Source organism: Vibrio palustris (assembly GCF_024346995.1).
Classification (GTDB): Bacteria; Pseudomonadota; Gammaproteobacteria; order Enterobacterales; family Vibrionaceae; genus Vibrio; species Vibrio palustris.
In genome coordinates this window covers 1,324,890-1,382,560 of record NZ_AP024887.1, presented here as the reverse complement: position 1 = coordinate 1,382,560, position 57,671 = coordinate 1,324,890, and the positions used below count along the sequence as shown (strand labels likewise).

Genomic DNA, 57,671 nt, shown 5'->3' with positions numbered 1-57,671 from the left:
AAAAATGCCATAAATGATATTTAGGAACGAAATTTGCTTGATTCTGACATAATACGATATTATGACGCTTTAGCGGCAACAGCTAACCGTTTGATGTTGCCGCCTAACGGAGAGAAGGTTACTCATGAAAAAAACATTACTTGCATTAGCACTAATTGGTGCCTCAACGTCTGCATTCGCCGACTCATGGATTTACGGTGGCGCATCAATCGGCTCAGCGGAGATTTCCGGTGTTGATGGTGGTACGGCGTACAATATCCACGCTGGCACAGGTATTTTGCCTTTCATCGGTGTTGAAGGTGGTTTAAACAAGTTTGACGATTTTGATCACCGCAGTGACTTGTCGTTTAACAGTACTTACATCGCGTTGAAACCGAGCATCAATTTTGGTCCACTGCAAGTGTATGCAAAAGGTGGTCTACATAAATGGGATCAAGACTCTGACTTTGGCAACGATGATGGCTATGACGTGATGTACAGTGTCGGTGCGGACTACGAAGTCTTTGGTCCTATTTCGGTTGGTGCTAACTATTCAAACTACACCATGGATAACGACGACATGGAAAGCTACAATCTAACGGTTTCAATCAATATCCTTTAATTTGATTCCCATGTTGTATTGAATACCGCATATGTAAATGCCAGCACAAGTGCTGGCATTTTTTATGGCACAAACAGAGATAAGTTAGAGGTAGCGTTGCTCTAAATGACGTTTGAAATACTGAGGATTTAAGGTTTCTCCCGTCGCTTGGGTTATCAGCTCATTGGTGGTGTATAAGCTGCCTTTTTGCCAGACATTGTCTGCCAGCCAAGTAAAAATAGGCGAGAAGTCACCAGAATCAAGCACGCCTTCGATGTCAATTGATTGACGCATGGTCGCCATAAACTGCGCCGCGTACATGGCGCCCAGTGTGTAACTTGGGAAATACCCAAACGCACCATCGGTCCAGTGAATATCCTGCATACATCCCAAGCGGTCATTTCCTCGAGTCGAGAGACCAAGATACTGCTGCATTTTTTCATTCCACAACTCGGGAACGTCACTCACAGTAATGTCGCCGTTCATCAAATCACGTTCAATTTCATAACGTAAAATAATATGCGCTGGGTAGGTTAGCTCATCAGCATCGACACGAATGAAGTCTTTTTTGACTCGGGTGTAGAGTTTTTGCAAGTTGTCTACCGTAAATAAATTCGGTTGCTGAGAATCAAATCGTCCTGTTGATAAACGCGCCAAATGTTGGATGAAATGAGGGTTGCGGCCAAGCTGCATTTCAAAAAATAATGATTGCGACTCATGTATCCCCATTGAGCGAGCGTGTCCAGCTCGTAAACCAGCTAGTGAACGGGGTAAGCCTTGTTCGTAACGAGCATGACCGGTTTCATGTACGATGCCCATAATGGCTTGCACAAATTCGTTTTCATCATAGCGAGTCGTAATACGGACATCACTTGGCACGCCCCCACAGAAAGGGTGGACACTTTCATCCAACCGGCCATGGTTGAAGTCAAATTGCAGCAAATTCATGACATCGAGGCCGATGGATTTTTGGATATGAGTGGGGTAGTGTCCATTCGGTTGTATGATCGTCTCACCAGATTGTTTTGCGATGGCTTGATCTATCATATCCGGTAGCCAAGATTTAACATCAGCAAACACCACATCGAGAGATGCGGATGTGGTGCCTGGTTCGAACTGACTCAACATCGCATCGTAGGGCGTACATTGAAAATGTTCAGCGCGAATTTGCGCTTCTTCTTGTGACAGTTTGACGACTTCTTGCCAGTTTTTGGCAAAGCCACTCCAATCATTGTTCGGGCGCTGTTCGCGCCAAGCATGCTCACAGCGCGATCCTGCTAACGATTTTGCTGCCACTAAATCATCCGGCAAAAGTGTTGCGTCTAACCATTCTTGTTTCATTTCACGAACAATGGCTTGTTGAGTATTATCCAACTCTTCAGTTTCAGCCTCGCTAAACCATTCACCTAATTGTGGTTGCGTAGATAGCTGATGAATATGAAGGGATAACTCAGCCATGGCTTCGCTGCGCGCACTCGCGCCGCCAGAAGGCATGACGGCAGCTTGGTCCCATCCGGTGATGGATGCGAGGTGTTGGAAATGAGAAATCTTCTTCGAATGGGCGAGTAATTGATTGTATGCGTTCATGTTGGCATCACCTACCTGTGATCGATAAACCACTATGCTAACAAATGTCTTGGCAGAGCTCTATGAAAACAGATGCTGAGTGGAAGTTTGCCCAGCGAGCAAGATCTTGCTCAGTGATAGGCAGCTTATTGCTTTATTATGCGTCATGTAATTATAACTCATTGAAAAATATATAAGCGAATATTGGCATCGACTTTGCTCTCTTATTGGTACGCAACAAAACTCGATGAAACAATCAAATTAAGGAATAAGCCATGCCAACTCCATGTTATATCTCAATCGAAGGTCAAACCCAAGGTCTTATCACTGCAGGCGCATGTACTGCTGATTCAATCGGTGACTCATTTGTAGAAGGTCACGAAGACGAAATGCTAGTACAGTACTTTGATCACAACGTGACTGTACCAACGGATCCACAATCTGGTCAGCCTTCTGGTCAACGTGTTCATAAGCCGTTTCAGTTTACCGTAACACTGAACAAAGCCGTACCACTACTTTACAACGCATTGGCATCAGGCGAGAAAATGTCAAACGTTGAATTGAAATGGTACCGTACGTCTATCGAAGGTAAGCAAGAAAACTTCTTTACTACTAAGCTAGAAAACGCATCTATCGTTGATATTCAATGTGAAATGCCACACTGTCAAGATCCATCAAAAGCAGACTTTACACAAAATCTAACGGTTTCTATGACATACCGTAAGATTACGTGGGATCACGTGAATGCAGGTACTTCAGGTTCTGACGACTGGCGTAAGCCGGTTGAAGCGTAATTTACGCGAGCCTAACATTGCCCGAGGAAACTCGGGCAATAATATTAAACCTTAAGCACAACGCATTCTTCTTTGGATTCAATGTGTTGTGCTTAAGGTTTTTGACGTATATAAGAACACGAAAGGAAATGTCAGGATGGCGACGTTACATTATGCAATCACAATCGATGGCTTAGAAGACGACACGTTGGTGGTGCGTTCTTTTGATGGGCATGAATCCGTCTCCGATAGTGAATTCCAAAACGAGACGTGCTACGGCTTTCGCTATTTGATTGATCTCGCGAGTCGACAATCTCATATCACTCCAGATCAAGTTGTCGACAGAAACGCTGAGCTCACTTTGTATCGAAATGGGGAATTAGTACAGCGGGTTCACGGCATCGTCAGTCGTTTTAGCCAAGGTGATATTGGCCATCATTTCAGTTTTTACTCCTTAACTCTCGTGCCTTCTTTAGAGCGTTTAGCTTTACGTCATAACAGTCGCTCATTCCAACTCAAAACCGTCCCGGAAATTATCTCTATTCTTTTGCAAGAAATGAATATTGAGGATTACGCGTTTTCAATTGAGCGTGAATGCGCACAGCGTGAATTTTGTGTGCAATATCGAGAAACCGATATCGAGTTTTTGCACCGAATTGCCGCAGAAGAAGGGCTGATATACAGCTTTATTCACGAAGAAGGCAAGCATACCTTATTGTTTACCGATAAAACCGCCAGCTTTCCTTGGGTCTCTGAGCCAGTGCCTTACAACGCTCTAGCCGGTGGCCAAGCAGAGACGCCTTTTGTTAAAGAGCTGAACGCCCATACTCAATCCAACGCTTCGCATTCAATAGCGCGGGATTACAGTTTCAAAAAACCGACTTATACATTTGCGCAAAGCGCCGTTGCTTCCGATATTGATTATCAATTATCAGGCTATGAGCATTATGATGCGCCGGGACGCTATAAAGATGATGAAAGCGGTAAAGCGTTCAATGATATTCGTCTCGCTTACTTACGCCGTGAATCCCAAACGCTGACCGGAAAAAGTAACCAGCAAGCATTGAAAGCAGGTTATCAATTTTCATTATCTGAACATTTGAATGCCGAGTTTAATCGCGATTACTTAGTGGTTGGACTGAGCGTACAAGGTAAGCAACCCCAAGCGTTAGAAGAAGAGGGTGGCTCAGGCGCGACAACGTATGCGAACCAATTCAAAGTCATTCCTGCAACACTGAGCTGGCAAGCTAAGCCTAACCCGAAACCCCAAGTCGATGGCCCAATGATTGCGTTTGTGGTTGGCCCAGATGGCGAAGAAATCTTCTGTGATGAACATGGCCGAGTGAAATTACATTTCCCTTGGGACCGTTATTCGAACAGTGATGAGCAAAGTTCCTGTTGGATTCATGTATCACAAGGTTGGGCGGGCAGCCAATATGGAATGTCTGCGGTGCCACGTATTGGCCATGAAGTGATCGTGTCATTTTTAAATGGCGATCCGGATCAGCCGATTGTCACAGGCGGCACCTACAACGAAAACAATATTCCACCTTACGTGTTACCTGATAACAAAACCAAGACCGTTTTGCGCACTGAAACCCATCAGGGCGATGGTTACAATGAGCTGAGTTTTGAAGACCAAGTGGATGAAGAAACCATCTTCTTACACGCGCAAAAAGACTATGACGGCATCACCAATAATGATCATACTCGAGAGGTGCACAATGATAAGCATCTCACCGTGGATCGGCATGACTACACCAAGGTCAAACGCAATCATCATGAGTCGACCAAAGGCGAAAGCCGCACTGCGGTGGATAAAAATCGCACCTTTGTGATTGATGGTGACATGCACGTGAAAGCAGGCAAAGTGTGGGTGAATGATTCTGGTACGGAAATTCACATTAAAGCCGGCCAAAAAGTGGTGATTGAATCCGGCGCCGAAATTACCGCCGTGGCCGGTGGCAGCTTTGTCAAAGTCGACCCAGCCGGCGTGCATCTCTCTGGCGCAGGCATCAACCTCAACTCCGGCGGTAGCGCGGGTGCTGGCAGTGGCTATAGTGGGTTGGTGGCAAGATTACCACAAACCATTAAGAACAATACGAAAGTAGCGGAAATACAGCCCCCAGAAGCGACGCCTGAAGACATACAACCGCTCAATGTAATGCAGCAACGAAAAGCGATTGTCTCAGCTGCTCAACAAGGCAAACCAATCTGTCAAGCGTGTGAGGCAGCCGCCAATGCTTAATGAGATATCACGTATCGAGTCATTACTTCCGACGGAAAGCAAACGCTGGATTGTTATTGATCGGGCTTTAGTGCCTGATGCGGAAAAGTTATTGCTGCAATATGCCATGCATAATGATTTCACTATAGAAGTACAAAACCTGTTCTTTAAAACACAGTGGGAAGCGGTCAGTGATGTGGGGCCTTTATTGGTTTCATATCATGATAAAGCATTGCAATGGCTGATTGACCAAGCTGGGTGGCGATTCGGTTTGGTGTTTGATGCCAATGCATCAATTAATGAATTATATCACTACTGGGTGACACGGATTCACTGCCAACACCTTGGTTTTGAGAATGAGCTATTGCGGTTTTACGACCCTGTAGTGGTGTATCACCTTCTTAAAGATAACGATTATGAGCGCAATGGGGTATGGACTGAAAGTATCAGCGACTTGTGGTTACCGAATATGGTTGATAAAACCTACTGGCATATAGCCAATGATGGCTATCCAGCCGATAACACTGAGATCATACTGTCGTTTAATGACGCAGAATGGCAAGGCCTAACCGATGCTGCTACCTATTGCATAGCTTATAACCTCACCGATCACTTAAAGACGTATTTCCCTGACAATAGCCGAGGAAGTACTGAAGCCGACTTTCATTATTGCCAGCATTTATTACAAGAATTGCAGCAATATGGTGATATCAGTGAGAAAACCGGTGCACTATATATCAATATTGTGTCCCGATTGGGTGATCAATGGTCTGAAAATCCCCAACACGAAAAAATGAGTCAATTATTAAGTGATGGTTCTCGTTCGTTATTAGAACGATTACGAGACATCAACGAATATGCATTCGCTTATTGTAATCAAAATATTAGTCAGGAGTTGTCATCATGAGTTCGCCGAGCCCCTCTTCACCTTCCCATTCTCAAGGCGCATCAGGCGATCCCGCAACTCAATCAGCAGAAATGAAAGACGGTGATGGCACGGCTGCACAAAGTTGTCCATTGCGTGGCGGTTGGGTAACGCTGAAGCCGCTGAGATATGCGGTAGCTGATGATGACGAAGACTTAAGTTTTGCAGATGGTTTAGAACTGGGCGTAGAGCTTCCTTCATTAAGCGAACATCAGTACATTACTCGGGAAATTGATGAGCAATTTGTCTATCTCTATAACCAAGATGATGAGTACCTTCTTGAAGTCACTTATGAAAAGTGCGAAGCAAAGAGTGCACGTTGTGTGTGGGGTAATGCGCCTGCTCAAGTGAAGAGTGCATTTCCATTACTCAAGCAACCCGGTGATGCCAAAATTGTCATGTGGCTCACTCACGAGCCTCTGACGCAAAAAGTGGCCAATGATTTAGCATCCGCAGAGCCGGAAGATATTGCGACCTTTGGTCAAGTATTTGATTTGAAAGCCGCGTCGGAAGGCTCACAACCGGATATGGCACCGAACGATGAGATTGATTCGATATTATCAAGCCTCATGGCTTCGACGTCGCACCTAAATTGGACCAGTGCCACGCTTGAGCCACAGAGTTCATCGGCGCCACTGTTAGTCGATTATGAGAAAGAAACGCCGCAAAATAGCTATTTAGTATGTTTGAATGATCCAATAGGCATCACCACGGATTTATGTCGTGAGTTTTCTTTAGCTTATGGCATGGCCATGGAAGTCTTCAAACACGCTAACCATCCGTACATGATGGCCAATCTGACAGAAACGTATATTGATTTTGAAGTTGATAACAAAAAAGAAGAAACCAGCCGCAAAGTCGCAGAATGGCAACAACATCCTGAAAAAGGGCATTCTGCCGGTACAACGTACGATCAATGGAACGCAGACAGAGCCGTTGCAGCTTATAAAGAGGCACTTGAAGGAGCGGTTCATCATGAGCGAATGACACAATATAAATTGGATCATAAAGAGGCTAGCAAGAAGCTGCATAAACAGTTAGATGATTTAGGCGTTGATTGGTTAGCTTGGTTGAATTCCGGCCATATTGATTGGGCGCTGTGCTGGTACGATCTTGATGACAAAACTCAGATAGAAGCGAAAGAAGCCATGTTAATGCCGCTTACCAATAATATGGGGGCATTAGACGATGGATGTAAACTACGTAATCAATGGATAGAAGCTCTCGGTCAAAGTTATCAAGGGAAGCCTGCAGAGCCCTATCAAGGCGTGTCTGGACATGTGTTTATCGCGCTTGGTTACGCAGAAAAAGTGCTTGAGGCAGGCACGAAGTGGCTGAATATTTTTAAGAGTATTGCTGACCCTCGACTGTCTGCGAAAGCGCAGGCCGATGCGTACTTCGAACTATTACGGAATATGCCGGCAACGGTGGTGACCGATGCGTTGCTCATGGAGTTTGCTCATGCGGTGACTCACTACAGTGTGAAACAAAATACGCCACAGCTCTATAACGATTTGCATAAAACTACCGGTTATCGTTCAGGGTATACGTTTAAAAAGATCACAACCAATCTTGGTGAAGTGCAAACCGGCATCAAGGCTACCGCAGCCTACGAGCAGCATATCGCGACTAAGGAATCAATACCACCGTTTGCTGGGATTAGCAACAATACTCCCTTAGAGCTGTTTGATCTCGACCAGCCTATTTCACCACAATCAAGCGAAGGTAGCACGCTAGCCGCCGCGAGTACCAAGCCAGGCCGTTTTTTCGTTAGGCAGTTGGCCAAGTCCCGACCTCGTGAAGGCGGTTTAGTTGGTGGAGCACAGAAATTTACCAACAAAATACTCTCGCCTGCGATTCAAAATAATACCACGGCGATGTTTTTCCTAGTGCAAGCATACAATGTAGTGACCTTGAATGAGAGTGACTCTTGGGAAAAAGTCGCTGGAAGTTATGTTTCGCTGGTTTCATCGTCTTTTGCCTCTATAGATTTGCTGATCAAAAAATTCGGCAAAGAGATTGCGACAGATTTTTCGTTGAGTAAGGAAGGTGGCGCGAACTGGTTGGGTGCAAAGCTTTCAAATGGATTGATATCCTTTTTTGAAAGCTTAAAACAGTTCGAGGTTATCTCCGGTTATAATCCAGATGTAATCGGAAAAGTTGGGCGCTGGGCTAGTAACGGTTTTAGTTTTACCTTAAAGAGCTTACCTGTAGTGGCCGCAACGCTTGGCGTTATTACGTCGATTAATGATGTATTTGAGGATATTGCTAATAACGAAAGTTGGGGGGTGTTAGGGTTATCCATCCTTGGTGTTGTGGTTAACAGTGTGATTTTAGGCGCTGAAATCGCGATATTAGTTATGGCTACCGTGACGGGGGTGATGGCACTGCCCTATATCGTGATTGGTACACTATTATCGATCACTATAGGAGTATTACATAGTATGTTCGTTACACCCAAAACCGTACAGTTTTTAGCGCGCAGTTTTTGGGGGAAAGGCGAGTATAAATACGCTGAGAAATACGTTGAACAAGAGGCTCGACAAGAGGCGCAAAAATTTGCTCAAAAATCCGCTCAGAAAGCCGCCGAACAATCTGGTGAAAAATATAGTGACCAATACGTTGAAAGCTATGGTCAAACATACGCTGCAAAATACGGTGAAAAATACTCTGAGAAAAAAAGTTTTGGAATGGATAAACGTCTTACCGTTTTCGAAGATAAAAGTGAACAAAACAAGGAATTAATGCAAAACGCGATAGATAATGAATTAAAAGCATTTTTAGATCATCTATGTAAGCCAAAGGTTGGCATTGCCTCGCAAAGCGTCAATGAGCAAGGATTAAGTACCTTTACGGTTGCGGTGCAGTTAATCGGTTATGATGCAAGTAGCAGTGCCGAGTTGCAGCTCCAAGGGTATAATAAAGCCGATCGTAAAGTGCTGGTGGCGGCGTATGATGACGAATTGACAACCCGACATGCCTCGGTACAAATCTTGCCAACACAACAGCAAGCGATTTTTTCATTGCAAGTCAATGAATCACAACTTATTAAGCAGGATGATACGAAGTACGTTAACTTCGATGATTATCAGTTAGCGATTACCTATCACAACCCGATGTCGATTCCTGTGAGCTTACAATACCCAAATATCGAAATAGACGATGATAGCTGGTGGTGGTCAAAAAACACCTCGGTCGATCAAGATTTTAGCTTAGCAAATAGTGAATAATTATGAGTGATTTACGCCAAGTGGGCCCCAATGAGTGGGTTGGGCCAGAAAAAACGGGTATTACCCCGCATTTATCCCATACCGAACATGCTAAGAGAAACTACAAAGCAGGCAATGTGTTGCATGAACCGCTTATGCCAGGTAATTATATTGTTCCGATTGACTATGAAAATCGGCCTACCGAACATATGGGAGAATTCTGGGATGCGTTTACCGCTGGTGGACATCAGACCTTTTTAGACATGCGCCCGCAATCGTCGCATGCGCGCGGTAATATTCTGTACAGTATGTTAGTGGCGGTGTTCTTATGGGGTGGCTATAAGTGTGTAACCGCGTGGGCTTGGGGAAGTCAGGAGTGGGCTCTGAATACGGTGGACCAAGGCATTTTGTCAGTCTTTGTTTTGATTGTGCTTATCGGTTTTTTTCGCCCAGTGGCTTTGCCAATTCGTTTACACAAACGTAACCAAGAAGTATATGTGAAACACAAAGGTGTGTTGTATCGTATTCCTTGGGATGAATGTGAACTATCAGTGATGTATAAAGGTTTCTATTTAGGCGCGGCGAGCATTAAAGATACCTACCAACTGGTTATGTGGTTAAATCCAAAACATGCTGTCAATCAAGATTTAACTGGGGAAAAGCATGAACGTTTGTTACTTAACGAAGAAGTGGGTGGGCATGTCAGTGCCTACGGTTATTATGAGTATATTCGTCGTTATATGACAGGTGATGAACCATTTGCAATGACAATCAGCGCGAAAGAAAAACTACCTAGAAAAAATAACGAATTAATGAATCAGTTTGGTCCAATCAGCTCAATATTTAGAGTATGTTGGCTTCTTGTATTACTTCTTTTATTAAAGCCTTCTTTATTTGCGTTGAAATACGCCCCCATTAAAGACAAATGGCCGGAAGAGGTGCATGAATGGACGGGCGAACGTTGTAACTGGATATAATTTTCGGTATGGATTCAATGGGCGATATATTCGCCCATTTTTTATAGGTTAAGAGTCAGTTTAGTGAATAATTATGAGTGATTTACGCCAAGTTGGGCCGAATGAGTGGGTTGGGCCAGAAAAAACGGGTATTACCCCGCATTTATCCCATACCGAACATGCTAAGAGAAGCTACAAAGCAGGCAATGTGTTGCATGAACCGCTTATGCCTGGAAACCATATTGTTCCGATTGACTATGAAAATCGACCTACCGAACACATGGGAGAATTCTGGGATGCTTATAGCGCTGGAGGTCACGAAACTTTTTTAGATATGCGTCCGCATTCTTCACATGCGCGAGGCAATATTCTCTACAGTATGCTGTTGGCAGTGTTCTTATGGGGTGGCTATAAGTGCCTCAATGCTATGGCTTGGGGAGGTGATTGGGAGCTCAATACTGTTGACCAAGGTATTTTGGCTGTATTCGCGCTGATTGTACTCATCGGTTTTTTTCGTCCTGTGGCGTTACCCATTCGCTTACATAAACGTAATCAAGAGGTGTACGTGAAGCATAAGGGCGTTCTGTATCGTATTCCTTGGGATGAATGTGAACTATCAGTGATGTATAAAGGTTTCTATTTAGGCGCGGCGAGCATTAAAGATACCTACCAATTGGTTATGTGGTTAAATCCCAAACATGCTGTCAATCAAGATTTAACGGGGCAAAAATATGAAAAGCTTTTATTAAACGAAGTGGTTGGGGAACACATTCCAGCTTACGGTTATTACGAGTATATTCGCCGCTATATGACGGGGGATGAACCCTTTGCTATGACCATTAGTACAGAGGAAAAAGTAGGTGGTCGAAATAAAGAGTTATTAAATCAATACGGTCCCATTCGAGCGCAGTTTAATTATTATTTTTTCGCGACGGTAGCCCTTTTAGTCAAGCCGACTTTCTTTTGTTTAACATACGCCCCCATTAAAGACAAATGGCCGGAAGAGGTGCATGAATGGACGGGCGAACGTTGTAACTGGATATGATTTTTCTATAGGAATTCAATAGGCGATGTGATTCGCCTATTTTTTTATGTTAAAAATATCAAAAAATGACGTTCCGGCGATATTGGCTGAATGCTCCGTCTTAAAAATATCCTTGATGTAGTTATTGTCTGGGACGGATTAGAATCTTACAGGATCTATTATAATAAATTTTCTTATATTCAATATTTTGTCAATAGATTTTCGCTGATAAATATAGAGAAATAACTAAGGTTTATACCGATTTACCGAAGAATTTTTTCTTAAATAGTGTGAGATAGTTCAATCACCGTAATAAAATTTTTATCTGTCCGCACTTTATCTCAGAAATCATCTAAGATATTAAAAAGCGAAATAAAACTATTTCCGATAGTGATTACAGAGGTAAGGGTGAATGTTTTTTAATAGCCGTGGTATTAAAAAGAAATATCAAGAAGCCTTAGACGAGCTGCATGTGCTAAAGCAAATCTATAACGGTATGAATGAAAGTGCGATCAGTTTCAAGCTGAATAGTAAAGGGATTATCTCGTCAGTCAATAAGCTGTACGAAGAGCTTATGGGCGTAAAATCGGATGCTATTATCGGTCAGCCGTTCATTTCCGTTGTACCTAAAAAAGTGAGAGAGACAGAACATTTTTTGAATATGAAAAGTGCGATTGAATCGGGTGAGCATTGGCATGGCGCGATTGAAATGGCATACAGTGATGGTAGCGAAGCGTGGTTGCGGGGAATCGTCGAACCGATAAAATCTGTTGAGGGTAAAGTAGAGAGTTATAGTGTATTTGCGTATGAGCTGACTCGCACCATTACAAGCTCTCGCGAAAAAGAAGATTTGCTCAATGGCTTGAATCGTTCGATGGCTATTATCGAATTTGAGCTGGACGGTAAAATCATTACCGCAAATGATAACTTTTTAAAAACCGTTGGCTATAAACTGTCTGAAATACAAGGTAAGCATCACCGCATGTTTTGTTTTTCTGATTTGTATAATTCCTCTGAATATCAGACTTTTTGGCAACAACTAGGCGCAGGTCAGTACGTCTCAGGCCGCTTCCAGCGTGTTGATCATTACGGTAATGAACTGTGGCTAGAGGCGTCTTATAACCCGATACATAATGATCGAGGTGAGTTGTACAAAGTCATTAAATTTGCAACGAATGTAACGGAACAAATACAGCAAGAAAAGGCCGCATCAGAAGCCGCACAATTAGCCAGTGGTGTGTCGAATGAAACACGACAACAAACGTCGAAAGGGCGTAGTGTCATTGAGTCGACGATTGAAAACATGAATGAGCTCGCTACAAAAATGGAGTTAGCGAGTAGTGAGATACAAGCATTGAATAATCATTCAAAGAAAATTAATGACCTAGTTGATAGTATTAAAGGCATTGCTGACCAAACTAACTTGCTTGCATTGAACGCGGCAATAGAAGCGGCGCGTGCTGGTGAGCAAGGCCGCGGTTTTGCTGTCGTTGCTGATGAGGTTAGGCAGCTTGCGGCGAGAACAAACGCGACCACCGGTGAAATCATCGCTATGGTGTCAGAAAACTTAGCCAAAACAGAATCCACGGTTGACCTAATTAGTGAGTGCCAACTAAAAACAACAGATGCCTTAGAATCTTCGAACAGTGCAGGTGACGTTATCCAAGAGATCGAAGCAGGAGCCGATAAAGTCAATGAAGCGATTCAACATTTGAATCGCGCTTAATTTATATTCTAGGCGTTTTCTGTATGAGATTTCTTGGTAATTAGTGGCAATATTATTTTATCACATAGAAAAATAGCGAACCTTGTTGTTCGCTATTTTTATGAGTGATATATGCAATTAATCATGAATAATATTTCATTAATAATGAATGTTTAATTTTTAACTGAGCGGCGTAAATAATTGATTTATTTAATTACATAGAACGGAATGTGATTTTAATCAAGATTGTTTTATTAAAATTATCACGCTATGGTAATTAAGAACTTACAAAAGTGAGCAAGGAAATGAATAAGACATTACCCCCGCTGCCTTTTGACAACGTTGCACTTTTTTTCGACTTTGATGGAACGTTAGTCGAGCTTCAGCCAACACCTGAAGCGGTGATCGTCGACGATGAGTTACGTACAGTTTTAAAATCGTTGAACAACGAAGTAAACCAAGCGCTTGCGTTGATTTCAGGGCGCAGTTTAGATTCGTTAGATCACTTACTTGCCATGCCGACAGTCAATGTCAGCGGCAGCCATGGCATGCAATTTAGGTGTGGACAATCTGGCGATGTTTTTTTGCATCCAGATACCATTTCTCTACCCGAAACATTACTTCACGACTGTCAGCGTTTTTGTCATCAGCACGACTTATTGCTTGAAGATAAGCCGCTTACTGTTGCTATTCATTATCGAAACAAGCCTGATATGGAAAATCAGGTCGAAGCGTATTTACAGCAATTAACGGAGCGATTTTCTTCTTTAAAGCTGAGTATCCAAGCTGGTAAAAGCATTCGTGAATTAAAGCCATCCGGCATTAATAAAGCTTCTGCGCTAGACTATTTTACGAGCAAAGATGCGTTTCAAGATAGAACACCTTGGTATTTTGGTGATGACGTCACCGACGAAGACGCCTTCACTTGGATCAACGAACGCAATGGCGTTTCAGTCAAGATTGGTGACGGTGAGTCGAACGCGCAATACCTCCTCGATTCACCACAAGAAGTTATTGCATTTCTTAAAGATAGATTAGCGGTGAGGGACAACCAATGATGGAAAATAATTTAGATCTGGCATTGATCGGTAACTGTCGAATTAGTGCATTAATAGACAAAATGGGTGAAGTGGTGTGGTCTTGTATGCCACGGTTTGATAGTGATCCTGTCTTTGCTTCACTTCTAAAAACCGGTGATAAAGCCGATCTAACCGGGACTTACGGTATTGATCTTGATGGCTTCTCTCATAGCGAGCAGCAATATCGTAAAAATACTGCGATACTCGATACCACTTTATATGATTTACAAGGTAATAGCGTCACCATTACCGATTTTGCCCCACGATTAATGCTCTACGGGCGCATGCACCGCCCAGTGACCTTAATGCGTATTCTTACTCCAGTTGGCTCGCCTCGTATACGTGTAAGATTGCGTCCAGCCGATAATGAAACCAATAAAGCGTATGAGCGAATTGAAGGGACGAATCATATTAAATATACCAGTGATGGCCTATCGCTGCGTTTAACGACTGATCTTTCTATTTCGAGTATTTTTGATGAAAGTTGGTTTATTTTAGATACTGAATCGCACTTGGTATTAGGAAATAATGAAAGTTTAGAAGAGCCTATTCAACAGTTATCACAACGGTTTGTGAATGAAACTGAGCTCCATTGGCGCAGTTGGGTGTACAACTTAGCCATTCCTTTTGAGTGGCAAGACGCGGTGATTCGTGCTGCGATTACGCTCAAACTCAGTGCATTTGAAGATACTGGCGCTATTGTCGCCGCCATGACGACTTCCATCCCTGAAGCGAAAGATACCGAACGTAACTGGGATTATCGTTTTTGTTGGTTGCGTGATAGCTACTTTACGGTGCATGCACTGAATCGCCTTGGTGTGACGGCAACCATGGAGCAGTATTTGCGTTATTTGGTTAACCTAGCCACTCATATTGATGACCAATATTTGCAGCCTGTATTTTGTATCAATGGCCGTAAGCAAATGGAAGAAAAAATTGTTGATAAGTTGGATGGGTATCGTGGTATGGGGCCTGTACGCTTCGGTAATCAAGCGGCTGATCAGATCCAGCATGACGTGTATGGTGCGGTAGTGCTTTCAGCCACTCAAATGTTCTTTGATGAGCGTATTCGCAAGCCAGATGATAAGCGCTTGTTTCCGATTTTAGAAAAAGTCGGAGAGAAAGCGGTACAGTACTTCGATCAGCCTGATGCTGGGTTGTGGGAGTTACGGGGCAGCCAACATACCCATACTTTCTCAAGTATTATGTGCTGGGCTGCGGCTGACCGTTTAGCTAAAATTGCCGACAATCTGCAATTACCGGGTCGGCAAGAGTATTGGCGTAAGCACGCCGATAATATTAAGCAAACCATTGATGAAAAAGCGTTTAATAGTGAACTAAATAGTTACACCGCAACGTGGGGCGGCGATACAATGGATGCCAGCTTATTGCTTGCATGCTCTCTTGGGTTTGTCTCAGGAGACGACCCACGCTTTGTTGGTACGGTTGAAGCAATAGAGTCCCAGTTACGCCCGAAAGGCAGTAAATATATATTCCGTTACGTGATAGAAGACGATTTCGGTGAACCAGAGAATGCCTTCACCATCTGTTCTTTTTGGTACATTGAAGCCTTATCTGCGATCGGACGTCACGCAGAAGCTCGCGCATTGTTTGAAGACTTGCTTGAGAGACGTAATCATGTGGGGTTATTGTCTGAAGATTTGGATCCAGAGACTGGCGAGTTATGGGGTAATTTTCCACAGACTTACAGCATGGTGGGCATCATCAATTGTGCCCGTATGTTGAGTCGACGTTGGGAGGATGAAGTATGAGTCGTTTAGTGGTGGTTTCAAACCGAGTTGCCAGACCTGAATCGTTAAAAGGAGGTGCCCAAGGTGGCTTAGCGGTTGGTGTGCTTGCGGCAATGGCTGAATCCGGTGGTTTATGGTTTGGTTGGAATGGGCGGATTGAAAATCGTCCAGCCACGGAAGTGCGAGAAGAGCGTAAAGACAATATTGATTTTGTCACGATAGGGTTGCGTCAAAAAGAATATCAAAACTTTTATGCGGGTTTCTCAAATAAGGTGATTTGGCCCTTATTTCATCAAAGGCCGGATTTGATGCGGTATCGTAATCATTATCGTGCTGGTTATTTAGGCGTGAACCGTAAGTATGCCAATCATCTCTTGGCACATCTTCGCCCTGATGACACGATTTGGATTCACGATTACCAATTAATTCCGATGGCGAAAATGTTGCGTGAAGCAGGTGTGACATGCCCAATAGGGTTCTTTTTACACACGCCTTTCCCTGCCTTTGATTTACTGCGAGCACTACCAGGTTACGAAAAAATGCTCGATGAGCTATTAAATTATGACTTGGTTGGATTTCATACTGGTATTGATGAGCATAATTACCATGAAGCGATTCGTGTGGAATGCAAAGGTAATACAGTAGATGGTCATGTCACCTGTGGTGAGCATCAACAGCAAACGGGTGTGTATCCCATTGGTGTTGCACCCGATGCGATTGTCGATGCTGCCCGCCGAGGGCAAGATACACAAGAATATAAACAGCTACGTAAAGAGCTTGGCGATCGTAAGCTGATTATAGGTGTAGACAGGCTTGATTACAGCAAAGGGATTTTTCATCGTTTTCAATCTTACGATATGTTACTGAAAAATAACCCTAAATTTCATCGTAAATTGGTGTATATGCAAGTTGCGCCGACCTCGCGAGGGGATGTTAAAGCTTATGCTGAACTCGCCCAGCAAGTTGAGCAATCCGCTGGCCATGTCAATGGAACGTATGCAGATTTTGATTGGACGCCAATTCGGTATATCAACCGTGGATTTCGCCGAAAAACCATTATTGCATTGTATAATATGTCTCATATTGGCTTTGTCACACCGCTGCGTGATGGGATGAACTTAGTAGCCAAAGAATATGTAGCTGCGCAAAATCCAGATGATCCCGGTGTATTGGTACTATCTAAAATGGCTGGTGCAGCGGAGGAGCTTGATGGCGCGTTAATCGTCAATCCATATGATATCGAAAGTGTGTCTGAGGCATTGGCGAAAGCGATACAAATGCCGCTCGAAGAGCGAGTTGATCGTTGGAAGCGTATGATGGAAGTGTTGCATCGTAATGATATTGATACTTGGCAGAAACGTTTTAGACAAGATTTGAAAGCGCATCCTCACCCTCAAAGATAGCGTAGATTGTTGCCAGCTTCGCAGAAGCTGGCTTTTTTGTTTGTTGAGCAATTCCTACCTAATGATAATCATCTACAGACAATGAGCTGCCATTAAGGTATAACTTAATTAGGGACTAAAAGCATAGGAAAGGGAATGTATATACATAATTTTGAAGCGTTTATTGTTGCCATTACCATACTAACCTTAACGCCGGGGTTAGACACAGCACTGGTGATTCGCAATACCTCGCGTGCTGGTTTAAAGGATGGTTGTGTGACCAGTTTTGGGATTTGCTCAGGCTTATTTGTCCATGCTATGTGCTCAGCAATCGGTGTTTCCGCGATTCTTGCTCAGTCTGCATATTGGTTTCAAGTGGTTAAATGGGTTGGGGCAGCGTATTTGATTTGGTTAGGTTTCAAAAGCTTAAAAACTTTGTTTAGCCACCAAGTAGATACTATGCAAGTGGATAGTGTTCACACCAGTCATCACAATTTTAATGTCAGACGTTCGTTGCAAGAAGGCTTTCTATCGAATGTTCTGAACCCCAAAACCGCTGTTTTCTATTTAGCGTTTCTTCCGCAGTTTATTAACCCCCAACACTCTGCTGTGCTGCAGTCTTTATTTATGGCAGGTTTACATTTTTTGATAGCGATGATTTGGCAGTGTAGTGTGTCTGGCTTACTCAATAAAGCAAAGCACCTATTAAAAAGTGTCAAGTTTACCCGTTGGATGGAAGGCACGACTGGAAGTGTGTTAATTGCGCTTGGCGTTAAGTTGATGATCGAGTCGCGTTAATATCCAGGTGCCTTGGTAGGGGTAGGTCTTTAAAATGAAATGGCGACACTAAGGTGTCGCCATTTTTGATGAGTTAGGAGCAACGTAACTCTATGAGTTACTCTGATATGTTTGCTTTAATGTTGCTGTTTTTTTAACTCTGCTGGAAGAAAGTAAAGCCTGGTTTCCTCTGCTACGACATTGCGTAATAACAGGAGACCTATCAGATTTGGAATCGCCATTAAGCCGTTCACAATATCGGCAATGATCCAGATGAGATCTAGTTGCAGAAAAGCGCCCGATGCCACTAAAGCAATAAAGATTATTTTATAAGGCAAGACTGCTTTTGTACCGAGTAAGAACACCACGCAACGCTCACCATAATAGTTCCAGCCCAAAATAGTGGTAAAGGCAAAAAACATTAAGCCAATGGAAACGAGAATAGGCCCCCAAGTTTGTGCATCTAGGCCAATGGCAAACGCATGAGTCGTCATTTGAGCGCCCGCATAATCACTTTGCCAAGCACCCGTTAAAATCAGCGCCAAACCTGTCATGGTACAAATTAACAGGGTATCGAAGAAAGTGCCCGTCATTGAAATGAGTCCCTGACGAACACAAGATTGAGTTTTGGCGGCAGCGGCAGCCATCGGGGCACTCCCTAGTCCTGACTCATTAGAGAAAACACCACGTGCAATCCCGGATTGTATGGCTAGCATGATTGAAGCGCCTAAGAATCCGCCTGATGCTGCTGTTGATTGGAAGGCAGAATCGATAACTAAGTTCAGCGCTGGTATGACTTGGTTGACGTTGGTCACAATAATCGCTAAGCAGGCGATGACGTAAAATACTGCCATCGTGGGGACAACTTTCCCCGCCACTTTAGAGATAGATTGAATACCGCCAATCGTTACTATGGCGACTAGAAGTGTGAGTACTGCAGCGGTATAAACTTTATCTACACCCAGTGAAATTTGTGTAGCATCAACAATCGCATTCACTTGGGCAAATGTACCAATACCAAAGCAGGCAACAGCTAGCGCAAAAATGGCAAAAAGTGTGGCTAAGAAGTTCGAGCCGACACCGTATTTTAAATAATACATGGGGCCGCCAACCATCTGGCCATTATCGTCGATTTTCCGGTATTTTATCGCGAGTAAACACTCGGCGTACTTGGTTGCCATGCCAAACAAGGCAGCTAACCACATCCAAAATAGGGCGCCTGGACCGCCGATTTTTATGGCAGTTGCAACTCCGACAATGTTCCCGGTACCAATCGTCGCTGATAAGGCTGTGCATAATGCGGCAAACGCGGAAACATCACCTGGGGTTTTATCGTTGGTATTTTTGCTAAATACCATTTTTAGAGCGGTTGGAAGATGACGAAACTGGATTAAACCTAATCGCAAGGTAAAATAAGCGCCAGTACCAACGAGTAGAATTAATAGCGGTGGTCCCCACACGAAGTGGTCGATGGTGTTGAGTGTATCAGTTAAAGTGGTCATTAATTTCCCCTTAATAAACATAATCTAAGGAGAAGAGGGAAAGGGTATATTGGCAGGTAATTGCGCATGTTAACCTCATGTATCAACACGAAGTTGCCTTTCTCTCCTCTGTCCTTTTGCCTGAGAGTTTCGTCTCACGGGGTGAGATTTGCTCCTTCGGCGACCGATCAAACGGTTCTCTCCAGAGGTTCCTCCAACTACAGTCCTCGCTTATTCTGAGTTAACAGAATAACGCACCTGAAAGATTTACTTCTTCGGCGGGTATGTGTGCCTCAATGGTTAAAACCTAGGCAAACATCCTCTCTCCTGCAGTCTTCATTGGAACAATTATCTATATGGTCGATAATTTGTGGCGCGAATATTAGCGAAAACGCTTTGTGATGTCATCCACAATTTTTATTTTTTATCGTAATAGTGCGATCCAAGTAAGAGGAAGGCCAAACAAAAGGCTCACTCTATGTATAAACGCGGTTAAATTTGTCTTAAACTGATTAGATATAATTCAAATGAAACAAAATTGCCGTGGAACACACTTTTCTCTGACCATTTGTTTTGTTTCAATGATATAAAGTACCTTACTAAGGAATAAACCAGTTATGATCAGACTGATAGCGATTGCCGTTTTGCTCGTTCTCGCCTTTGTTTTAGTGCGTTATGGGACGAATGCTCACTTACAAAAAAGTGTAGTTATCACGGTAGGCGTCGGTCTTTTTTTGTATATTGCATCAGTGGTGATTGTTGAATTACTTCACTGAGCTATGAGTGAGGAGAAACCCCGTGGAGCAGAATCATTCTGATGAGCATGATGATGTGGTCGTCATTGAAGAGCGTGATAAACGTACCTACCTTTATATTGGTATTGCTGCCGCTATTGGATTAGCGTTAGGAGGACTAATTGGGTCAACAGTGACGTCATCGAAGTGGGAAAGTGCTTATCATAAGCTTGATAAACGTTATGAGTCACTGCAGAAAAATACCGCTCAGCAATCTGATCATGCGCAAGCGACAATCGCGAAAACCAAAGACAGTGTCCAACAACGGATTGATGACGCCGTTGCCAAAGTGAAAGAGCAACAAGCTAAAAAAATTCAAGGATTAGAAAAGCAGGTTTCAGAACTTGAAAAAGTAAATTCTTCGCTTGATAACAAAGTTAGCTCTCAAAAACAGACGATTGCTCAGGTCGATGAGCAAAAAAAGTCACTGAATCGTAAAGCAAACTTGCAAGCAAGTGTTTTTGAACGTTCGCGTGAGATTTTTCAGAAAGAGTTGAAAACCAAACAAGAATTGGAACAATTACAAAAAGAGCGCGATACGTTAGAGCCTAAGATAAAAGAACTGAAGAAAGCGTGTGATTTGTACCTGGCCGGCACATCGTGGGATGCGAAATCTGACGCTTGTGATAAACAAGATGAAGCAAAATCTCGTCTCTCGCAATTGGATCAAATGATACATGTACACCGGATGGACTTAAAACAAATTCAAGCACTCACTAGTGAGATTGGTTTAGATGGCTCTTGATAACGTGTGATGAATGTCTCAAGACGACAAAGCCCAGCTACTGGCTGGGCTTTGTCGTATCTAGATGTAACTCATCTCACCGTTTAGTCGCGGAAGTTTTCAAACTGGAGAGGTAACTCTAGTTCTGCGTTACGTAAATGCGCTATCGCAGTTTGCAGATCATCGCGTTTTTTACCGGTTACCCGCACTTTTTCGCCTTGAATTGAGGCTTGTACTTTTAGCTTGGCATCTTTCAGCATTTTGACGATTTTTTTACACGTTGCCGTATCAATCCCTTGTTTAAAGATTACATCTTGATGCCATTTTTTACCTGTACGAGTTGGCGTTTGAATGTCCATCGCTCGTTGATCTACGCCACGTTTGGCTAATTGATTACGTAAAATATCCATCAATTGACGCAGTTGAAATTCACCTTCACAGGTAAAAGAGACGGTCACATCTTTCAATTCTATTGACGCTTCAACATTACGAAAATCAAAACGTGTGGTCAGCTCACGAGCGGCGTTTTCGACTGCGTTACGCAGTTCTACTGAATCAGTCTCTGAGACGATATCAAATGAAGGCATAATGGTCTGTCCTTGTGTTGTTATTCTTGATGATGGCGACGTTCTTGCACTGCAGTGGCAAGCATATCGAGCATTGTGTGTGTATCTTCCCAGCTAAGGCAAGGATCGGTAATGGACTGTCCGTATGTTAACGCCGCAATATTGTTCATAGGCTGATTTCCTTCAACAATAAAGCTTTCGGCCATAATGCCCGCAATAGAGGTACTACCGGAACGTAACTGATTACAGATGTCTTGCGCCACATCAATTTGTTTTTTATGATTTTTTTCACAGTTAGCATGACTAAAGTCAACCACTAAACGTGGCTGTAATTGATGTTGACTTAGGTGGGTGCAGGCGTCACCGACCGATTGAGCATCAAAGTTAGGTCCTTCAGAGCCACCGCGTAAAATAACATGTCCGAATGGATTACCATGGGTTTGGTAAACCGTCATTTGCCCATTTTTGTCTGGCGAGTAGAAATAGTGCTTCGCTTGCGCAGCACGAATGGCATCGATAGCGACTTTGACATTACCATTTGTGGCATTTTTAAAGCCAACCGGGCAGGAAAGGGCGGATGCCATTTCGCGATGAATTTGCGATTCAGTGGTGCGCGCTCCTATCGCTCCCCAAGAAATTAAATCGGCGATATATTGACCCGTGATCATATCGAGAAATTCGGTCGCTGTGGCGAGGCCCATTTCATTAATCTTGAGTAATAGGGCGCGTGCTTGGCTTAAGCCTTCGCGCAACGCGTAAGAGCCATCAAGATTTGGATCGGTAATAAGACCTTTCCAGCCGACAACGGTACGGGGTTTTTCAAAGTAAGTACGCATAACAATGCATAAATCTTGTTTAAATTGTGCTTGTACATTAGCAAGACGGCGGCCATAGTCGAGTGCTGCATCGGTATCATGAATGGAGCATGGCCCGACGATAACCAGCAAGCGGTCATCTTTTCCGGTTAAAATTGCTTCAATCTGTTGACGCGAATCGGCAATACGTGTCGCCACTTCATGGCTAACAGGGAAACGCTCATTCAATTCTGCGGGCGTTGGCATTGGCCCCAATGCCTGGGTTCTTAATTCATCGGTTTTTATTGGCATGATGTGCCTGTCCATTAATTGCGAAGCGGTTAAGATAGCGAATTTAGCACAGGGAATAAACTGCTGATGTCGAAAACTGACATATTTTGCTATCTAGTGAAATTTTATGCATTTTTTTAATATAAATATTAATTTTTCTTGAGTTTTTTAGTATCCATCGGTATTTTCATCATAATGATAATAAAGTAGTAACGGAGCAAGAATGAGTGAGCAAAATATGAGTATTGTCGATACCGGCTTAAACATAGGGACAGGCGTACCTAGTGATACTATTCAAGGCGATAGCTCGGCGGTATTTGTATCGTTATCTGAGCTCATTGCAGAACATGTGTTTTATCATCCTGCGTTAGTGTCGGGGACAGAAAATCTGAGCGAGCTCGAGTTACAATCTCTTGCGAGTATTTTGAATGAAAAATCAATTAAAGAGCATTTTATTGCAACGCTGGTGACGGCGATTCAAGAAGAAATCGCCGATAAAAACGCCTTAGTTAAAATTTCGTTGAGTGATAGCGATAGTCACCATTTTAAAACATTGATTGGTGGGCACAGTGTCGAAAGTGATGAAGTCAATCCTGCGATTGGTTTACGCGGCGTCTCGCGCTTTGCATCGCAAGCATATGCAGAAGGGTTTAAACTGGAGTGTGAGGTTATTAAAACCTTACAAAAATTACACTATAACATTGAAATTGTTGTGCCATTTGTACGCTCACTGAGCGACGCTGCCACCATTATTGATCGTCTGGCGGAGCAAGGTTTACCACGTGGCCTTAATGGATTGAAAGTTTCTTATGTTTGTCAGGTACCCTCGGCGGCATTATTGGCTGACCGTTTATTGCAATATTTTGATGGGGTCGTGATTGATTGGGATGGCTTAACACAATGTACTTTAGGTATCGACAAATATAATGAGGCACTTGCTTACTTGTACAACCCAGAAAGTCAATCGATCACTATGCTGGTGGATTATGTCACATCGGCTGCCGTAAAAGTCCATAAACCGCTTTCTATTGTGACGACAGGCCTAGCTGACTACACTAAGTTACAAACCTACTTATTAGATAACCATAGCACCACTCGGATTTTCAACTTTTAAATCATCGCGATATTTAAAAGTTGATCGTTTACAGTAGCGTAAAAAAGGTACCGCCCAATGGGTGGTACCTTTTTATTATGTTGGCGTCACTGATTAGGCGTTATTGTCGTACTCAATCAATAGGGTTAAAGTTACCGGGCAGCGGGATCGCTTCAATATCGACAATACGGCTTCGGTTAAGAATGACTTTCCAACGGTAATACTTTGCAGGACCAACGTGGCTATTTTCTTTAACAATCAAATTCAATAAGTGGCGTTTTTCTACCTTTTCCTTGCTGACTTGTCCATTGTTGAGAACGTATAGCTTGTTAGAGCCTTTATCCATCAAACGCGTAATAGGGCGTAAGTCAATCATCATCGATTCACGTGTTTGTTCATAACCACTTAAAAACCGAGAGGTACGCATTTGTACCTTGGCGTGGTAGTGTAAAATTTGTTCTTCTCGCTGCACAACGCGTTTCTTACGAATTACTTGTATGGTATCAGGTAACTCAGATAGCTGTTTGTAATCCAACCACTCGTATTTTTGCCCGATAGGTTTACCACGCGTAGGATCATGGTAGACACGCATCCAACGGGGTTTTCCTTTACGTGCACGTCGCCACAACCAGTCTTTCATTTCATCTTTAAATATTTCACGAATGGCATAAAGCACTGCCATAACGATAATAAAAGAGGCGGTGATTTCGCCGAGGTAATCACGGGCAGTCACGGCGAGAATGGTGACAAAAATCATAATAAATCCAGTCGCACCGCCTTTCACCATACGGCGTACATTTTTACCTAGTAGTTCTAGTTTTTCATTCAGAACCACCGGGTGTTCTATAAGCCGACGTAGTAAACGCATTTTATTACTCAAGCGTGTTGGGTCTTCACTGACTTTGGGGCTGTTATAGTGGTTGAGCGCCCGATGAGCTTGTTCTTTCTCTGCTAAGGTAATTAAGCGTTCTTTAACTGTTTTATAGTCTTTATCCCGAGTTAATGATGAAACGATGGATAAAAACTTTTGCTCGGTATACCAAGACAGGTAATTATCAACATTCGAATAATAACGCTTGATGCTTTCATCATAAGGGATGTTACGGCGTAACCTTTTTAGAATGTCTAACGATAGTTCAATGACGATATCGACTTCATCAGAGGTATCGGCTTCTTCATTACTCTTAATTTGGCTTACGGCGTAATCTAAAGCTGTGACATACTGGTAAGCAAATAAACTGAGACTGACGCGGTATTGTTGTGAAGAGAGCCGGCCACGTTGCGCAAGACGGCTGTGGACCAGAGGTAACAGCATTTCATCACTAAAATAAGCCCGTTTTTGGTGAATGGCGGTATGATAAAATTCGGTTTCGGAAATTATATCGGGGCCTAGGCCAAGCTCGCCTGGTACAAAAAGGTAGAAATCAACATCGACTTCTTTACTTTCAGAGATCTGTGTACTGATTTTTAACGTGACAGCGTCATGTTTATCAACTCTGATCAACTATTACTCCCCAAAATATTGATTATTTTTTTGTTCGTTAGAGAAAGCATAACAGAGATAACGTATAATCTCTGCAAATTTGATGTGAGACAGTTTAGATGATGAATATAGGTCGAATAAACCGCCTAGAAGTAGTAAATAAAGCCGAGTTTGGTGTTTTCCTAGATGCTGGAGAGTATGGCAAAGCATTATTACCAACTCGTTACACGCCGAGCGATGTAGAAATCGGTCAATTTGTTGAGGCGTTTTTATACTTTGATTCGGAAAATCAAATTGCCGCGACGACAGAGACGCCAATCGCCCAAGTGGGTGAGTGGGGCTTAATGAAAGTGGAAGGCGTGAACAATGTCGGCGCGTTTGTTAGCTGGGGAATTAAAGAAAAAGATCTTTTGGTTCCATACAGCGAACAACGTGGACGTTTGTACGAAGGCCAAACCATTTTAGTGTACGTGTATACTGATAAAGCATCCGGTCGCATTGTCGGTACGACTAAGTTCAATAAATGGTTAGATCAAACGCCTGCGCAGTACCAACCTAACCAGGAAGTGGATTTGTTAATTGCCGAGCGTTCTGAGCTAGGTTTTAAAGCCATAATCAATGGCGAGCATTGGGGAATGTTGTTCCCATCAGATGTGTTTGGAAAGCTGTTTGTGGGTAAGAAACTCAAAGGTTATGTCAAAGGCATTCGTGATGATGGCAAGATAGATTTAGCGTTGCAAAAGCAAGGCGTTGCTAAAATGGATGATTTGAGTGGTAAAATTTTAGACTTACTCGAGAAAAAAGGCGGCTTTTTACCGCTTAATGATAAATCATCCCCTGATGCTATTTTTGCTGCGTTCCGCACCAGTAAAGGGACGTTTAAGAAAACCATTGGTAGCTTGTACAAGCAAGGTAAAATTACGATTTCAGCTGAAGGGATTACGTTGGTTTAATCCAAAAAGCCCACATTGGCATAATGTGGGCTTGTTACTTCTCGTTGAAAGGTGAATAAGCGAGCGATTATCACTAGTCATCGCCTTAATTAAAAGAAGATTTTATCTCGTACCAACTCACGAGGGAGTCCGTTTTTAATTCTATTGCCTACCCACTTGCCTAACCCGATCACGGCATTGTCGAAACAGACGATCACTTCACCTTTGCCAGGCGCTGTTTCTGGACGAATATCTCGCCCCATAAACCATTCTCGAGCGTTGTCGGTGCTAATGTTTACCTTGTATGTATTGTCGGCTTGAACAAGCGATGTGGCGACTTGATGTTGCCAACGGAATCCTTTCTTGTGTGTCTCGGCAATTTTTATCCCCATACGTGAAAAACGCATTTCACTTAAAAAGGGTTCTAATGCGGTTGGGAATAACCAGATGTCGTTATCTCGCTCCCACAAACGCGCATCCTCAGGAAGAGTTACGCCTAGCGCTTCATATAGCGCATCCGCGATGGTGCTCGCCATATTACGTGATACTTTTCGAAACGGGAATTTCCCCAAACGTTTTTTAACATCAGGTGGCGTAACGGCAGAGTTCTTTCGAATGCGCGCCACGAAAAACCCCTCACAATCGTACATTTGTGGCCAAATATGCAGGAAGCCTTCGTCGGTTAGCGCCGTGTTTGCCTGTGGGAAAAGCTCGGCTAATGACTCAAAAGTGACGGCGTCACCAAAGGTGCGTTTTAAATGTGCACAGACGTCTTGGTTTTCTTGTTTGCTGAGTGTGCAGGTTGAATATACCAATACACCGCCTGGTTTTAATGCATGGAAGGCACTTTCGATTAACGCTTTTTGCGTGTGTGCAATGGTGGCGATGGCACCGTGACTCCAATTTTTAAGCGCATCGGCATCTTTACGAATAGTGCCTTCACCAGAGCAGGGCGCATCAAGCAGGACTGCATCAAAATGTTCCGGTAACCATGCTCCGAAAACATCCCCATCATAATTGGTTAACGCCGCGTTACGGACACCACAACGTTCAATATTGGCATGCAATATTTTAACACGGCTTGCTGAATATTCATTGGCGACCAACACACCCTGATTAGCCATGCGGGCGGCAATTTGTGTGGTTTTAGACCCAGGCGCAGCGGCGGTATCTAATACAGTTTTAAACTCACTAGTCGCGTTATTGAACAAGGCACTAACTGGCATCATTGAGCTGGCTTCTTGAATATAAAATAACCCAGCAAGGTGCTCCGCGGTATTGCCCAAAGAAACGGTCGACTCATCAGCCTCAATCCAAAACCCTTCCGAGCACCAAGGGATGGGCTCCAGCAACCATCCATGTTGTTGGGCAGAGTGTTTAAATTCGTCGACACTGGTTTTTAATGTATTTACTCGAATACTTTTGCGTAACGGGCGTTGACATGCTGCGGTGAAATCGTCCATAGATAAATGGCTCGGCAAAATATTCGCTATAGCCGCAAGAAATTGATCTGGGAATGTTATGTTGGAATGCACAATGATTCTCTGTCGCGATGAATTCGACGCTAGTATACCTGATTCATTAACAAGTGGCAGCGCCTGACTATAAAAAGAAAAGCCGCAGTTACGCTGCGGCTGGTCGAGAGGCTACTTTTTAGGGTTTTGGAATGATCGTATGCCATTCTTTCCAATCATCGTCTGGAGACTCATTGAGCAAGAATGATTGGCCATCTTTTGCCATGACTGGTAAAGGTTGCTCATCAGGCGTCGCAAAACTGATGCCACCGCGCATGATACTGTCTAACGTACCAGATTTGACATTGGCGCCCCCAATACCAATCGAAACGTCCACACCGGAAGCGTTCCAAAAGACGGTATTTTTCCGCACTAGATAGGTATATTGCGGTTTGATCTCTACCGTTGTTAATACGCGATCGGCTAAGTTACTTAAACCTACTTGTGTAACATGACCGACTTCTAAGCCGCGATAGAGGACGGGAGTTCCAGTGGTGACTGATTGACGCGTTGGACTCTGCAGTACAAACTTTTTACCCATCGTTTTATAGGGAGAGGAGCTTAATGAGAATCGTGTTTGCTCTGCTCCCTTACCCGGGTTGACGGAGATTGTGGTGTGGAAAAGTTTATCAATATTATCAATGCCCTTTAAGCTGATATTTACTTTTGATACCCAGAAGACACTCCCACTGCGTGCCAGTTGTTGACTGTAGTCGGGCTGAATCTGCGCTTTAATCGTTACATTATGTTTAGTGAAATTTGGCGTAATTTTAATGACTTTTCCAACATTAACCCCTTTGTATTGGAGTGATGTGCCGACTTTTAAATCCGGGTTCTCATCAGCCACCAATGTGACTTCTGTGCCATGGTGACGCGCTTGATCGTAGTTAGGGTAGAGTTTCCAATGATCGTTGATTCGGTTATCAATGCCTTTGAAATTATCAAACTCAATGCCGCCTTTAATCAGGCTTTGTAGCGGCGCGGCTTGCAGCTTGATGCCGGACAAAGATGCTTGAATATCAATGCCGGAATGATTCCAAAATACCGTATTGTCCGTTAATAGATGTCGATATTGGTTATCAATATTGACCGTCACTTCAACGCCTTGAGACGTAAGATGATAATGACTAACGGTTCCGACTTTGAGGTTACGATACAACAGCGGACTGCCGGCACTGACAGGAGGCAGCTTATCTGCGACTAATGTTAACGCTTGGGAACCGCTCTGATTGACTTGAGCCAGATCAGCCAAAGATTTGTTGGCGTATAATTGGTAGCCATCGGCAACCTTATCTTTGCCTGAGCGAATAAAGCTAATTGAGCCGGTTAATAACTGCTTAGCGGGTGGAACAGTGACATTCACACCATCATCACTGAGTTTGGCATTCACACTGCTGGAAAGATAAAAGCGATTTTTTGCGTGAATGAGATCGCGATATTTATCAGCGATGGTGACGACAAATTTAACGTTATCTGTGGTTAATTCGACGTCAACAACACGACCAACGGCGATACCACGATACAATATAGGAGTCCCTTTCTCCATACCATAAGAATCTTCGGCCCATAAAGTGATACTCATGGAATGACGCTGCGTAAACGCTGCCTGACGTTTAGCCACAAATTGGCGTGAATTAGCATCATTATTAGGATGCTCGCTTGGTATAAGAGTTAAAAAATTACCTTTTACAAAGTTTGCTAAGTTTTTGCTACCAGAGAGAGAAAGCGAGGGTTCTTCTAATAAAAAATGCGCGCCAGATGTCAATAAATCACTAAATGCCGGTTGCACTGCTGCACTTGCTTTTATGTGCGAGCGGTCGTCATTGAACGTTAAATCGGTAATTTGACCAATTTCAATACCGCGATACATTATGGGAGAGCCATCTGAGTTTATCTTGCTGTCATCGGGCAACGTGATCGTAATCGGGATACCACGTCCCGCGGTTTTTAGGTTTTTATATAAATGGAATTCGGATTTTTCTGTCACTGGCTCACCACCATCGGGAGAGTCCACGGCAATGGCGCCGCCAACCAGTGCACTGAGGCTTTCAAGTTGAACATCAATGCCATTAAATCCCATGCTGGCTTCAACGCCGCTCACATTCCAGAATCGACTTTTATTGGTAATGACGTCTTTGTATTCTTCTTTGATGGAAGCTTGGATTAAAACCGATTTGTTATTTTTATCGAGTTGATAACTAAGCACTTCTCCTATTGGGATTTTTTTATAGACGATTTGTGAACCGACGGAGATACCGCCTAAATTATTGGCTTTAAGTTGTACAGACATACCATGATGAGAAATTTGATTGGCAGGCGCATTATCAAGTGCTTGAAACTCGTCCGGGTGGCTGTTGGTTTCGGTTTGTCCTGGCTGAATGGCAATATAATTACCAGAAACCAGTGCATCTAGACCAGAGACTCCAGATAAACTGGCTTTTGGTTTCACTAACCAAAATTGGGTGTCTTTAGAGAGTAATTTCGTTGCTTCAGGATAAATTTCAGCATCAACAAAAATGCTTTCGAGATCAGGCGACAGTTTAATATTTCTGACCATGCCCACTTCTAAGCCTTGATAGCGAATGGTGGTTCTACCCGCGACTAAGCCTTGTCCATTGAGGAAATGGATTTGAATACGTTCACCCGCATCATTGACGGCTTTAAATACTAACCAACCTGCAAGTAACATAGTGAGAATGGGTAATATCCATAAAGGAGAGATACCACGGCTACGTTTAATGTCCGGTTCATATGACATCGTATTTTTATTCATCAACAGACCTTTTATGAGTGTTGTTATCGGTGGCTGCACAGTCCCACATCAAACGTGGGTCGAGGCTTTCAGTGGCTAATAGTGTTAATACCACCACCAATCCGAACGCGACGGCGCCATTCCCTGGTATGAAATTGAGGAGTTGTCCTCGATCGACAAGCGTTAACATAATTGAGATAACAAATAAGTCCAACATCGACCACTTCCCAATCATTTTGATAATAAAGAAAATTCGCATGCGGTGTTTTGCAAATGTCATGCGTTTCAATTGAATACTTAATAAAATATATCCAAGACCAATGATTTTTGCCATGGGGACTAAAATACTGGCAATAAAAATAATGACAGCAATGCCTGACATATGACTATTAAAAAGTGAGACAACACCAGAATATATCGTGTCTTCTAGATGTTGACCATTTGTGAGCAAAATCGAAATTGGAATTAAGTTCGCTGGAAAAATAGCAACGCTTGCAGCAAGAACATACGCCCAAGTTCGTTCGATTGATTGTGGGCGTCGTTTATGTAGGCGATGGTGACAGCGCTGGCAATGGGTCCCTGCAGGCTGAGAAAGATGACAAAACAGGCAATGGACATCTTTGCTCTCATGCTGATATGAGGTTTCTTTACGCCATGCTTGCCAATAGCGACGAATACTGACACGGCTAATCAATAAGACGGTCAATACCTGCAGTAAGATGAGCGCGTAAAGGGCAGGGCCGACCATCAAATCGGCAAAATCTTTTAATTTAAAGCTGGCAATCGCAATCGCGACTAAGAAGACATCAATCATGGCCCAGCCTTTGAGGCGATAGATAATATCACTACCAATACGAAGTCCCATAAACCAACGTTTGCGCAGCGCTATATGACATAATATCAACGCACTACAAAGTAAAACAGGGGCAATGATACTGCAGAACATAACTAATACTGCGAGTTCTGCAAACCCATCGTTATACAAATGTTCAATGCCATTCCATAGCGATCCATCGATGGTCACTCCTAATAGACGCACTGATAAAAATGGCATACTGTATGCTGGAATAAATAGGCACAAACAGGTTAATGCAATGGCTAAATTACCGGAGAGTGAAGGACTTCCTCCACGGCTTAGTTGAGTCTGACAACGAGGACAGTAAGCGTTATGTTTGGCATCTAGTGTAGCCGGTTGTAAGGGCAAGTCACAGCCCTGACATAGACGAGTCGTCGCAATAGCTGGCGTCTCATTACACATTGTCTATTATCTCTTTAACACTAAGTGACACTGTCACGTTGAAGGGGGAAGCCTTAATTAGCTGCATACTCTTTAGTGTGAAACAAAAAGTTGTATACAAACTAAGTACATAGCGTAGAACGCCGTACTGTACCATATAATAGTCGATATAGCCCAGTTTCATTGAGTCGCTCCATGATGTATTCGCTTGATTTGCTTGATGACCTTTAATGGCATCGCTCGCTTTAGCTGGGGTTATTACTGATAATTGATACGTGATCAATAAGCCTATTATCTATTCAGATCTCAGTCTTGTGGTGTTAACGCATCATTGGCAGATTGCGGCATATCTGTTAAGCGTACACTATGATGCCTTGTTAGGGATCGACACAAAGATAATAACATGATTACGATGCTCATGGATGTCGTCATAGTGAAGACATGACGTCGATACATTGGTCGCTTATCGCAGTATCGACATGTAAAGAGATGATTAATACAGCGCCTTGCTTGAGGGGGCATTGTTTTCTCTTGATGTGCCCCCATAATATCCTTGGTCTAGCGTAGCATGTGAGTCGTAAGTATCGTGATCCTGACTTGGCGACAAAAAACACCGCTAGATTTGTGAGAAAAATGAAGTTTTGTAGGGTTTTTCTTGAGTTATCAGCCAAGAAACGCTAATAGTGTCATGTATATCTATCATGATCTTGATAGAGGCATCCTATTTATATCAATGAGTTTGTCGTGAACAAGCTTAGAATTATGAAGTTTTTAAGTTTTAATTGGAAATGTATATGAATATCGAACAATACCAGCGTCTCACTAAACAAGCCGTCTCGCTTGTTGAAAGTGAACCTAACCTAACAGCGAACCTAGCCAATATTAGTGCGCTTCTTAACATGGAATTAGAAGACATTAACTGGGTTGGATTCTATGTGATGGATAGTGCAGATGAAATGGTATTAGGTCCGTTCCAAGGGTTACCTGCATGTGTGCGTATTCCTGTAGGGCAAGGTGTCTGTGGGACAGCAGTCTCGACAAATACGGTACAACGCATTTATGATGTACATGAATTTGAAGGACATATTGCCTGTGATGCCGCAAGTAACTCTGAGTTGGTGATTCCATTCTCAATTAATGGCAAAATCGCAGGTGTATTGGATATTGATAGTCCGAGTATTGGTCGTTTTAGTGAAATTGATCAAGCTGGACTAACAGAATTAATGAATCAGGTAGAAAACCTGCTCAATTCACACGCTAACAAAGCATAAATTGGTGTTTGCCTGTGGTTTTTCCCATTCAGGTCACTATAATACCGAACATATTTATTGAAAATGCTTTGCGGAAATAGCCGCACCAACCAGGAACCCTCATGGAAAACACTGAAAAGTTAAAAAACAGCAAAGAAGTTATCGCATACATTGCTGAATGTTTCCCTAAATGCTTTACTTTAGAAGGTGAAGCTAAGCCATTAAAAATTGGTATTTTTCAAGATCTTGCTGAGCGTCTAAGTGAAGACACTAAAGTAAGCAAAACACAGCTACGTGCTGCTTTAAGACAGTACACATCTTCTTGGCGTTATCTGCATGGTGTTAAACCTGGTGCTGTGCGTGTTGATCTTGATGGTAATGACTGTGGTGAATTAGAAGACCAACACATTGAACATGCAAAAACAGCGTTAGCTGAAAGCAAAGCACGCGTTGATGCTCGTCGTAAAGAACAAAACAAGAAAGCGCGTGAAGAAGGCAAAGCGAAGAATGCGAAAAAACCGCAGGCTCGTCGCCCTCAATCTCAGTCTAAAGCGCCAGCAAAAGCGAAAGAAACAAACAAGCCAGTTGAAACACGTGCTTTGAATACTGACGAAGCGTCTGTCGGTAAACAAGTAAATGTCAATATGGGCAAAGGCAACATGGCTGCGACCATTGTTGAAATTAATAAGGAAGATGTACGTGTCCAACTTGTTAACGGCCTACAAATGGTTGTCAAGATGGAGCACTTGCGCGCTTAAAGGAGATATTCCTACGCATGAAATGCCGTTCAAAATTGACACTGATTGCTGCTAGCGTTTGGCTAGCAGCATTTTCAGCTCAGGCTGTCGAAGCCAACATTACTGAAGATAATTTACCTAAGCTAACGTCTGAATCTCAGCAGTCTATAGCCGCTAAACGGGTAACTTCGCGCTTCACTCGTTCCCACTACAAGCACTTTTCCCTCGATAATCAGTTCTCTAAAAAGATTTTTAATCGTTATTTGAAAATGTTGGATTACAATCGCAATATTTTCACAAAAGCCGATATTGATTCTTTTCAAAACTGGTCAACCCAACTTGATGATCAATTAAAAGCAGGCGATAACGACATTGCGTTTAAATTATATAATTTATCGCAACATAAACGTTATGAACGTTATCAATACGCGTTGTCACTGTTAGACAAGAAAATGTCGTTTGATAAAAACGAGTCTATTCAACTTGATCGCTCTGAGGCTGCGTGGCCAAAAAATGAAGCGGAACTCGATGATTTATGGCGTAAGCGAGTTAAATACGATGCTTTGAACCTGAAACTAACGGGAAAAGATTGGCCAGAAATTAAAAAAACGCTGACCAAACGCTATAACAACGCCATCAAGCGCTTGAGCCAAACTCACAGTGAAGACGTCTTTCAAACATATATGAATGCTTTTGCGCGTTCGATTGATCCTCATACCAGCTACTTATCACCACGTAGTGCCAAGCAGTTCCAAAGCGAAATGAGTTTGTCTTTAGAAGGCATTGGTGCGGTTCTGCAAGCAAGTGATGATTACACTGAGATTCGCTCATTAGTGAAAGGCGGACCAGCTGAAAAAAGCCATAAATTGTCTAAAGGCGATAAAATTATCGGTGTAGGGCAAGATGGCGAAAAAATAGTCGATGTTGTTGGATGGCGGTTGGATGATATTGTTGATTTAATTAAAGGACCTAAAGGTTCTAAAGTAAATCTACAAATACTACCGGATAGTAAAGGCGCGAAAAGTCACGTTGTCACTATTGTTCGAGATAAGATTCGTCTTGAAGACCGAGCGGTTAAATCCGAAATCAAGCAAATTGATGGACACAAAATTGGTGTACTTGAAGTACCGAGCTTTTACGTCGGTTTATCGAAAGACACCAATAAACTCCTAGAAAAATTGAATGCTAAGCATGTTGATGGTGTCATTGTCGACTTACGTAATAACGGCGGTGGTGCATTAACAGAAGCGATTAGTTTAAGTGGTTTGTTCATTAAGAGCGGCCCTGTGGTACAAGTACGTGACAGCTATGGTCGAGTTAACATTGACAGTGACACTGATGGTAAAGAAGCGTACTCCGGTCCTTTAACGGTTTTAGTGAACCGTTATAGTGCTTCCGCTTCTGAAATCTTTGCTGCAGCAATGCAAGATTATGGCCGAGCGGTAATTTTGGGAGAAAACTCGTATGGTAAAGGGACGGTACAGCAGCATCGTTCATTGAATCATATTTATGATGTTTTCGATGACAAGCTGGGTTATGTGCAATATACCATTCAGAAGTTCTATCGTATCGATGGCGGTAGTACGCAAGAGAAAGGTGTGAGTCCAGACATTGCTTTTCCAACACCCATTGATCCCAAAGATACTGGGGAAAGTGTTGAGGATAATGCATTGCCATGGGATAGCATAGCCAAAGCAGATTATCACCCATTGCATAATGAACAAGATCTGATTAAACAGTTAACAGCGCAGCATAAGCAGCGTATTGCTAAGGATCGTGAATTCGATTTTATCCGTGAGGATATTGCTAAGTACAAGCAAGATAAGGATGAAAAGACTTTATCTTTAAATGAAAAAGTACGTAAGCAAAAAGCCGATGAAGCGGATGCCGAGCAATTAACACGCGTGAATGCGCGTCGTAAAGCGTCAGGTAAGAAACCGTATGCATCTTTTGATGATATTCCTAAAGATTATGAAGCACCAGATGCATATCTTGATGAGGCGGTCGCTGTCACTAACGATATGGTTGATGACTTAAAACAGTAAACTTACTGATTAAGGTTGTAATAACAAAAACGAGCCGTTAATGGCTCGTTTTTTTATGTCTGCGCGACCGTAGCACGGCTCAGAGTGAAGCCGTTATCGTGTATTCCATAATAACAATCAATGTGTAATTTTATCGACCTCTTTAAATTGTCGCGCAAGCTTGACGTTCATTATCTACGCTTAACAAGTGTGTTAGTTCAAATAAGGGTAATCTATGCAATGGCTACGCTATGTAATATTCGGTTTATGGATCGTGTTTAGTCCTTTTAGTTTTGCGCATCAAGACAATAATCATGATCTCACCCATTTTGATCATCCATTTTTATTAGGAGATTGGTCTTTTGTTAATCCATATCCAGAGAAAACACCGGAAGGGTTTCGTGCGATCCAAATCAGTTTACGTTCAGATTATCGCTTTCAAATAGAAGTTAACAAGCAAGATCGTTCTGTCCAGCATTGGACCGGTGTGTTTGAGCCAAGTGAAGAAAAAATAGATTTTTACTTTAGTAATGGCGAACAACACAGTTATGTGTATCAGGGAAGCCATAACACATTAATGATGAATAATATTTATTTTCATAAAACGTTGCCAGACAATCTTGCTGGCCGTTGGGCAAGTCAAACCATCAAAAATTTAGAACATGATAGTCCTAGTACGGTTAAGCATATCGACTTATTAATTAAGCCCGACTTTGTCTTTCTGTTCCGTTCTGTTACGGAGAAAGGTGATGAAACTCTTCACCAAGGCATTTTTTATACAGAGCAAGATCATTTAGTTTTTATGTATGAAAATGGCCAACATGATACCAAGTATTTGTTAAACCAAGATACACTAACGTTGAATGTTGAAGATGGCGCGTTACTGGCCGTATTAAACCGAGTGGAATAGTATCCACGAAAAGATTTGATGGTTTTATCAGCGCTACAACGGGGTATTTTTATTAAATACCCCGTTTTTTACGTCTAGGGGTTGTTATTGTTGGTCTTCGGTTTAAGATCATTATCATCTATATTGGATAGTCACATTACAATTACGTCAAAAAGGATTACGGCAATGGCTCAAACTCCTCAAGCAAAGTACAGAAACGATTACACTCAGCCGTCTCATACGATTACGGATATCGAGTTAACATTTGATTTGCATGATACTGCAACCACGGTGACTGCAGTGTCTTACGTTAAGCAATTAGCTGATAGCAACACGTTGTGTTTACATGGTGATGGATTAACACTGGAAGCAATTAAAGTCGATGGAGCTGATTGGGATGCGTATGAACAATCACAAGATCAATTGGAAATCCGCGATTTGCCGGTTCACTGTGAATTAACCATTATTACCTTAGTTAATCCGGAAGCTAATACGGCACTAGAAGGCTTATATAAATCGGGCGGTGCATTCTGCACACAATGTGAAGCAGAAGGCTTTCGTCGTATAACGTATTATCTTGATCGTCCTGATGTCCTCGCGAAATTCACCACCACAGTCATTGCTGATAAAAACGCCTATCCTTATTTATTAAGTAACGGTAACCGTATTGAAGACGGTGTGACGGATAATGGTCGTCATTGGGTTAAGTGGCAAGACCCACATCCAAAGCCAAGTTATCTGTTTGCATTAGTCGCCGGTGATTTTGATGTTCGTCGTGATCAGTATACGACGAAATCGGGACGTGATGTGACTTTAGAGATTTTTGTCGACAAAGGTAACCACGAGCGCTCTAAGCATGCGATGACCTCGCTGATTAATTCAATGAAGTGGGATGAAGAGCGCTTTGGTTTAGAGTACGACTTAGATATTTATATGATTGTCGCGGTGGACTTCTTCAACATGGGCGCTATGGAGAATAAAGGCTTAAATGTCTTTAACTCTAAATATGTGTTAGCGGACGATCAATCCGCTACAGATAGTGATTATCTTGGTATTGAAGCGGTTATCGGACATGAGTATTTCCATAACTGGACGGGTAACCGTGTAACTTGCCGTGATTGGTTCCAATTAAGTCTAAAAGAAGGGTTGACCGTATTCCGCGATCAAGAGTTTTCATCGGATCTTGGTTCCCGAGCCGTTAACCGCATTAACAATGTCGGTGTGATTCGTGGTGCTCAATTCCAGCAAGATTCTGGCCCAATGTCTCATCCTATTCGTCCTGATAAAGTAATAGAAATGAACAATTTCTACACGGTGACTGTGTACGAAAAGGGCAGTGAAGTTATTCGCATGATGCATACTTTATTGGGAGAAACCAACTTCCAAAAAGGGATGACACTGTACTTTGAACGTCATGATGGCACGGCCGCAACGTGTGAAGACTTTGTCTGTGCGATGGAAGATGCATCTGGTATCGATTTAGCCCAATTCCGTTTATGGTACAGCCAGTCGGGTACACCAATATTAACGGTAAGTAGTAACTATGATGCGTCTGCACAAACGTATGCATTGACGGTTGCTCAACATACTCCTGCAACGCATGATCAAAAAGACAAACAAGCACTGCATATTCCATTCGACGTTGAGCTATATGCTTCAGATGGCCGAGTGATTGAGTTACAGCGTAACGGTGAAAAAGTAGATAACGTGTTAAACGTAACACAGGACTCACAAACGTTCGTGTTTGAAAACGTTACCGAATGTCCGATTCCATCGTTGTTACGTGAATTTTCTGCGCCAGTTAAATTGGTCTATGACTATAGCGATGAAGAACTCACTTTTCTAATGGTACACGCAACCAATGAATTTGCTCGTTGGGATGCTGGTCAAATGTTATTAGCCAAATATATTCGCCACAATGTTGAGCGTGTACAAGCAGGTAAAGACATTGAATTACCAGAACACATCATTGATGCCTTCCGTGGTGTATTACTGAACGATAGCCTAGAAGCTGCGTTTATTGCTGAGGTATTAACACTGCCAAGCTATAACGAAGTGTCAGGTTGGTTTGATACCATTGATGTGGATGCGATAACGCAAGTATTGCATGAAATTAAAACGACGTTAGCAGCAGAGTTAGTCGACGAACTTAGCGCGACTTATCATACGCTTAAACAAACGACGTATACGATTGATCATGCAGCGATTGGACAGCGTTCGCTACGCAACGTATGCCTGGGTTATTTAGCCTTTACCGAAGCGGGTAATCAGCTCGTGGAAGCACAATATCATGACGCGAATAATATGACGGATACCATGGCGGCGATGAATGCGGCCAACCGTGCGCAATTGCCATGCCGCGAGTCACTCATGAAAGACTACAGTGATAAATGGAGTCATGATGGGTTGGTTATGGATAAATGGTTCGCGATCCAAGGGACAAACCCTGCTAGTGATGCGCTTGATGTGATTCGTCAAACCATGAGCTCACACCCAGCATTCAGTTTGAAAAACCCCAACCGAACGCGTAGTTTAATTGGCGCATTTTTCCGTGCAAACCCAGTTAACTTTCATACGACAACAGGTGAGGGCTACCAATTCGCAGGCGAAATTATTCGTGAATTGAATAGTTCTAATCCACAGCTTGCCGCAGGAATGGTCGATGCGTTAATGCAGTTCCCACGTTACGATAAACAGCGTCAAACGATGTTAAAAGCAGAACTAGAAAAATTAGTTGCACTGGATAACTTGTCATCTGATCTCTATGAAAAACTGACGAAAGCATTGGAGCAATAAGTGATCTTCTTAAGTAGTTGTGTATTATTGTCTGCTTAATGATTGAACTATTGTGAAATAAAGGGAAGTGGCACTGTGATGGTGCCACTTTTTCTCTTGATTTTAAAAGTACCGATAATGAAATATTATTATTTTTCTCTTAACATCTCTTATCAAGAATTTGTGGCTCATTACTCTGGGGTTGCTGCCAATGTGGTAGTCATGACCGATCAAGGGCTACGTTTACAGCTTCCTGCCTCACGTTTTCGCACTTACCTAAGCCAACTGGGAGTGAAAGGGCGTTTTCGTTTAACAACCGACGAAAATAACAAATTTCATAAGCTTGAAAGTATTTAATGCCGATTATTTACACGAAATGCAGTGTTACGTTTGGTAAGACTGTGTGGGAGTTAACATAATTAACATTAATTAAATAAGTTACTTACAATAAGGCGAATTAGGTCAAAGCGTAAGACTCGTCTTAGGTCTATCATTACATGGTATTTATACTAACTATTATGTAATCTTGGAGTTGCTTATGCCCACGCGCGATACTCTCATGCCAGTTCTACTTGAAAAAGTTTATCAATTAATTCAAGACCGATTAGAGCTAGCTCAACAGCCACTTGTTACACAATTGGCTCAACATCTCTTCAGTAATATTTCTCAAGATGATTTAGTCGCTCGTAATGAATCGGACCTCTATGGTGCAATTGTTAGTCTCTGGCATCATATTAACGAAAAACCTTCAGATAGCTTGTCTGTTAGGGTATTTAACCCAACGATCAGTCGCCAAGGCTGGCAATCTACTCACACGATTATTGAAGTTGTTGTGCCTGATTCTCCATTTCTTGTCGATTCCGTCAAAATGACCTTGAGCCGACTCGATTTAACCTCGCATCTCATGCTGAATGGGCCGACACAAATTGCTCGTAAAAAAGATTACAGTGTCACGTCTATTAATCAAGGCAAAGGTGAATGGCATTCATTGTTTCATATCGAAGTGGATCGTCTAAATACGAAAGAAGAGATGGCAGAACTGAAAAACGAGTTGCTGTCGATTTTGCATGACACCGCTTTAGTTGTTCAAGATTGGCAACCAATGGTGAGTCGTCTAAGTAATGTGATTGAGCAACTGGAAAAAGAGCGCCAGCAGATCCCGATCGAAGAGGATCGTTATGAAGAGACGATCGCATTTTTGCGTTGGTTAGGAGACCATAATTTTACCTTTATGGGATACAAAGAATTTGATCTCATTGAAAATGATGGTGAGAGTATCCTTGAGCCGACTTCTGACAAAGGTCTCGGACTCTTTTCCGATACCACGCATATTCGTTCCATTAAGCTTTCCGAGTTTCCTGACCCCGCGCGTTTAGAAGCCAAAAAACCCTATTTATTAATTGTGACGAAAGGGAATAAGCAGTCGCGTATCCATCGTCCAGCTTATACCGATTATATCGGTATCAAAAAGTTCGACAAAAATGGCAAAGTGATTGGTGAGCATCGCTTTACTGGGTTATACACCTCAGCTGTGTATAACCAGAGTGTCGAAAACATTCCTTTAATTAACGAAAAAGTTCAGCGTATTTTAGCGGCAAGTACTTATCGACAAAGCTCTTATGCCTATAAAGCACTGCATAATATTTTAGAAAATTATCCACGTGATGAGCTCCTGCAATCATCGGAAGAAGAGCTATTGGAAGTCGGGACCGGTGTGGTACAGATGCAAGACCGTGACATGCTGCGTTTGTTTGTACGGCGTGACCCATTCGGCCGTTTCTTTAGTTGCATGGTGTATGTGTCCAAAGAGCGCTATAACACTGAGTTACGTCGCCAAACACAACGGATCTTTAAACAATACTTTGGTTGTGATCAAGACGTTGAATTTACGACGTATTTTTCCGAAAGCCCATTGGCGCGAACGCATTATATTGTCCGAGTTGACGATAATAGTATGGAAGTAAATGTAAACAAGATAGAGCGGAATTTAATGGAAGCATCCACCAGCTGGGACGATCGTCTATCAGAGGCGATCATTGCAAACTTCGGGGAGAGTAAAGGACTGCCTTTATCAAAAGAATACATGCGTGCGTTCCCTCGTTCTTATAAAGAAGACATGATGCCTGGGTCTGCGGTTGCCGATATTGAAAGAATGGAAGCGCTTAATGAAACCCATCGTTTAGGTATGTTGTTTTATCGTCCTCAGGAAGAGCAAACCAATTCGAAAGCGGTACGTTTAAAACTCTATCATCGCGCTGAGCCGATTCATCTATCTGATGTGATGCCGATGCTGGAAAATCTAGGTTTACGTGTGATTGGTGAGTCACCTTATGAAGTAGTGAAAACCAATATGCAGACGTATTGGATCCTTGAGTTTTCCATGTTGCATAAAAGCGACAAGGTTGTGGATCTTCGTGAAGCAAGAGATCGTTTTCAGCACGCCTTTGCACAGGTATGGCATGGCGAGCTAGAAAGTGATGGGTTTAACCGTTTGGTATTAAGCTCCGGCCTTACTGGGCGTGAAGTGTCGATACTGCGAGCCTATGCACGATACATGCGCCAAGTGGGTTTCCCATTCAGCCAACAGTATATTGAAGACACTTTACACCATTATCCAGATCTCGCTCGGGCGTTGGTTGATCTGTTTGTTTGCCGTTTTGATCCCGCACTAAAAGGAGCGGAAAAAGGACAGAAAGGCTTAATTGAATCGATCACTGAGCAGTTAGAAAACGTCGATGTTTTGGATGATGATCGTATTATTCGTCGCTATATGGATATGATCATGGCCACGCTGCGGACTAACTATTACCAGTTAGATGAACAACAGCAACCCAAACCATGGTTGGCATTAAAAATGAGTCCAAGAGAGATCCCGGATATCCCTGCGCCTGTGCCAGCGTATGAAATTTTTGTCTATGCGCCTGATATGGAAGGGGTTCATTTACGCGGTGGTAAAGTGGCTCGTGGTGGTTTGCGCTGGTCGGATCGCCAAGAGGATTTCCGTACCGAGATTTTAGGCTTGGTGAAAGCTCAGCAAGTTAAAAACACAGTTATTGTACCGGTTGGGGCGAAAGGCGGATTTGTCTGCAAGAAACAGCCAATGCTATCGAACCGTGATGAAATCTTTGCTGAAGGTCAACGCTGTTATCAACGCTTCATTCATGCGTTATTGGATGTGACTGATAATATCATTGAAGGTCAGTTGATTGCTCCACCACAAGTGGTTCGCCATGATGATGATGACCCGTACTTGGTAGTTGCGGCCGATAAAGGAACGGCAACTTTCTCAGATTTAGCGAATTCGGTATCAAGTGATTATCAGTTTTGGCTGGGGGATGCGTTTGCCTCTGGTGGCTCGAATGGTTATGACCATAAAGCCATGGGGATTACGGCAAAAGGCGCATGGGAATCGGTAAAACGCCATTTCCGTGAAATGGGGATTGATTGTCAAACCACAGACTTCACGGCGATTGGTGTCGGTGATATGGCAGGCGATGTGTTTGGTAATGGTATGCTATTGTCGAAGCATATTCGTCTACAAGCCGCCTTTAACCATATGCACATCTTTATCGATCCTACCCCTGACGCCGCGACAAGCTGGGCTGAGCGTGATCGTTTGTTCGCTTTACCTCGCTCTAGCTGGGAAGATTATGATAAGTCGCTCATTTCCAAAGGTGGTGGCATTTTCTCGCGTAAAGCCAAATCGATTCCATTGAGCGCTGAGATTCAAGCGATGCTCGGGACGAAGAAAGCTGCGCTGCCGCCAAATGAATTGATCCGCATGATCTTAAGCATGAAAGTGGATCTTTTATGGAACGGTGGAATCGGTACCTATGTAAAAGCATCAACGGAAACGCATACTGATGTCGGCGATCGCGCCAATGATGGGCTAAGAATTGATGGTAATCAACTGCAAGCTCGTGTTGTCGGTGAAGGCGGTAATTTAGGTATGACCCAGAAAGGACGTATTGAATACGCTCTGAATGGTGGCCGTGTCAATACCGACTTCGTTGATAACGTGGGTGGTGTGGATTGCTCCGATAATGAAGTAAATATCAAGATATTCTTGAATACGCTGGTGGCCAGTGGTGATTTAACGGTAAAACAACGCAATCAAGTACTAGAGAAAATGGAAGAGGAAGTGGGCGAGATTGTTTTAGAAGATGCTTACTGCCAATCTGAATCCATTTCTGTTTCAGATTATCAAGGCGTGAATGTCGTGAAAGAGCAAATACGCTTTATCCATTCATTAGAGAAAACGGGTTATTTGGATCGCGCACTAGAATACATCCCTGACGATGAAACCTTGCTCAGTCGTGAGAAGAAGGGAGTTGGTCTCACTCGTCCTGAAATAGCGGTATTGGTGGCATACAGTAAGATGTTACTCAAAGAGCAGTTGGCATGCGAAGACATTGCCAGCGATAGTTATCATGCTCAGTTACTGGCAAAATATTTCCCGACAGAGTTACGCCGTCACTATGCGCAAACCATGCCGCAGCATCCATTACGTAAAGAGATCATTGCAACGGCGCTTGCCAATCAGATGGTCAACGAGATGGGGAGTAACTTTGTCGCTCGTTTGCATGACGAAACGGGCGCGGAGACAATCGATATTGCCAATGCGTACGCAGCGACTCGTGAAATTTTTGGCCTGCCGTGGGTATTTGAGCAAATTCGTCGCTTAGATAATGTGGCAACAGCACAGTCACAATATGATGTTATCAAAGTCGTACGCCGTACCTTACGACGCCTCACTCGTTGGATTTTACGCAACCGTCTGGTGAATGTATCCGTTCAAGAGCTCATTGACCGTTATCAAGCCGATGTCACAACGATTATTGAACAGTTGGATAATGTACTCGTTAGTGATGAGATTAATGAGCATAACAAACAAGCAGAGCACTGGGTAGAACAAGGCATTGATAAAGAAACGGCGGCCTATGTTTCTCGACTATCAAGCTTGTATAGTGCACTTGATATTGCGAGTGTAGCGAAAGATCAGCAGCAAAGTGTGGAAAAAACAGCACGTGTTTACTTTAGCCTCGGCGACCGTTTATCTTTGCATTGGTTCTTAAAACAAATCAATCAGCAAGCAGTGGATAATAACTGGCAAGCACTTGCGCGAGCCGCATTTCGCGAAGATCTCGATTGGCAGCAACGTCAACTAACCGCTCAAGTCCTTTCTTGTGATTGTAATCAAGAAATGAGTGTGGCCATTGACCGCTGGATTGATGCTAATCAAGTGGCGTTAAATCGCTGGGAAAATATTCTTAATGAGTTCAAAGTCGGAACGGTGCATGAGTTCGCTAAATTCTCTGTAGCGTTACGAGAATTGATGTTACTCAACTTAAATTGTCAGTCTGTGCAATAATATTTGAATTGTTTGCCAGAGTCGTCAATAATAACGCCCCGTTTACTCGGGGCTTTTTTCTTTCGGAGGCACAATGCTTTACCGCTTAGCCAGAACAGGCTTTTTTCAATTGGATGCTGAAAAGGCACATGATCTTGCCATTCAGAACTTCAAACGTTTCACCGGTACGCCTTTTGAGTTGTGTTACCGTCAGCAACTTCCTCTACGCCCAGTTGAATGCATGGGATTAACCTTCAAAAATCCAGTTGGCTTGGCCGCAGGTCTGGATAAGAACGGTGAGTGTATCGATGCATTTGGCGCGATGGGCTTTGGTTTTGTTGAAGTTGGCACTGTGACTCCGCGTCCTCAATCGGGTAATGATAAACCGCGTTTATTCCGCGTTTTACCAGCAGAAGGCATCATCAACCGTATGGGCTTTAATAATGCGGGCGTTGAGGCATTGGTAGATAACGTCAAACAAGCAAATTTTGATGGTGTTATCGGTATTAATATTGGGAAAAATAAAGACACACCTATTGAAGAAGGGGTCAATGACTACCTTATTTGCATGGAAAAAGTGTACCCACATGCTGGTTATATTGCCGTAAATATTAGTTCTCCGAATACTCCTGGACTGCGGACTTTGCAATATGGTGACATGCTGAATGAATTATTATCAGCATTAAAAGTAAAGCAAGCCGAGTTAGCGGAAGAATATGATAAATACGTACCACTTGCCTTAAAAATTGCGCCGGATTTAAGTGATGATGAAATCACACAGATTTGTCAGTCATTGATTGATAATAGTATCGATGGCGTGATTGCAACCAATACAACCCTAGATCGTAGTTCTGTGGAAGGACTGAAACATGGACGTGAAACGGGTGGACTCAGTGGACGGCCGTTAACATCACGGAGTACTCAAGTAGTTAAGCGTCTTTATCAAGAATTAGGTGAAGAAGTGCCTATCATTGGCGTAGGGGGGATTGATGATTATGTCTCAGCGAAAGAAAAACTGCTTGCCGGGGCTAAATTAATTCAAGTCTATAGTGGGTTTATTTATAAAGGACCAAAATTGGTCAAAGATATCGTGACGCACTTGTAACGGTAAGCCGACAAAATAACACACAGCATCTTTAGCACAGAATTATCATAAGTGACAAGGTGACTTTATGAGGAAATGACGCGTTCATTTCCTCTTTTTTTTTATTGCCTCACTAATAGAATTACCTCTATTCATTGGCAAAGGTAATTAAGCGTTTACCTAAAATCCAAAAATGATGAGCGTATCGAGAGGAAACAATGCTTAAACCCAGTGATAAATGGAATTGGTACTACTCAGATGATGAAGGTCATTTGATGATGGAACTGGACGATAATATGTTATTCCGTACCAACCTTAGTCGTAAGGTACTTGTTGAATGTGCATTCCACCCATCGTCATTTTCTGTTGATGATGCGTCAGATTACCAAACCTTTAAAGAACACATTGCATACTTACCGCTCAGTGAACCTCGTAAAGCGGAGCTGGCTCTGTATTGCGTGGCAGCGAAGCGTTTCCATAAGCCGGTACAGCCTAAGAGCTGGTTCTTTTCACACCAAGGGCAGGGCTGTGAGCCTGAAATGGGCGATATTGTTAGTTTAGTGAACGACATCAATGAAGGTCACTTTATTGTCCTCGATGTCGGCAATAATGCCAGTCTTTGTGCGCTCGTGGATTTAGAAGACTTTAGTCTTAATGGGTCAAAGTCTTTAGCGTTTGGTCAAGTGATAAAAGTAATGCATGACCGTATGGCCTGTGCCAACCACATATTGACGACCGACACTATTGCTTTAGTGGGATAGCCTTCATCAAACTGATTTCGATACCGCCTCAATTTCACGCTTACCTCTTCCTTCGATCGGCTTAATGCCGATTTTTTTTATCGGCTTATTGAACCTCCTACGTTAGATTTTCCTCTCTAATGACTGAAACCGCACTCTATTGACTGTATTACGATGTAATAATGCACACAGTTGTGTGAGAATTGTGCAAAATTATTCATACAGCCTCGTTAATAAGTGACAAAATTCATACAACTACCGCCTCAGTTGTGACCTAAATATTCCGCTTTTATCGTTTTATGTCATTATTTTTTAACGCTAAATACTATCTGGTATATACCAATTTTGATGTGAATATTTAGTCACTATTAGTTTGGGTAACTTAATCTTCGCCGCGAGACATAGACGAATAGACTGGTGACGGGTTAAGCGATTACGAGCGGATTTGATGAAAAAGATGGATTAGATTTAGGCATGGCCTTTAATGTCGGTTATAATCACAGACCATTTTTACCATTCGAAGAGCACTATGAATCAGTATCTGGCGGTTACGTCTAACGGACTTGAGAACTTGTTAGTTGAAGAGCTAACACAATTAGGCATTACCAATGCAAAACCGGTACAAGCCGGCGTGAAATTTAAAGCAACTAACGAACAAATTTATCGTTGCTGCTTGTGGAGCCGTATCGCTTCTCGTTTTGTACGCATTGTGTCTGAGTTCACCTGTCAAGATGATATGGATTTGTATCTTGCCACTTCGGCAGTGAACTGGGTAAATCACTTTCACAGTTCGAAGCGTTTTGTTGTCGATTTCAACGGTACCAATCGCGAAATCCGCAATAGCCAATACGGTGCAATGAAAGTCAAGGATGGGGTGGTTGATTGCTTTACCAAGAAGAATTTGCCGCGTCCATCGATTGATAAAGACAATGCTGATGTTCGTATCCACGTTCGTTTGCACAAAGATAATGCGTTACTCGGTATTGATATGGTCGGACCTGGCTTGCATATCCGAGGTTACCGTCCGGAGTCGGGTCGCGCACCACTGCGTGAAACTCTAGCGGCTGCCATCATTATGCGTAGTGGCTGGACCGCTGATAAACCTTTATTAGATCCGATGTGTGGTTCAGGGACGTTATTGATAGAGGCTGCGATGATTGCTGCCAATATGGCGCCAGGAGTCAAACGCCAAAAGTGGTGTTTTGAATCATTAGAAGATTTTGAACCTGAGGTCTGGGCTGAGATAAAAGCAGAAGCGAATGTTCAGGCACGTCGGGGAGTCAAAAAAGTTGACGCTCAATTCTTTGGTCGTGACAATGATGAACGTGTGCTCCAAGTCGCTCGTGATAACGCCCGCCGCGCTGGTGTTGAGCATTTGATTGATTTTGCAGTGAGTGATGCGGCTACCGTACAGCGCCCAGCACAATTTGATAACGGTGTTGTTGTATGTAACCCTCCATATGGAGAGCGCTTAGGTTCTCATCCTGGTCTGATTGCTTTGTACACGGCATTCGGTGCGCAGCTCAAATCTGAATTTGGCGGCTGTACAGCCTCTATATTTTCGAGTTCAGATGAGTTACTAAGTTGTTTGCGCATGCGTGCTGACAAGCAATTTAAAATGAATAATGGTGCGTTACAGTGTAGCTTAAAAAATTATGGTATCACTGGCCGTGTTAATGAAGACAGTCGTGGTCAGCAGCAAGAAAGTTTGGTCGCGCCCGACTTTGCTAACCGTCTCAAGAAGAATGTGGCAAAAATTGGTAAATGGGCAAAACGTGAAGGTTTGGACTGTTACCGTGTGTACGATGCTGATTTGCCGGAATACAACGTAGCGATTGACGTGTATTTGGATCACTTAGTGATTCAAGAGTACGCTGCACCTAAAGATATTCCGGAAGAAAAAGCAAAGCGTCGGCTGACTGATATCATTCGTGCTGCGATTCAAGTGCTTAACATGGACGCGAATAACGTTGTGATGAAAGTGCGTGAAAAGCAAAAAGGCACGTCGCAATATCAAAAGTTAAGCCAAGAATCCCATACAATGATTGTTCACGAGTATGGCGTGAAGCTGGCGGTGAACTTGTATGATTATTTAGATACTGGACTGTTCTTAGATCATAAACTTACTCGTCGTAAGTTAGGGGAAATGGCAGTCGGTAAAGACTTCCTTAATCTGTTTGCTTACACAGGATCGGCAACTGTGCATGCAGCTTGTGGCGGTGCGCGTTCAACAACCACCGTTGATATGTCAAAAACGTATTTGGCATGGGCACAAGAGAATATGACTTTAAATGGTCAAGTAGGACGTCAGCATCAATACGAGCAGGCCGATTGTCTACAGTGGCTGGAAAGTGCACAAGGTCAATATGATCTTATCTTTATCGATCCGCCGACGTTCTCTAACTCAAAACGCATGTCAGGAACCTTTGATGTGCAGCGTGATCATATTGATGTATTAGCTCAACTAAAACGTCTTCTCCGTCCCGATGGTGTCATTGTATTCTCGAATAACAAGCGCCAATTCAAAATGGATAATGAAGGGTTGGAAGCATTGGGCTTGCATGCGCAGAACATTTCCTCGCAGACGTTACCGCTCGATTTTGCGCGAAATAAAAACATTCACAATTGTTGGATTGTCACGCATCAATCGGCATAAGCCATAATACGTAAGACGCCGCTTCTCATTTAAGCGGCGTCTTGTTATACCAACAGGTTGTTGTTTGCTTTTAAGCAATATTACCTGTTCACAGGTTTCATAATAAGGTTACCCAGTGTTGCGTTGGTGTGGTTGGTTTTCTGTTACCATGTCACTTTTCTTCATGCTCCTATCAGAGCGGCACCGCTGGTGGACCTTTCATTTTCAACAAATAACTCCAATGGTTAAATAAAATACAATGGCATTGATTACTATCAATAATGGATTACTGGCATTTGGCGACCATCCATTACTCGACGGTGCAGATTTCGCACTGCAAGAAAATGAACGTGTCTGTTTAGTTGGGCGTAATGGCGCAGGTAAATCGACGCTAATGAAAATCTTAGCCGGTAATATCATTCTCGACGACGGCAAGATGCAGATAACGCAAGACGTGGTTGTCTCTCGTTTGGAACAAGATCCACCTCGTGATCAAGCAGGGTCGGTCTATGACTACGTCAGTGGTGGCCTTCAAGAAGTCGGCGAACAACTGAAAACCTATAATCATTTGCTCGATATCATTGCAGAAGATCCATCAGAGAAAAACTTTAATAAATTATCTGCAGTTCAAGAGCAATTGGATCATAGCGGTGGTTGGCGTTTTGAAGAACGCATTAACAACGTTTTGTCCTCTTTGAAGCTGGAAGGTCAAACTCTGCTAACGGAACTATCCGGTGGTTGGCAGCGCAAAGCGGCTTTAGCTCGCGCTTTGGTGTGTGATCCTGATGTGTTACTCCTTGATGAGCCAACTAACCACTTAGATGTGGGTACCATTGAATGGCTGGAAGGATTTCTAAAAGATTTCCGTGGTTCTATTATTTTTATTTCCCATGACCGTACGTTTATTAAATCCATGGCGACACGCATTGTCGATTTGGATCGCGGTAAATTAGCGTCATTCCCTGGGGATTATGAAAACTACTTGGTTGCCAAAGAAGAAGCGCTGCGCGTTGAAGAAATGCAAAATGCTGAATTTGACAAAAAGCTGGCCCAAGAAGAAGTTTGGATTCGCCAAGGCATTAAAGCCCGTCGTACTCGTAATGAAGGCCGTGTAAGAGCCCTTAAACAGCTACGTGAAGAGCGTAATCAACGTCGTGAAGTGCAGGGTAAAGTAAACCTACAAATCGATGACGGAACCCGTTCTGGTAAAATTGTGTTTGAAGCGGAACACCTAAGTTATGCAATCGAGACTAAGACGCTAATCGATGATTTCTCGTTTACTATTCAGCGTGGTGATCGCATCGCTCTTATTGGTCCAAATGGGTGTGGTAAGAGTACCTTACTGAAACTATTGCTCGAAAAATTAGCTCCGGATAGTGGTTTCGTGCGGTGTGGTACGAAATTAGATGTCGCTTACTTTGACCAATATCGTGAGATTCTTGATCCAGAGAAATCGGTCATTGATAACCTTGCTGATGGTAAGCAAGAAGTGATGGTCGGCGGACGTCAGCGTCATGCCTTAAGTTATCTACAAGATTTCTTATTTGCCCCTAAACGTGCGCGTACTCCAGTTAAAGCTTTGTCTGGCGGTGAAAAAAACCGTTTGTTATTAGCTCGTATCTTCCTACGTTCAAACAATTTATTGATTCTTGATGAGCCAACCAACGATTTAGATATCGAAACATTGGAACTTTTAGAAGATTTACTTGCCAATTATCAAGGCACATTACTGCTGGTCAGTCACGATCGTGAATTTGTCGATAATACCGTGACTACTAGTTGGATTTTTGAAGGTAATGGTCAGATTGAAGAGTTTGTCGGTGGGTACCATGATGCGCAGCAACAGCGTAAGCAAGTGAAAGAAACGCGTCATCAGGAACCTGAACGTCAGGAAAATGTTAAACAGGTTGAGGAACCTCGCAAAACAGCAGAGCCGAAGCCGAAAGCGAAGAAATTATCTTATAAACTGCAGCGCGAATTGGAAGATCTACCCCAAACTCTGGAACGACTAGAGTCTGAACTCAATACGCTTCAGGAAGAAGTCAATACTCCTGAGTTTTTCGCAAAATCTGTAGAAGAGACTCAACCCATTTTAGACAAGTTGGCTGCCAAAGAGCAGGAGCTTGACGTTGCTTTTGAACGCTGGGAAGAGCTGGAAGCAATTCAACAGGACAGTTAAGACATTAAATTTATGGAACACAAAACATTTAAAAGAACGTGCGTATCGGTAGCGATCCTTTTGGCCTCCACGCACGCATCCGCAGCTCTCTACCAAGTGGTAGAGAGTACGCCATCAGTCAATGGTTATGAAAGTGCCTACGGCGTTGCTATTACGCAAGGCACAGATGGTTCAAACAGTGATGAAGGCTGTTTTTCTGCAAGCGCCACAAGCTGTGATACCGCAGATTTTCCAATGGCATTAGAAACGCGAGCGAAAAAACCGAATGGCGGACAAGCGGTTGATGGTGTGGGTTACAATCAAGAAGCCCCGTTTGGTATTGATAACGCGTTTGAGTATGTCGATACACAAGACGATTTTGAAGATTACTGTGACAGCCAATTGCGGTACGCCACCTGTGAATCTTGGGCGTCGACTCGTTGGCAGGCGTGGAACTTAGGCTCAGTGAATGCACGTAGCTTCATTGAACAGACCCAAGTCGGTGATGACTCGCATAATACTGTGATTAATCATTTGGATGAAAATGGTAATGCGGTTGGCGTACAGCAAGAATTTGGCCCCGCTGCAATTACGCGTGCTGGTGGTGTGCAGGGCGCATACAGTAATAGCGATTTTAACGACCCAACGGGCGATCAGGTACGTGCGTTTGATACGGATGGTACGTTTGTATCGGGCAGTATCGGCACTACCGATACCGTTCGTAATGGGAGTTTTGCGAAAAGCAAAGCCGCATTATGGTCTACTGACGGTTCTCAGCAAGTTCAATTAAACTGGGGATCCGGCGTTGAAGCGGATGGCAACGAGCATGATCAACTTGCTCAAGCGAGTATGCGCAGCTTTGAAGTGATTGATGGCAAAATTTACGGTGTAGGTTATACCACGGTAGATGATGACAAGAATTTCTATATGCGTGCCGCCGTATTCACGGCTGATAAAAACTCGTGGACTAGTGCATCGGATTGGTCGACGAAAATGGTGACTGGCAACGATATCAACGACGATGATGTGTACAGTAACAGCCGTTTAACGGATATCAATACCAACAAAGTCGCGATTGGTGAAGCCAAGCGTTTTGGTAATAAACCGGAAAATCGCGCTGCGGTACAACGTCTCTTTGTCATGCCGAATGTGGATAATTCCGGCTCTGAACAATTCTTATCCGGTGGCATCTTCTTTAGTGGCGCCGGTGGCAAAGCGGAAGCGATCAATAATTACAATGAAATAGTTGGACAGATTGATACTGAGAATAACGCCGAGATTGATGGTAAAGTTCGTCGTAAACGTGCGTTCATTTATCCGTATAATGGTAATGGCACCAATGCTGCACGTCGCAACCTATTTAATGGTAAAGGTTGGTGGCTAGATAACTTAACCAACGGTGGTCAATTCTCTAACAGCAATAACCAATATCGTATTATTGATGCTGCGGATATTAACGATGCCGGTGTGATTGCGGCTACAGCATTGAAATGTACTGGTGGCTATCAAACCACGGCGTATAACTCACGCTGTGATGGCACCGAGCAAGTTGTAGCTGTGAAATTGCTCCCAATTTCTGGTGCAACGTCTAGTGATATTAAAACTCGCCCAGAGGACACACAGAGCGTCTCTCGCAGTGGAGGCGGCGGTAGTATTGGCTGGGGAGCTTTGACTTTACTCGCATTATTCGGGTTCCGTCGTAAGAAATAAAATTTTTGTCAATAAGGGCATGAAGTCACAAAATGACGTCATGCCTTTTTTTTCGTCTTGTATCCATCCGTGTTTTGAGCAATTCTAAATACGTGGTCACGAAAGTGACGCATAGCGGTAATTATTTTGTAACACGAAATACTGTAAGAGGGCTCCAAGTATGAAGAGACAAAAGCGTGATCGCCTAGAAAGAGCACAATCTCAAGGCTATAAAGCAGGGATTAATGGTCGTTCTCAAGAGATGTGTCCTTACTCGCAACAACTCGATGCCCGTTCCTATTGGTTGGGTGGTTGGCGTGATGCTCGAGAAGATAAAAACATGGGTCTCTTTAAGTAATAGAGTGGAATCGACATAACAGACTTACTATCGTTATTCCTTCACAGGAAGTTTAAGCCCCTTATCACAGGGGCTTTTTCTATTCTGGGCAATTAATATCAGCCATTTTAACGCACTATAACTAAATGTATATAGCCAATAAAAACGGTGCATTAAGCACCGTTTTATCACTTAAACAATCAACTAGAATGCAGACGTGTCTGTAAACAAGCCAACTTTTAAATCTTTTGCTGCGTAAATCTCTTTACCATCGACTAAAACACGGCCATCGGCTAGGCCCATTACTAGTCGACGATTCACAACGCGTTTCATGTGAATTTCATAAGTGACTTTTTTCGCTGTTGGTAGGATTTGGCCTGTAAACTTAACTTCACCAACACCAAGCGCACGGCCTTTCCCTTTGCCGCCGACCCAGCCAAGGAAAAAACCAACCAGTTGCCACATCGCATCCAAACCTAGACAACCAGGCATCACAGGATCACCCGGGAAGTGACAGTCAAAGAACCAAAGATCTGGAGTAATATCCAGTTCGGCAACAATTAGACCTTTGCCATAATCGCCTTCAGTTTCAGACATTTTAGCGACACGATCCATCATCAACATGTTTGGCGCTGGTAGTTGTGGGTATCCAGGGCCGAATAGCTCACCACGGCTAGAAGCGAGTAAGTCGTCACGGTTGTATGAATCTCGTTTATTCTGCATTATCAATTACTCCAATTTTTGATAGGTGCATGTTAGTGAACACCTGTACGCCAAACAACTCCGATCAGTTTAAAACAGCTTGTTTTTAATCCGTTCAAACCAAGTGTCGGGCGTATCGTCTTTGTCAAAATTATCAATACGATCTGCAATACGGCGCAGTACATTGTCTTTTTCTTGTTTTCCGCGAAAAGGGGTTGCCAACAAGATAGGCATAACATCATCGACGGTTTCTACTGGCCATATTGAAAACTGACCTTGTTTAATACTTTCTACTACTGTCGGGTGCAGCGCAAGATGTTTCAAGTTACTTGCCGGCATAATCACCCCTTGGTGACCCGTGAATCCCTGATGTTCACACACACGATAAAAACCTTCAATCTTTTCGTTGAGACCACCAACGGCTTGTACACGACCGAATTGGTCAACAGCACCCGTCACGGCTTTTTGTTGATCGATAGGAAGCCCAGAAAGAGCGCTCACCCATGCACATAACTCAGCGAGGGAAGCGCTGTCACCGTCGACTTCACTATAAGACTGCTCAAATACAACTGAAGCAGAAAAAGGCAAGGGGACATCTAAATCAAGTGCGCTACTTACAAATGCTTGCATGATCATCATGCCTTTGGCATGCAAACTGCCACCAAGCTCAACTTTTCTTTCTACATCTGAAATATCACCATCACCAAAGTGAACGACGCAAGATATACGTGCCGGCTCACCATAAGACAGTGGATGCCCAGCCACGTCTACGACGGTTAAGGCGTTCACTTGGCCAATTTGCTTACCATCGGTTTCAATAATCACTTGGCCATCAAGAATGTCATCCATGGCTCGCTGAGGTAAGTAAGAAGCACGGTCATAACGTTGTCGTATAACGGCTTCTACATCAAGCGCTTCAATGGTTTTACCTTGAGTGTAACCTTTACATTCGGCAAGTATAGAACGATGCCATAATAGACACAGCGGGGCGTAATTCTGATCTTCAGTATAGCGAGCACCTGCTTTCATTAACGTATGAATGGCCTCTGTTGTTAAAGTAGGCAGGTCATAGAGACGACACAACCATTTTAAAAAGCCAAGGTAATCTAACAAAGTTTCAGCATTTAACTTAATGTCTGGTTCTAATTCACTAAATAAGCATAAGCCAGCGTGAATATCTGCATCTAAATAATCCACATCACCAAGCTGAGTGCGATCACCTAATACAATGACACGGATATCGAAACGACGACGTGGCAATTGCAAAATGGGCGACTCTGGATCACAATTTATAGGTGAAGATTCTTCGCCCAATATGGCCGCTTTCAACGCTGGCCAGTATTTAGGGTTCGCCAATAACAAATTCGCTGATACGATTAGATAACCACCATCGGCTTGTTCAAGCAACCCAGGGATATGTTGAGTCACCGCACCATGGTTAGCCTTAATTTGACCGAATATATCGGCCATGTTTAATGTCTCTGTACGAAGAACCGGACAACGACCTTGCAGACTATGTTGTAATGACTGTTCGATATGCTGTCGATATATCGAATTATCGGGGGCATTAATCAATAGTAGGCGGGTGAAGCCTTCCATTTCGATGAACTGAGAAAGCGTTGCTGCTAAGCGAGGTTGTACCTCGAGCAGTGTTTTTTCTGGTATAGAAGAATATTGAGCAAACTGCGCTTCATATTCATCATATTGAGGCGTTACTGAACGCCAAATATCTTGAGTCATTGAAATGTACTGTTCCGCATTGAAAATACTAATGAAAAAGGGGCTAGATTATATAGAAAAATAACGCTGGCGAATAGCATAGAGATCGCGAATGACTATGATCGAATTTCTACTCTTTAAAATTGAATGTGAGCATCGTATGGGTTACGCTGTCACTCTAAACGGATACGGATTTGTGAACCATGAAATATCAGCAGCTTGAAAACTTAGAATGTGGTTGGAAATGGCAGTACCTTGTCAATAAATGGAAGGCTGGCGAGCGCATTACGCGTTATGTCGATACCAGTGAAATAGATTTAGCGATTCACCAATTACGCTCGTTAGAAAGTGATCCAACGCTGGTATTAGAGTGGATAGATAACCACATGGCGCCAGATTTTGAGAATAAATTAAAGCAAGCCATTCGTGCAAAGCGTAAGCGACATTTTAACGCAGAGCAGGTCCATACCCGTAAGAAATCGATTGATCTCGATTATCGAGTTTGGGAAAAACTGTCTGAGCGCGCCACAGAATTAGGCTGCACGTTATCTGATGCTATTGAATACCTATTAAGTGAAGCATCGCGTAGTGAAAAGGCCAGTCGTACCGTATCAAGCTTAAAACAAGATTTAAATAAGCTATTATCATCAGATTAACGAGGTGAACCTATGTGGTATCTAGTTATTGTTGGCTTAGTCGTGGTTATTTGGTTAGTTGCTGATAGACCTGTACTCAAAATGACGTTTAAAAACGGGCATATAAAAACGGAAAAAGGCCATTGTCCACCGTCTTTTCAGCGTGAGCTTAAGCACATTGCTGAACATGATCACCTTAATGGCAGTTTAAAAGTATACCAACTGCGTACTGGTATGAAGTTGGTTTTTTCAAAGAATATCCCTAAAAATGTTCAACAACATATTCGTAATGTTTTTCCTCATCAAGGTTTTAAATCCAAAGGTAAAAAAAGAGCTTAAGCACTTGAAAACAGTCTGTGTGCTTATTTTGTAATAGTCCCATACACCCTAGTGCATTATAACTAAATATTTTAATATGCATATATATAAGTGCTACACGATATCGATATATAACCATATTCTAGTACATCCACTCATCTAGTTTTACCATAAATCACTTATCGCTTCGCCAATAATAACAGCGATATCATCTGTATAGTTCTATCTGAGTAGTCCCACACAAACATGACATAAGAGAGTATTATGACGCGCTACGCACTAGATAAACATTCAAATACATGACAATAAATGCGCTCGGCTATCACTGCGAGTGACACAACTTACCTGGAATATTCAGCAAGTAGAGACCGAGTTAGATAAAGAGATAACGTTTGGGCGTATTCATCACCGATATCACTCGTGTACTGTATACCGTTCAAAGATGAAGTAGGGATCCGATAAATAAAAATAAACTGTATATGCATACAGCTATCATTGAATCGCTTGCATGCTAGTTATTGAGCGTTTTTGATTAAAATCTGATGATAGTGCTCAATAACGTCTCCATTTTTCCTTTTCATATAAAATACTGTATAAATAAACAGTATTTTATGGCGGATTTCTCTGATTACTTAGCGGTTAAGTGTTTATCGTTAGGTAACTGACATATCGAGCTAAGTGCTGAACTAAACTCGGACGCATTTTGCACATAAAAAAGAGGTAGATCACAATACTTCATGTTGATATAAAAAACTCGGTATATCGATTAGCAAAAGAAAATAGAGTAACTACACTAAAAGAGTAAGTTTACTTGGGATGACTTTTGTTGGATAACTCCTTTTTACCCGCTTAATGCGGGTTTCTTTTTGCCTATAGAAAAGTCGTCCGTCAATCTCAATACTCATCGTCGCTTTATACTTCAAAAATGCTGTCATAATCGAAAGAAACGAATGAGTGGTAACTGACCAGATAGAAGTAATATCTACGTGACGCTGTCACTTATATTTTTACTAT

General features: G+C 42.9%; 42 protein-coding genes, 1 pseudogene and 1 riboswitch (1 of these 44 only partly in view). Of the genes and pseudogenes, 33 read left to right on the top strand and 10 right to left on the bottom strand.

Translation table 11 applies throughout. The features are described 5' to 3' along the window. Both hrpA and OCU30_RS06540 read left to right on the top strand, forming a co-directional pair. On the top strand, positions 1–24 hold the 3' portion of the coding sequence (gene hrpA, locus OCU30_RS06545) for an ATP-dependent RNA helicase HrpA (protein ID WP_077312941.1). Its footprint begins 3,906 nt before the window's first position; 24 of the gene's 3,930 nt are visible here — the last part of the coding sequence; its start codon lies off the left edge, out of view; its stop codon occupies positions 22–24. A gap of 100 nt (positions 25–124) precedes the next feature. Beyond that, positions 125–601, top strand: coding sequence for an outer membrane beta-barrel protein (locus tag OCU30_RS06540; RefSeq protein WP_077312943.1), 477 nt, complete (start codon positions 125–127; stop codon positions 599–601). Positions 602–685: 84 nt separating this feature from the next. Here OCU30_RS06540 and OCU30_RS06535 read toward each other — a convergent pair whose 3' ends face one another. Further along, complete coding sequence (locus OCU30_RS06535) at positions 686–2,167, bottom strand: carboxypeptidase M32 (RefSeq protein WP_077312945.1); 1,482 nt, start codon at positions 2,165–2,167, stop codon at positions 686–688. Between the two features lie 254 nt (positions 2,168–2,421). Here OCU30_RS06535 and OCU30_RS06530 point away from each other — a divergent pair, with 254 nt between their 5' ends. The 12 genes and pseudogenes from OCU30_RS06530 to OCU30_RS06475 all read left to right on the top strand — a co-directional run bounded on the left by OCU30_RS06530 (position 2,422) and on the right by OCU30_RS06475 (position 17,975). After that, complete coding sequence (locus OCU30_RS06530) at positions 2,422–2,940, top strand: Hcp family type VI secretion system effector (RefSeq protein WP_077312947.1); 519 nt, start codon at positions 2,422–2,424, stop codon at positions 2,938–2,940. A 136-nt stretch (positions 2,941–3,076) separates the two neighbouring features. Further along, entirely contained in the window at positions 3,077–5,167 is a 2,091-nt protein-coding gene (locus OCU30_RS06525; protein ID WP_077312949.1) for a type VI secretion system Vgr family protein, read from the top strand. Then, entirely contained in the window at positions 5,160–6,053 is an 894-nt protein-coding gene (locus OCU30_RS06520; protein WP_077312951.1) for a DUF4123 domain-containing protein, read from the top strand. The genes OCU30_RS06525 and OCU30_RS06520 overlap by 8 nt, the downstream gene beginning before the upstream one ends. Next, positions 6,050–9,301, top strand: coding sequence for a hypothetical protein (locus OCU30_RS06515; protein WP_077312953.1), 3,252 nt, complete (start codon positions 6,050–6,052; stop codon positions 9,299–9,301). Before OCU30_RS06520 ends, OCU30_RS06515 begins: the two co-directional genes overlap by 4 nt. A 2-nt stretch (positions 9,302–9,303) precedes the next feature. Continuing rightward, positions 9,304–10,257 carry a hypothetical protein gene (locus OCU30_RS06510; RefSeq protein WP_077312955.1) on the top strand — a complete coding sequence of 318 codons (954 nt, stop codon included), beginning with the start codon at positions 9,304–9,306 and terminating at the stop codon, positions 10,255–10,257. Positions 10,258–10,330: 73 nt separating this feature from the next. After that, entirely contained in the window at positions 10,331–11,281 is a 951-nt protein-coding gene (locus tag OCU30_RS06505; RefSeq protein WP_077312957.1) for a hypothetical protein, read from the top strand. A 391-nt stretch (positions 11,282–11,672) separates the two neighbouring features. Continuing rightward, a pseudogene (locus tag OCU30_RS17360) lies at positions 11,673–12,455 on the top strand (PAS domain-containing protein); the annotation flags it as partial. Between the two features lie 42 nt (positions 12,456–12,497). After that, positions 12,498–12,986 (top strand): methyl-accepting chemotaxis protein, encoded by a 489-nt coding sequence (locus OCU30_RS17355; RefSeq protein ID WP_261821306.1) that lies wholly within the window; start codon positions 12,498–12,500, stop codon positions 12,984–12,986. 284 nt (positions 12,987–13,270) lie between these two features. Next, a complete protein-coding gene (gene otsB, locus OCU30_RS06490) occupies positions 13,271–14,023 on the top strand; it encodes a trehalose-phosphatase (protein WP_077312960.1) in 753 nt (250 codons plus the stop codon). Further along, positions 14,020–15,816 carry a glycoside hydrolase family 15 protein gene (locus OCU30_RS06485; RefSeq protein ID WP_077312962.1) on the top strand — a complete coding sequence of 599 codons (1,797 nt, stop codon included), beginning with the start codon at positions 14,020–14,022 and terminating at the stop codon, positions 15,814–15,816. The genes otsB and OCU30_RS06485 overlap by 4 nt, the downstream gene beginning before the upstream one ends. Beyond that, on the top strand, positions 15,813–17,198 hold the full coding sequence (gene otsA / locus OCU30_RS06480; protein WP_077312964.1) for an alpha,alpha-trehalose-phosphate synthase (UDP-forming): 1,386 nt from the start codon (positions 15,813–15,815) through the stop codon (positions 17,196–17,198). Before OCU30_RS06485 ends, otsA begins: the two co-directional genes overlap by 4 nt. Before the next feature lie 135 nt (positions 17,199–17,333). Further along, positions 17,334–17,975, top strand: a complete 642-nt coding sequence (locus OCU30_RS06475) for a LysE family translocator (protein ID WP_077312966.1) — start codon at positions 17,334–17,336, stop codon at positions 17,973–17,975. Between the two features lie 116 nt (positions 17,976–18,091). On the opposite strand, the gene OCU30_RS06470 is transcribed toward OCU30_RS06475, so the two are convergent. Beyond that, positions 18,092–19,456, bottom strand: a complete 1,365-nt coding sequence (locus OCU30_RS06470; RefSeq protein WP_077312968.1) for an alanine/glycine:cation symporter family protein — start codon at positions 19,454–19,456, stop codon at positions 18,092–18,094. A gap of 98 nt (positions 19,457–19,554) precedes the next feature. Further along, positions 19,555–19,651: riboswitch (glycine riboswitch) on the bottom strand. A 401-nt stretch (positions 19,652–20,052) separates the two neighbouring features. On the opposite strand from OCU30_RS06470, the gene OCU30_RS06465 reads away from it, so the two are divergent. Then, positions 20,053–20,211, top strand: a complete 159-nt coding sequence (locus OCU30_RS06465; RefSeq protein ID WP_095532884.1) for a hypothetical protein — start codon at positions 20,053–20,055, stop codon at positions 20,209–20,211. Positions 20,212–20,233: 22 nt separating this feature from the next. Beyond that, positions 20,234–20,974, top strand: a complete 741-nt coding sequence (locus OCU30_RS06460) for a chromosome partitioning protein ParA (protein ID WP_077312969.1) — start codon at positions 20,234–20,236, stop codon at positions 20,972–20,974. An 83-nt stretch (positions 20,975–21,057) separates the two neighbouring features. Here the strand turns inward: OCU30_RS06460 and OCU30_RS06455 are convergent, their stop codons facing one another. Together OCU30_RS06455 and OCU30_RS06450 are read right to left on the bottom strand one after the other, a co-directional pair. Then, positions 21,058–21,540 (bottom strand): YajQ family cyclic di-GMP-binding protein, encoded by a 483-nt coding sequence (locus tag OCU30_RS06455; protein ID WP_077312971.1) that lies wholly within the window; start codon positions 21,538–21,540, stop codon positions 21,058–21,060. A gap of 20 nt (positions 21,541–21,560) precedes the next feature. Then, positions 21,561–22,625 carry a 3-deoxy-7-phosphoheptulonate synthase gene (locus tag OCU30_RS06450; protein WP_077312973.1) on the bottom strand — a complete coding sequence of 355 codons (1,065 nt, stop codon included), beginning with the start codon at positions 22,623–22,625 and terminating at the stop codon, positions 21,561–21,563. A gap of 202 nt (positions 22,626–22,827) precedes the next feature. Here OCU30_RS06450 and OCU30_RS06445 point away from each other — a divergent pair, with 202 nt between their 5' ends. After that, a complete protein-coding gene (locus tag OCU30_RS06445) occupies positions 22,828–23,718 on the top strand; it encodes a putative PEP-binding protein (RefSeq protein WP_077312974.1) in 891 nt (296 codons plus the stop codon). A 112-nt stretch (positions 23,719–23,830) separates the two neighbouring features. Here the strand turns inward: OCU30_RS06445 and OCU30_RS06440 are convergent, their stop codons facing one another. Then, on the bottom strand, positions 23,831–25,201 hold the full coding sequence (locus OCU30_RS06440) for a hypothetical protein (RefSeq protein WP_077312976.1): 1,371 nt from the start codon (positions 25,199–25,201) through the stop codon (positions 23,831–23,833). 98 nt (positions 25,202–25,299) lie between these two features. Between OCU30_RS06440 and OCU30_RS06435 the strand changes: the two genes are divergently transcribed. Beyond that, on the top strand, positions 25,300–26,133 hold the full coding sequence (locus tag OCU30_RS06435) for a CvfB family protein (protein WP_077312979.1): 834 nt from the start codon (positions 25,300–25,302) through the stop codon (positions 26,131–26,133). Between the two features lie 89 nt (positions 26,134–26,222). Here the strand turns inward: OCU30_RS06435 and rsmF are convergent, their stop codons facing one another. From rsmF to OCU30_RS06420, 3 genes are all read right to left on the bottom strand, one after another. Continuing rightward, the gene (gene rsmF / locus OCU30_RS06430; protein WP_077312981.1) at positions 26,223–27,647 is read right to left on the bottom strand and encodes a 16S rRNA (cytosine(1407)-C(5))-methyltransferase RsmF; all 1,425 of its coding nucleotides are present in this window, start codon (positions 27,645–27,647) and stop codon (positions 26,223–26,225) included. A gap of 118 nt (positions 27,648–27,765) precedes the next feature. Then, positions 27,766–30,402, bottom strand: coding sequence for an MlaD family protein (locus tag OCU30_RS06425; protein ID WP_276526735.1), 2,637 nt, complete (start codon positions 30,400–30,402; stop codon positions 27,766–27,768). Then, positions 30,392–31,636 carry a paraquat-inducible protein A gene (locus OCU30_RS06420; protein WP_077312985.1) on the bottom strand — a complete coding sequence of 415 codons (1,245 nt, stop codon included), beginning with the start codon at positions 31,634–31,636 and terminating at the stop codon, positions 30,392–30,394. The genes OCU30_RS06425 and OCU30_RS06420 overlap by 11 nt, the downstream gene beginning before the upstream one ends. 773 nt (positions 31,637–32,409) lie before the next feature. Here OCU30_RS06420 and OCU30_RS06415 point away from each other — a divergent pair. The 13 genes from OCU30_RS06415 (at position 32,410) to rmf (ending at position 53,304) form a co-directional block, all read left to right on the top strand. Next, positions 32,410–32,886, top strand: a complete 477-nt coding sequence (locus OCU30_RS06415; protein ID WP_077312987.1) for a GAF domain-containing protein — start codon at positions 32,410–32,412, stop codon at positions 32,884–32,886. A 101-nt stretch (positions 32,887–32,987) separates the two neighbouring features. Further along, positions 32,988–33,623, top strand: a complete 636-nt coding sequence (gene proQ, locus OCU30_RS06410) for an RNA chaperone ProQ (protein WP_077312989.1) — start codon at positions 32,988–32,990, stop codon at positions 33,621–33,623. Positions 33,624–33,640: 17 nt separating this feature from the next. After that, positions 33,641–35,647 (top strand): carboxy terminal-processing peptidase, encoded by a 2,007-nt coding sequence (prc, locus tag OCU30_RS06405; RefSeq protein ID WP_077312991.1) that lies wholly within the window; start codon positions 33,641–33,643, stop codon positions 35,645–35,647. A gap of 214 nt (positions 35,648–35,861) precedes the next feature. Then, entirely contained in the window at positions 35,862–36,536 is a 675-nt protein-coding gene (locus OCU30_RS06400) for a hypothetical protein (RefSeq protein WP_077312993.1), read from the top strand. A 165-nt stretch (positions 36,537–36,701) separates the two neighbouring features. Beyond that, positions 36,702–39,311: an aminopeptidase N gene (pepN, locus tag OCU30_RS06395; protein ID WP_077312995.1), complete on the top strand. Its 2,610-nt coding sequence runs from the start codon at positions 36,702–36,704 to the stop codon at positions 39,309–39,311. A gap of 117 nt (positions 39,312–39,428) precedes the next feature. Further along, positions 39,429–39,647 carry a DUF2835 domain-containing protein gene (locus OCU30_RS06390; RefSeq protein WP_077313664.1) on the top strand — a complete coding sequence of 73 codons (219 nt, stop codon included), beginning with the start codon at positions 39,429–39,431 and terminating at the stop codon, positions 39,645–39,647. Between the two features lie 181 nt (positions 39,648–39,828). Beyond that, on the top strand, positions 39,829–44,661 hold the full coding sequence (locus tag OCU30_RS06385) for an NAD-glutamate dehydrogenase (protein ID WP_077312997.1): 4,833 nt from the start codon (positions 39,829–39,831) through the stop codon (positions 44,659–44,661). 73 nt (positions 44,662–44,734) lie between these two features. After that, the gene (pyrD, locus tag OCU30_RS06380) at positions 44,735–45,745 is read left to right on the top strand and encodes a quinone-dependent dihydroorotate dehydrogenase (protein ID WP_077312999.1); all 1,011 of its coding nucleotides are present in this window, start codon (positions 44,735–44,737) and stop codon (positions 45,743–45,745) included. Between the two features lie 197 nt (positions 45,746–45,942). After that, positions 45,943–46,485, top strand: a complete 543-nt coding sequence (locus tag OCU30_RS06375; RefSeq protein WP_077313001.1) for a cell division protein ZapC — start codon at positions 45,943–45,945, stop codon at positions 46,483–46,485. Positions 46,486–46,993: 508 nt separating this feature from the next. After that, on the top strand, positions 46,994–49,120 hold the full coding sequence (rlmKL, locus tag OCU30_RS06370) for a bifunctional 23S rRNA (guanine(2069)-N(7))-methyltransferase RlmK/23S rRNA (guanine(2445)-N(2))-methyltransferase RlmL (protein WP_077313003.1): 2,127 nt from the start codon (positions 46,994–46,996) through the stop codon (positions 49,118–49,120). Between the two features lie 238 nt (positions 49,121–49,358). Further along, positions 49,359–51,278, top strand: coding sequence for an ABC transporter ATP-binding protein (locus OCU30_RS06365; RefSeq protein WP_077313005.1), 1,920 nt, complete (start codon positions 49,359–49,361; stop codon positions 51,276–51,278). 12 nt (positions 51,279–51,290) lie between these two features. Next, positions 51,291–52,967: a DUF3466 family protein gene (locus OCU30_RS06360; RefSeq protein ID WP_095532885.1), complete on the top strand. Its 1,677-nt coding sequence runs from the start codon at positions 51,291–51,293 to the stop codon at positions 52,965–52,967. A 160-nt stretch (positions 52,968–53,127) separates the two neighbouring features. Then, entirely contained in the window at positions 53,128–53,304 is a 177-nt protein-coding gene (gene rmf, locus OCU30_RS06355) for a ribosome modulation factor (RefSeq protein ID WP_077313008.1), read from the top strand. Between the two features lie 183 nt (positions 53,305–53,487). On the opposite strand, the gene fabA is transcribed toward rmf, so the two are convergent. Next, positions 53,488–54,006, bottom strand: a complete 519-nt coding sequence (fabA, locus tag OCU30_RS06350; RefSeq protein WP_077313010.1) for a bifunctional 3-hydroxydecanoyl-ACP dehydratase/trans-2-decenoyl-ACP isomerase — start codon at positions 54,004–54,006, stop codon at positions 53,488–53,490. Between the two features lie 69 nt (positions 54,007–54,075). After that, positions 54,076–55,725 (bottom strand): S16 family serine protease, encoded by a 1,650-nt coding sequence (locus OCU30_RS06345; RefSeq protein ID WP_077313012.1) that lies wholly within the window; start codon positions 55,723–55,725, stop codon positions 54,076–54,078. A gap of 182 nt (positions 55,726–55,907) precedes the next feature. On the opposite strand from OCU30_RS06345, the gene matP reads away from it, so the two are divergent. Both matP and OCU30_RS06335 read left to right on the top strand, forming a co-directional pair. Next, positions 55,908–56,360: a macrodomain Ter protein MatP gene (gene matP / locus OCU30_RS06340; protein WP_077313014.1), complete on the top strand. Its 453-nt coding sequence runs from the start codon at positions 55,908–55,910 to the stop codon at positions 56,358–56,360. Positions 56,361–56,372: 12 nt separating this feature from the next. Continuing rightward, complete coding sequence (locus OCU30_RS06335) at positions 56,373–56,678, top strand: DUF3634 family protein (protein ID WP_077313016.1); 306 nt, start codon at positions 56,373–56,375, stop codon at positions 56,676–56,678. The last annotated feature ends 993 nt before the right edge of the window (positions 56,679–57,671 follow it).

Bases quoted from the DNA above. Each gene is read 5' to 3' on its own strand.
- OCU30_RS06540 (WP_077312943.1), top strand. From the start codon at position 125: ATGAAAAAAACATTACTTGCATTAGCACTAATTGGTGCCTCAACGTCT.
- OCU30_RS06535 (WP_077312945.1), bottom strand. From the start codon at position 2,167: ATGAACGCATACAATCAATTACTCGCCCATTCGAAGAAGATTTCTCAT.
- OCU30_RS06530 (WP_077312947.1), top strand. From the start codon at position 2,422: ATGCCAACTCCATGTTATATCTCAATCGAAGGTCAAACCCAAGGTCTT.
- OCU30_RS06525 (WP_077312949.1), top strand. From the start codon at position 3,077: ATGGCGACGTTACATTATGCAATCACAATCGATGGCTTAGAAGACGAC.
- OCU30_RS06520 (WP_077312951.1), top strand. From the start codon at position 5,160: ATGCTTAATGAGATATCACGTATCGAGTCATTACTTCCGACGGAAAGC.
- OCU30_RS06515 (WP_077312953.1), top strand. From the start codon at position 6,050: ATGAGTTCGCCGAGCCCCTCTTCACCTTCCCATTCTCAAGGCGCATCA.
- OCU30_RS06510 (WP_077312955.1), top strand. From the start codon at position 9,304: ATGAGTGATTTACGCCAAGTGGGCCCCAATGAGTGGGTTGGGCCAGAA.
- OCU30_RS06505 (WP_077312957.1), top strand. From the start codon at position 10,331: ATGAGTGATTTACGCCAAGTTGGGCCGAATGAGTGGGTTGGGCCAGAA.
- otsB (WP_077312960.1), top strand. From the start codon at position 13,271: ATGAATAAGACATTACCCCCGCTGCCTTTTGACAACGTTGCACTTTTT.
- OCU30_RS06485 (WP_077312962.1), top strand. From the start codon at position 14,020: ATGATGGAAAATAATTTAGATCTGGCATTGATCGGTAACTGTCGAATT.
- otsA (WP_077312964.1), top strand. From the start codon at position 15,813: ATGAGTCGTTTAGTGGTGGTTTCAAACCGAGTTGCCAGACCTGAATCG.
- OCU30_RS06475 (WP_077312966.1), top strand. From the start codon at position 17,334: ATGTATATACATAATTTTGAAGCGTTTATTGTTGCCATTACCATACTA.
- OCU30_RS06470 (WP_077312968.1), bottom strand. From the start codon at position 19,456: ATGACCACTTTAACTGATACACTCAACACCATCGACCACTTCGTGTGG.
- OCU30_RS06465 (WP_095532884.1), top strand. From the start codon at position 20,053: ATGATCAGACTGATAGCGATTGCCGTTTTGCTCGTTCTCGCCTTTGTT.
- OCU30_RS06455 (WP_077312971.1), bottom strand. From the start codon at position 21,540: ATGCCTTCATTTGATATCGTCTCAGAGACTGATTCAGTAGAACTGCGT.
- OCU30_RS06450 (WP_077312973.1), bottom strand. From the start codon at position 22,625: ATGCCAATAAAAACCGATGAATTAAGAACCCAGGCATTGGGGCCAATG.
- OCU30_RS06445 (WP_077312974.1), top strand. From the start codon at position 22,828: ATGAGTGAGCAAAATATGAGTATTGTCGATACCGGCTTAAACATAGGG.
- OCU30_RS06435 (WP_077312979.1), top strand. From the start codon at position 25,300: ATGATGAATATAGGTCGAATAAACCGCCTAGAAGTAGTAAATAAAGCC.
- OCU30_RS06420 (WP_077312985.1), bottom strand. From the start codon at position 31,636: ATGTGTAATGAGACGCCAGCTATTGCGACGACTCGTCTATGTCAGGGC.
- OCU30_RS06415 (WP_077312987.1), top strand. From the start codon at position 32,410: ATGAATATCGAACAATACCAGCGTCTCACTAAACAAGCCGTCTCGCTT.
- proQ (WP_077312989.1), top strand. From the start codon at position 32,988: ATGGAAAACACTGAAAAGTTAAAAAACAGCAAAGAAGTTATCGCATAC.
- prc (WP_077312991.1), top strand. From the start codon at position 33,641: ATGAAATGCCGTTCAAAATTGACACTGATTGCTGCTAGCGTTTGGCTA.
- OCU30_RS06400 (WP_077312993.1), top strand. From the start codon at position 35,862: ATGCAATGGCTACGCTATGTAATATTCGGTTTATGGATCGTGTTTAGT.
- pepN (WP_077312995.1), top strand. From the start codon at position 36,702: ATGGCTCAAACTCCTCAAGCAAAGTACAGAAACGATTACACTCAGCCG.
- OCU30_RS06390 (WP_077313664.1), top strand. From the start codon at position 39,429: ATGAAATATTATTATTTTTCTCTTAACATCTCTTATCAAGAATTTGTG.
- OCU30_RS06385 (WP_077312997.1), top strand. From the start codon at position 39,829: ATGCCCACGCGCGATACTCTCATGCCAGTTCTACTTGAAAAAGTTTAT.
- pyrD (WP_077312999.1), top strand. From the start codon at position 44,735: ATGCTTTACCGCTTAGCCAGAACAGGCTTTTTTCAATTGGATGCTGAA.
- OCU30_RS06375 (WP_077313001.1), top strand. From the start codon at position 45,943: ATGCTTAAACCCAGTGATAAATGGAATTGGTACTACTCAGATGATGAA.
- rlmKL (WP_077313003.1), top strand. From the start codon at position 46,994: ATGAATCAGTATCTGGCGGTTACGTCTAACGGACTTGAGAACTTGTTA.
- OCU30_RS06365 (WP_077313005.1), top strand. From the start codon at position 49,359: ATGGCATTGATTACTATCAATAATGGATTACTGGCATTTGGCGACCAT.
- OCU30_RS06360 (WP_095532885.1), top strand. From the start codon at position 51,291: ATGGAACACAAAACATTTAAAAGAACGTGCGTATCGGTAGCGATCCTT.
- rmf (WP_077313008.1), top strand. From the start codon at position 53,128: ATGAAGAGACAAAAGCGTGATCGCCTAGAAAGAGCACAATCTCAAGGC.
- fabA (WP_077313010.1), bottom strand. From the start codon at position 54,006: ATGCAGAATAAACGAGATTCATACAACCGTGACGACTTACTCGCTTCT.
- OCU30_RS06345 (WP_077313012.1), bottom strand. From the start codon at position 55,725: ATGACTCAAGATATTTGGCGTTCAGTAACGCCTCAATATGATGAATAT.
- matP (WP_077313014.1), top strand. From the start codon at position 55,908: ATGAAATATCAGCAGCTTGAAAACTTAGAATGTGGTTGGAAATGGCAG.
- OCU30_RS06335 (WP_077313016.1), top strand. From the start codon at position 56,373: ATGTGGTATCTAGTTATTGTTGGCTTAGTCGTGGTTATTTGGTTAGTT.